At 46.2% G+C, this 57,671-nt stretch carries 59 protein-coding genes and 1 riboswitch (2 of these 60 cut by a window edge); of the genes, 7 read left to right on the forward strand and 52 right to left on the reverse strand.

Going from position 1 to position 57,671, the window contains the following annotated elements; genetic code table 11:
• The 17 genes from QVE09_RS11430 to QVE09_RS11510 form a co-directional block, all read right to left on the reverse strand.
• Positions 1-417 carry the 5' portion of a peptidoglycan recognition protein family protein gene (locus tag QVE09_RS11430; RefSeq protein WP_315936935.1) on the reverse strand. Its footprint begins 351 nt before the window's first position, so only the first 417 of its 768 coding nucleotides appear in the window; its start codon is at positions 415-417; the stop codon falls past the left edge of the window.
• Positions 417-839 (reverse strand): phage holin family protein, encoded by a 423-nt coding sequence (locus QVE09_RS11435; RefSeq protein WP_315936936.1) that lies wholly within the window; start codon positions 837-839, stop codon positions 417-419. Before QVE09_RS11435 ends, QVE09_RS11430 begins: the two co-directional genes overlap by 1 nt.
• Before the next feature lie 161 nt (positions 840-1,000).
• Positions 1,001-1,483: a GerW family sporulation protein gene (ytfJ, locus tag QVE09_RS11440; RefSeq protein ID WP_315936937.1), complete on the reverse strand. Its 483-nt coding sequence runs from the start codon at positions 1,481-1,483 to the stop codon at positions 1,001-1,003.
• A gap of 146 nt (positions 1,484-1,629) precedes the next feature.
• The gene (locus tag QVE09_RS11445) at positions 1,630-2,361 is read right to left on the reverse strand and encodes a DUF2953 domain-containing protein (RefSeq protein WP_315936938.1); all 732 of its coding nucleotides are present in this window, start codon (positions 2,359-2,361) and stop codon (positions 1,630-1,632) included.
• Positions 2,362-2,780: 419 nt separating this feature from the next.
• A complete protein-coding gene (gene scpB / locus QVE09_RS11450) occupies positions 2,781-3,437 on the reverse strand; it encodes an SMC-Scp complex subunit ScpB (RefSeq protein ID WP_105599500.1) in 657 nt (218 codons plus the stop codon).
• A complete protein-coding gene (locus tag QVE09_RS11455) occupies positions 3,406-4,206 on the reverse strand; it encodes a segregation and condensation protein A (protein ID WP_253438698.1) in 801 nt (266 codons plus the stop codon). The genes scpB and QVE09_RS11455 overlap by 32 nt, the downstream gene beginning before the upstream one ends.
• A gap of 104 nt (positions 4,207-4,310) precedes the next feature.
• A complete protein-coding gene (gene ribH / locus QVE09_RS11460; RefSeq protein WP_017687651.1) occupies positions 4,311-4,778 on the reverse strand; it encodes a 6,7-dimethyl-8-ribityllumazine synthase in 468 nt (155 codons plus the stop codon).
• Positions 4,779-4,879: 101 nt separating this feature from the next.
• Positions 4,880-6,112, reverse strand: a complete 1,233-nt coding sequence (locus QVE09_RS11465) for a bifunctional 3,4-dihydroxy-2-butanone-4-phosphate synthase/GTP cyclohydrolase II (protein ID WP_091028885.1) — start codon at positions 6,110-6,112, stop codon at positions 4,880-4,882.
• A gap of 32 nt (positions 6,113-6,144) precedes the next feature.
• Positions 6,145-6,813, reverse strand: a complete 669-nt coding sequence (gene ribE / locus QVE09_RS11470) for a riboflavin synthase (RefSeq protein ID WP_150364570.1) — start codon at positions 6,811-6,813, stop codon at positions 6,145-6,147.
• A 61-nt stretch (positions 6,814-6,874) separates the two neighbouring features.
• Positions 6,875-7,978, reverse strand: a complete 1,104-nt coding sequence (gene ribD / locus QVE09_RS11475; protein WP_315936939.1) for a bifunctional diaminohydroxyphosphoribosylaminopyrimidine deaminase/5-amino-6-(5-phosphoribosylamino)uracil reductase RibD — start codon at positions 7,976-7,978, stop codon at positions 6,875-6,877.
• Positions 7,979-8,300: 322 nt separating this feature from the next.
• Positions 8,301-8,467: riboswitch (FMN riboswitch) on the reverse strand.
• A gap of 167 nt (positions 8,468-8,634) precedes the next feature.
• Positions 8,635-9,942, reverse strand: coding sequence for a hypothetical protein (locus tag QVE09_RS11480; RefSeq protein WP_315937363.1), 1,308 nt, complete (start codon positions 9,940-9,942; stop codon positions 8,635-8,637).
• Between the two features lie 118 nt (positions 9,943-10,060).
• On the reverse strand, positions 10,061-10,492 hold the full coding sequence (locus tag QVE09_RS11485; protein ID WP_017687646.1) for a peptidylprolyl isomerase: 432 nt from the start codon (positions 10,490-10,492) through the stop codon (positions 10,061-10,063).
• 248 nt (positions 10,493-10,740) lie between these two features.
• The gene (gene lysA / locus QVE09_RS11490; protein ID WP_315936940.1) at positions 10,741-12,072 is read right to left on the reverse strand and encodes a diaminopimelate decarboxylase; all 1,332 of its coding nucleotides are present in this window, start codon (positions 12,070-12,072) and stop codon (positions 10,741-10,743) included.
• A gap of 104 nt (positions 12,073-12,176) precedes the next feature.
• A complete protein-coding gene (locus QVE09_RS11495) occupies positions 12,177-13,844 on the reverse strand; it encodes a spore germination protein (RefSeq protein WP_315936941.1) in 1,668 nt (555 codons plus the stop codon).
• A 24-nt stretch (positions 13,845-13,868) separates the two neighbouring features.
• A complete protein-coding gene (locus tag QVE09_RS11500) occupies positions 13,869-14,297 on the reverse strand; it encodes a stage V sporulation protein AB (protein WP_211083510.1) in 429 nt (142 codons plus the stop codon).
• On the reverse strand, positions 14,278-14,934 hold the full coding sequence (locus QVE09_RS11505) for a stage V sporulation protein AA (protein WP_315936942.1): 657 nt from the start codon (positions 14,932-14,934) through the stop codon (positions 14,278-14,280). Before QVE09_RS11505 ends, QVE09_RS11500 begins: the two co-directional genes overlap by 20 nt.
• Positions 14,935-15,471: 537 nt before the next feature.
• Positions 15,472-16,368 (reverse strand): AraC family transcriptional regulator, encoded by an 897-nt coding sequence (locus QVE09_RS11510; RefSeq protein ID WP_315936943.1) that lies wholly within the window; start codon positions 16,366-16,368, stop codon positions 15,472-15,474.
• Between the two features lie 108 nt (positions 16,369-16,476).
• Here QVE09_RS11510 and QVE09_RS11515 point away from each other — a divergent pair, with 108 nt between their 5' ends.
• Positions 16,477-17,406 carry an EamA family transporter gene (locus tag QVE09_RS11515; protein ID WP_315936944.1) on the forward strand — a complete coding sequence of 310 codons (930 nt, stop codon included), beginning with the start codon at positions 16,477-16,479 and terminating at the stop codon, positions 17,404-17,406.
• 87 nt (positions 17,407-17,493) lie between these two features.
• Here the strand turns inward: QVE09_RS11515 and sigF are convergent, their stop codons facing one another.
• From sigF to QVE09_RS11570, 11 genes are all read right to left on the reverse strand, one after another.
• On the reverse strand, positions 17,494-18,249 hold the full coding sequence (sigF, locus tag QVE09_RS11520) for an RNA polymerase sporulation sigma factor SigF (RefSeq protein WP_036607856.1): 756 nt from the start codon (positions 18,247-18,249) through the stop codon (positions 17,494-17,496).
• Positions 18,250-18,263: 14 nt separating this feature from the next.
• The gene (gene spoIIAB / locus QVE09_RS11525) at positions 18,264-18,719 is read right to left on the reverse strand and encodes an anti-sigma F factor (protein WP_036672324.1); all 456 of its coding nucleotides are present in this window, start codon (positions 18,717-18,719) and stop codon (positions 18,264-18,266) included.
• Positions 18,716-19,069 (reverse strand): anti-sigma F factor antagonist, encoded by a 354-nt coding sequence (spoIIAA, locus tag QVE09_RS11530; RefSeq protein WP_017687636.1) that lies wholly within the window; start codon positions 19,067-19,069, stop codon positions 18,716-18,718. The genes spoIIAB and spoIIAA overlap by 4 nt, the downstream gene beginning before the upstream one ends.
• Positions 19,070-19,213: 144 nt before the next feature.
• Entirely contained in the window at positions 19,214-20,389 is a 1,176-nt protein-coding gene (locus QVE09_RS11535) for a D-alanyl-D-alanine carboxypeptidase family protein (protein ID WP_315936945.1), read from the reverse strand.
• 250 nt (positions 20,390-20,639) lie between these two features.
• Positions 20,640-21,464 (reverse strand): purine-nucleoside phosphorylase, encoded by an 825-nt coding sequence (locus QVE09_RS11540; RefSeq protein WP_315936946.1) that lies wholly within the window; start codon positions 21,462-21,464, stop codon positions 20,640-20,642.
• Positions 21,465-21,593: 129 nt separating this feature from the next.
• Positions 21,594-22,484: a tyrosine recombinase gene (locus QVE09_RS11545; protein ID WP_105599514.1), complete on the reverse strand. Its 891-nt coding sequence runs from the start codon at positions 22,482-22,484 to the stop codon at positions 21,594-21,596.
• 75 nt (positions 22,485-22,559) lie between these two features.
• Positions 22,560-22,802, reverse strand: coding sequence for a DUF4227 family protein (locus QVE09_RS11550; protein WP_017687632.1), 243 nt, complete (start codon positions 22,800-22,802; stop codon positions 22,560-22,562).
• Between the two features lie 158 nt (positions 22,803-22,960).
• Positions 22,961-23,428 carry a ferric iron uptake transcriptional regulator gene (gene fur, locus QVE09_RS11555; RefSeq protein ID WP_036607866.1) on the reverse strand — a complete coding sequence of 156 codons (468 nt, stop codon included), beginning with the start codon at positions 23,426-23,428 and terminating at the stop codon, positions 22,961-22,963.
• Positions 23,429-23,535: 107 nt separating this feature from the next.
• On the reverse strand, positions 23,536-24,165 hold the full coding sequence (gene spoIIM / locus QVE09_RS11560; RefSeq protein ID WP_017687629.1) for a stage II sporulation protein M: 630 nt from the start codon (positions 24,163-24,165) through the stop codon (positions 23,536-23,538).
• A gap of 371 nt (positions 24,166-24,536) precedes the next feature.
• A complete protein-coding gene (locus QVE09_RS11565) occupies positions 24,537-25,739 on the reverse strand; it encodes an endonuclease Q family protein (protein WP_315936947.1) in 1,203 nt (400 codons plus the stop codon).
• 2 nt (positions 25,740-25,741) lie between these two features.
• Positions 25,742-26,335, reverse strand: a complete 594-nt coding sequence (locus QVE09_RS11570; protein ID WP_315936948.1) for an NUDIX domain-containing protein — start codon at positions 26,333-26,335, stop codon at positions 25,742-25,744.
• A gap of 348 nt (positions 26,336-26,683) precedes the next feature.
• On the opposite strand from QVE09_RS11570, the gene QVE09_RS11575 reads away from it, so the two are divergent.
• On the forward strand, positions 26,684-26,818 hold the full coding sequence (locus QVE09_RS11575; protein ID WP_017687626.1) for a Z-ring formation inhibitor MciZ: 135 nt from the start codon (positions 26,684-26,686) through the stop codon (positions 26,816-26,818).
• Between the two features lie 322 nt (positions 26,819-27,140).
• On the opposite strand, the gene QVE09_RS11580 is transcribed toward QVE09_RS11575, so the two are convergent.
• Positions 27,141-28,274 carry a M20/M25/M40 family metallo-hydrolase gene (locus QVE09_RS11580; RefSeq protein ID WP_315936949.1) on the reverse strand — a complete coding sequence of 378 codons (1,134 nt, stop codon included), beginning with the start codon at positions 28,272-28,274 and terminating at the stop codon, positions 27,141-27,143.
• A gap of 82 nt (positions 28,275-28,356) precedes the next feature.
• Here QVE09_RS11580 and prli42 point away from each other — a divergent pair, with 82 nt between their 5' ends.
• Positions 28,357-28,458 (forward strand): stressosome-associated protein Prli42, encoded by a 102-nt coding sequence (gene prli42, locus QVE09_RS11585; RefSeq protein ID WP_017687624.1) that lies wholly within the window; start codon positions 28,357-28,359, stop codon positions 28,456-28,458.
• A gap of 26 nt (positions 28,459-28,484) precedes the next feature.
• On the opposite strand, the gene lipB is transcribed toward prli42, so the two are convergent.
• From lipB to lpdA, 5 genes are all read right to left on the reverse strand, one after another.
• Positions 28,485-29,192, reverse strand: coding sequence for a lipoyl(octanoyl) transferase LipB (gene lipB, locus QVE09_RS11590; protein WP_315936950.1), 708 nt, complete (start codon positions 29,190-29,192; stop codon positions 28,485-28,487).
• 111 nt (positions 29,193-29,303) lie between these two features.
• Positions 29,304-30,749 (reverse strand): dihydrolipoamide acetyltransferase family protein, encoded by a 1,446-nt coding sequence (locus tag QVE09_RS11595; RefSeq protein ID WP_315936951.1) that lies wholly within the window; start codon positions 30,747-30,749, stop codon positions 29,304-29,306.
• Between the two features lie 47 nt (positions 30,750-30,796).
• On the reverse strand, positions 30,797-31,783 hold the full coding sequence (locus tag QVE09_RS11600) for an alpha-ketoacid dehydrogenase subunit beta (protein WP_017687621.1): 987 nt from the start codon (positions 31,781-31,783) through the stop codon (positions 30,797-30,799).
• 2 nt (positions 31,784-31,785) lie between these two features.
• Entirely contained in the window at positions 31,786-32,814 is a 1,029-nt protein-coding gene (locus QVE09_RS11605) for a thiamine pyrophosphate-dependent dehydrogenase E1 component subunit alpha (RefSeq protein WP_036607878.1), read from the reverse strand.
• A gap of 139 nt (positions 32,815-32,953) precedes the next feature.
• Positions 32,954-34,378, reverse strand: coding sequence for a dihydrolipoyl dehydrogenase (lpdA, locus tag QVE09_RS11610; protein ID WP_315936952.1), 1,425 nt, complete (start codon positions 34,376-34,378; stop codon positions 32,954-32,956).
• 224 nt (positions 34,379-34,602) lie between these two features.
• Here lpdA and QVE09_RS11615 point away from each other — a divergent pair, with 224 nt between their 5' ends.
• Entirely contained in the window at positions 34,603-34,920 is a 318-nt protein-coding gene (locus tag QVE09_RS11615; RefSeq protein WP_315936953.1) for a DUF2627 domain-containing protein, read from the forward strand.
• Between the two features lie 63 nt (positions 34,921-34,983).
• Positions 34,984-35,331, forward strand: a complete 348-nt coding sequence (locus tag QVE09_RS11620; RefSeq protein WP_036607883.1) for a potassium channel family protein — start codon at positions 34,984-34,986, stop codon at positions 35,329-35,331.
• Between the two features lie 8 nt (positions 35,332-35,339).
• Here QVE09_RS11620 and QVE09_RS11625 read toward each other — a convergent pair whose 3' ends face one another.
• Positions 35,340-35,552 carry a hypothetical protein gene (locus QVE09_RS11625; protein WP_047843592.1) on the reverse strand — a complete coding sequence of 71 codons (213 nt, stop codon included), beginning with the start codon at positions 35,550-35,552 and terminating at the stop codon, positions 35,340-35,342.
• 176 nt (positions 35,553-35,728) lie between these two features.
• On the opposite strand from QVE09_RS11625, the gene QVE09_RS11630 reads away from it, so the two are divergent.
• A complete protein-coding gene (locus tag QVE09_RS11630) occupies positions 35,729-36,328 on the forward strand; it encodes a thymidine kinase (protein ID WP_017687615.1) in 600 nt (199 codons plus the stop codon).
• A 121-nt stretch (positions 36,329-36,449) separates the two neighbouring features.
• Here QVE09_RS11630 and QVE09_RS11635 read toward each other — a convergent pair whose 3' ends face one another.
• The 5 genes from QVE09_RS11635 to QVE09_RS11655 all read right to left on the reverse strand — a co-directional run bounded on the left by QVE09_RS11635 (position 36,450) and on the right by QVE09_RS11655 (position 43,767).
• Positions 36,450-36,926, reverse strand: coding sequence for a hypothetical protein (locus tag QVE09_RS11635; RefSeq protein WP_017687614.1), 477 nt, complete (start codon positions 36,924-36,926; stop codon positions 36,450-36,452).
• Positions 36,927-37,460: 534 nt separating this feature from the next.
• The gene (locus QVE09_RS11640) at positions 37,461-38,111 is read right to left on the reverse strand and encodes a hypothetical protein (RefSeq protein ID WP_315936954.1); all 651 of its coding nucleotides are present in this window, start codon (positions 38,109-38,111) and stop codon (positions 37,461-37,463) included.
• A gap of 335 nt (positions 38,112-38,446) precedes the next feature.
• Positions 38,447-39,484 (reverse strand): NAD(P)/FAD-dependent oxidoreductase, encoded by a 1,038-nt coding sequence (locus QVE09_RS11645; protein WP_315936955.1) that lies wholly within the window; start codon positions 39,482-39,484, stop codon positions 38,447-38,449.
• 159 nt (positions 39,485-39,643) lie between these two features.
• Entirely contained in the window at positions 39,644-41,617 is a 1,974-nt protein-coding gene (locus QVE09_RS11650) for an AraC family transcriptional regulator (protein ID WP_315936956.1), read from the reverse strand.
• Positions 41,618-41,805: 188 nt separating this feature from the next.
• Entirely contained in the window at positions 41,806-43,767 is a 1,962-nt protein-coding gene (locus tag QVE09_RS11655) for an ABC transporter substrate-binding protein (RefSeq protein WP_315936957.1), read from the reverse strand.
• A gap of 206 nt (positions 43,768-43,973) precedes the next feature.
• On the opposite strand from QVE09_RS11655, the gene QVE09_RS11660 reads away from it, so the two are divergent.
• Positions 43,974-44,777 carry a hypothetical protein gene (locus tag QVE09_RS11660; RefSeq protein ID WP_315936958.1) on the forward strand — a complete coding sequence of 268 codons (804 nt, stop codon included), beginning with the start codon at positions 43,974-43,976 and terminating at the stop codon, positions 44,775-44,777.
• Positions 44,778-44,966: 189 nt separating this feature from the next.
• Here QVE09_RS11660 and QVE09_RS11665 read toward each other — a convergent pair whose 3' ends face one another.
• The 12 genes from QVE09_RS11665 to folD all read right to left on the reverse strand — a co-directional run.
• On the reverse strand, positions 44,967-45,923 hold the full coding sequence (locus QVE09_RS11665; protein WP_315936959.1) for a GGDEF domain-containing protein: 957 nt from the start codon (positions 45,921-45,923) through the stop codon (positions 44,967-44,969).
• 342 nt (positions 45,924-46,265) lie between these two features.
• On the reverse strand, positions 46,266-47,072 hold the full coding sequence (spo0A, locus tag QVE09_RS11670; RefSeq protein ID WP_253438786.1) for a sporulation transcription factor Spo0A: 807 nt from the start codon (positions 47,070-47,072) through the stop codon (positions 46,266-46,268).
• A 195-nt stretch (positions 47,073-47,267) separates the two neighbouring features.
• Positions 47,268-48,596: a SpoIVB peptidase gene (gene spoIVB / locus QVE09_RS11675; RefSeq protein ID WP_315936960.1), complete on the reverse strand. Its 1,329-nt coding sequence runs from the start codon at positions 48,594-48,596 to the stop codon at positions 47,268-47,270.
• A gap of 120 nt (positions 48,597-48,716) precedes the next feature.
• On the reverse strand, positions 48,717-50,435 hold the full coding sequence (gene recN / locus QVE09_RS11680) for a DNA repair protein RecN (protein WP_315936961.1): 1,719 nt from the start codon (positions 50,433-50,435) through the stop codon (positions 48,717-48,719).
• Positions 50,436-50,490: 55 nt separating this feature from the next.
• On the reverse strand, positions 50,491-50,940 hold the full coding sequence (gene ahrC, locus QVE09_RS11685) for a transcriptional regulator AhrC/ArgR (protein WP_017687604.1): 450 nt from the start codon (positions 50,938-50,940) through the stop codon (positions 50,491-50,493).
• Between the two features lie 84 nt (positions 50,941-51,024).
• On the reverse strand, positions 51,025-51,510 hold the full coding sequence (locus QVE09_RS11690) for a hypothetical protein (RefSeq protein ID WP_315936962.1): 486 nt from the start codon (positions 51,508-51,510) through the stop codon (positions 51,025-51,027).
• Positions 51,511-51,594: 84 nt separating this feature from the next.
• Positions 51,595-52,440, reverse strand: a complete 846-nt coding sequence (locus QVE09_RS11695; RefSeq protein ID WP_315936963.1) for a TlyA family RNA methyltransferase — start codon at positions 52,438-52,440, stop codon at positions 51,595-51,597.
• A 22-nt stretch (positions 52,441-52,462) separates the two neighbouring features.
• Positions 52,463-54,370, reverse strand: coding sequence for a 1-deoxy-D-xylulose-5-phosphate synthase (gene dxs, locus QVE09_RS11700; RefSeq protein ID WP_133385416.1), 1,908 nt, complete (start codon positions 54,368-54,370; stop codon positions 52,463-52,465).
• Positions 54,371-54,653: 283 nt separating this feature from the next.
• Positions 54,654-55,559, reverse strand: a complete 906-nt coding sequence (locus tag QVE09_RS11705) for a polyprenyl synthetase family protein (protein ID WP_397387031.1) — start codon at positions 55,557-55,559, stop codon at positions 54,654-54,656.
• Positions 55,552-55,809, reverse strand: coding sequence for an exodeoxyribonuclease VII small subunit (gene xseB / locus QVE09_RS11710; RefSeq protein ID WP_315936965.1), 258 nt, complete (start codon positions 55,807-55,809; stop codon positions 55,552-55,554). The genes QVE09_RS11705 and xseB overlap by 8 nt, the downstream gene beginning before the upstream one ends.
• Positions 55,799-57,163 carry an exodeoxyribonuclease VII large subunit gene (xseA, locus tag QVE09_RS11715; RefSeq protein WP_150364559.1) on the reverse strand — a complete coding sequence of 455 codons (1,365 nt, stop codon included), beginning with the start codon at positions 57,161-57,163 and terminating at the stop codon, positions 55,799-55,801. Before xseA ends, xseB begins: the two co-directional genes overlap by 11 nt.
• A gap of 10 nt (positions 57,164-57,173) precedes the next feature.
• Positions 57,174-57,671, reverse strand: the 3' portion of a protein-coding gene (gene folD, locus QVE09_RS11720) for a bifunctional methylenetetrahydrofolate dehydrogenase/methenyltetrahydrofolate cyclohydrolase FolD (RefSeq protein ID WP_017687597.1). It continues 360 nt past the right edge of the window; only the last 498 of its 858 coding nucleotides appear in the window; the start codon falls outside the window, past its right edge; its stop codon occupies positions 57,174-57,176.

Genomic DNA, 57,671 nt, shown 5'->3' on the forward strand with positions numbered 1-57,671 from the left:
TTCCCTGATTAGGTATACCGCGAGGTCTACAACGTTATTGAATGTATCTTCATGGATACTTCCATCTTTTTCAATGCACATCTCAATGCCCACTGTACTATTGTTCGGATATGTCCCAAGTTTAGCTAGAGCTTCCTTCGTGTATGTTTCGCTCCCACAGTGATAGGCTAGTTCATCATCCGGGAGGCTGTTATATATCGACGTTCGATCTACCGAGAAATGTGCACTTGCATAACGACCTTTCACTGCTTTATTGGAATCTTGCTGTGCCAGACTTGCAAAGTACTTACTAATGTTCTTGGCGGGCGCCCCAGGAGAAGCCGTATAATGCATCACAATCCCACGTTTTGCTTTTAATTTCAGTCCAGCTCGACTGTATTTATTAACAGGTATGTAATCCTTGATGATCTGTAACATTACATCTTCCCCTCGTCTTCAACTTGATCTTCATTGCCTCGAAGCTTAAAGAGAGCTGAAGTGATAAACTTCGGGACAGGCAGGCCCAGTTTCCCCAGATTCTCCAATATACTGATTCCTTCCGTACCGATAATAAACATTAACATCGCATCTCGCATAAAATCATTGGAATTGCCTGCAACCATATCCAGTTGATGTGCAATAATGACAAAAACAAATGTCAATGATTTACGAGCAAGCCCCCACCATCCAACCCTGCTGGATAACTCCTTCTTATACCATGCAGACAGCACCCCTGTGATGTAATCCAGCCCCACAAAGATGGTCACTGCAATAAACAGGTGATCAATTCCTCCTACCAAATACACGACTGCCGATAGCAGCCAGCCAAACAAAACCATAAAAGCGGTGTCTCTGTGCATTAACGTTCCCCCTTCAATAACCTATTTCATGTCTAGGTTAGGCGGATCACAGACATAAGTCTCATGCAATACGGAAACCTCCGAAAAAACACTCACCCTTCGCTATACAAACAGCAAAAATCCCTCACGCTTGGATGCGGGAGGGATCATGACAAAATGATTCAGCTATAAGTTGATGGATCTGGTGTAACCGGTACACCTGTTGTATTCGTTGGTGTTGTATTACGTTGGAACATGCCTTGAATTCGGTCCAGAACATAAGGGGTAGAGTCGATGAGTTTCTCAAACAGATGTGTGGAGTTATCGAGTGGTACAATGTGTACCCCCTGTTTACCCACTACCAGGAACGCAATTGGACGTATGGATACACCGCCACCACTACCGCCACCAAATGGAGAAGCTACTTTAGCTGAACTGGCATGTTCAGTAGAGGTACTTGTAGCACCACTTTTGCCACTACTTTCTCCATTAACGTGAAAATCACTACCACCGGCAGCAAATCCGAATCCCACCTTACTGATTGGCAAAATCACGGTACCATCTGGTGTTTCGACTGCATCGCCAACAATTGTATTGACATCCACCATGGCCTTGATATTTTCCATTGCGGTTTCCATTAAGCCTTGAATTGGATGATCTGACATTTGAATTCCCTCCAGTTTCAATGTAAGCTAGGTTTGATCTAACCATATCATCCCCAAACTTGAAGGGACTTATGTACATAAGCATTTAAGTACATTCACCGAACCCCAACCTCACGTTCGCAAAACAGACCTGATCTGATGGGAATTTATTGTGCTGTCCCACTAAGCTTTTGCTTTTGCTTTTCCTTACGCTTGCGGCGCTGTTCCCGAAGAAGTTTGAACCACATACGCCATCCGCCTTCGACTTGAAGCACACGGGTGAGTAGTGTAATTCCAGCGATCAGAACGGCTGTAATCCGAATTTTCACTCTGCAATCAAGCTCCGTTCTGAATTCCATTTCATCGGACCATACCGGCATAACCTGAAGCACAGGTGTCTTATCGAAGCGAATCTGATAGGTGAGAAAACCAATAATAATGGACTTGATACTCCACACCCAGCCCGTCAGCACCGCTGTATATGCTGCATCACCAACGCCGATGTGGGTAGCCCAGGACAGTTGAGTCATATGTACGCGCGTGAGTGTTTGCTTAAGCCATATCTTGAGCGCATCCGTCGCCCTGAGCATAATTTTCACATCTTTAGCCCACTTCTTGACTTTGCGTTTGTTGACCCGCTCGCTTCCCTGGGCCTCCCCTCTGGAATGATTCATGGATTGTTCGGTCTTGACCAGAAAACCTTCCTTCATATTGCGAAAAACAATACTCGGGATCTCATAGTTAATCCGCACAATTCCATAGAAAAAACGAACATTAATATTGGCGTAATCATCACTTTTATGTTTACTGAATGTAAAATGTACATGAACATTTGAGATGAGGACTGCGGCAATCAGCAATGCGAACAACAAACCGATTCCTCCAAGCCAAATCCACACAGGCCTTACCTCCAAGCCCTCAATTCTTTTCTCGTCTAGTATGGCACTCTGGATAGGAAAAAATTCACGTCTGACCTAAAAATCCCATTTCATATTTGTTTGGAACCGGTCCGTAACCTTTTATATACACAAATTGGACTAAAGATTAGTTACACTGGTCACTCCGATGACAGAATAACCTTCCGATCGCTGTTATCCCCAGATTTTTTTGATTCCCTTCTCTAAAGGGTAAATCCGGGGATGAGCGTATGCTTCCGATGCAGCTTTCATTCAGAAAGCTTTTAGGCGAACACTCCGTTTCTTCAGATTATTTCTGTCCTCTCCGTTATGTGTAAAATCTTTAGTTCAATTTATCTTAAAAATAATGCACAAAAAAACCGACTCCACTGATGGGTGTCGGTTAGTATGAGCTTGCAAAATTAGAGTGAAGAATCCGTATTATCGTCTTCGTTGTCGATATGACTTAGGTCATCCGCCGGATCAACACTTTCCGGTTCCAGTTGTTGCAAATCCAGTTTGTTGAATAACAGTTGTGTCTCTTCCTCCAGGTTCTCCGAATCTTCAAACAAGCCCGGTTCCGGAAGGTCTTTAATTGAAGCCAATCCGAAATAATCCAGAAATGACTTGGTCGTTCCGTACAGAATTGGTCGTCCGATCGCCTCGGCTCGTCCCACTTCAATAATCAGATCCTTATTCACAAGCGTATGGATGGCTCGCTCCGATTTTACACCGCGGATTTCCTCAATCTCTACCCGTGTAATCGGCTGACGATACGCCACAATGGCCAGCGTCTCCAGAGCCGCTTGGGATAAGGACGTTCGTGCGGGAGAGTATGCCAGTTTCTCGAAATATACAGCGTGGTCAGGCAAGGTGCCCAACTGAACTACACCAGCGATCTTGAGAATCTGTACACCTCGTCCCTGCTGTGAAAATTCATGAATCATCTCCTCAATCGCGTCCGTTACAAGCTCCACTCGCTGGTCGACGATCTCGGCAATTTGTTTGATACTCAGACCTTCTTCTCCGGACAAAAACAGCAGGCCTTCAATAATTGATTTCAATTTCGGAAAATCCATGATTCTTTGTTTCCCCTCTCCACTCCATAACGATATCCTCAAACATCCGTTCCTGATAACAGACAATCTGCTTCATCTTCATCAGTTCCAGCACCGCCAGAAAAGTGACAACAATCTCATGGCGATAGATATGCTCGTCCATCAACTTGGAGAATAACAGTCTGCCTCCCGGCCCCATACTTTCCAAAGCGCCGATGACATCCCGTATGCGGTCCTTAACCGAAATCTCATCCCGTTTGATTCGGGTTACAGTTGTGCGCTTCTCAGCCTTGCGTAGCGCCTTCTGAAAGGCTGCAATCAGGTCAGAGGTGTGTAAACCCTCAACCGGGTTCGATTGGGCTTCTACGGGCATATAGGGGCGCAGATCCTCGGGCTCTTTGGAAAATATAAGGCTGCGTTCCCACTCCCGTTCATGAAGATGACGCGCAATCCCCTTGTACTTGCGATATTCTATCAGACGTGCAATCAGCTCTGCACGTGGATCATAATCTTCTTCTTCCATAAAATCATAATCCTCGAAGTCCTCAATTACCGGTGGTTTAGGCAGTAAAAGTTTGCTCTTGATCGACAGCAATGTTGCTGCCATGACCAGAAATTCACTCGTAATATCCAGTTCCAGTTCCTGCATTGAATGCAGGTACGCCATGTATTGATCGGTAATATCGCTGATGGGAATATCCTGGATATGAATTTCAGCCTTATCAATCAAATGAAGCAGCAGATCCAAAGGCCCTTCAAAAGTCTCCAGTTTGTATGTAACTACCGTCACTAGACGAATCCTCCCGCCAGAAAAATACAAAACCCTGCTAAGCCGTCCGAATCCGGTTTCCCGTGTTCGTCTGCGCAAAGCAGGGCACTACTATTAAATAAGCACTATTTTAGCTGTTTCGTCAAGTTTGCCATCTCAATTGCCGCCGTAGCTGCATCCCAACCTTTGTTACCCGCTTTGGTTCCGGCACGTTCAATCGCTTGTTCAATATTTTCTGTTGTAACCAGTCCAAAGATCGTAGGCACGCCAGTTTTCAGGTTGATTGCTGCTACCCCTTTAGCCATCTCGTTGCACACATAATCGTAATGCGTAGTGGATCCACGAATGACAGTTCCCAAGGTAATCACCGCATCATACTTGCCGCTCTCCGCCATTTTCTGCGCAATCAGAGGGATTTCGAACGCACCTGGAACCCAGGCTACATCCACTTCATCATCCTGCACGCCGTGACGTTTGAATGCATCAAGCGCTGCGCTAAGCAATTTACTGGTAATGAATTCGTTGAAACGTCCAACGACAACTCCATATCGTGATCCTTCTGATACTAAATGTCCTTCAAAAAATTGTGGCATTCAAGTCATCTCCCTAACGGTATAATGTAATGTAAGTAACGGAACTCCTAATTAATCTCTTCCATAAATTACATGGTGAACGTTATTCATCTAAAATATATTTACTGTTCGTTTTGTTCGATATCATCGAACTTTAGCATATGCCCCAGCTTGGCTTGCTTGGTATGAAGATAAACCGTATTGTCCTCGTTCTCCTCCATCTGGATCGCGACACGCTCTACGACTTCAAGTCCATATCCCTCAAGACCTTTAATTTTACGAGGATTGTTAGTTAGCAGTCTGATCTGACGAACCCCAAGGTCTTTCAGAATTTGAGCGCCAATCCCGTAATCACGCAAGTCGGCAGCAAAACCCAGCTTCAGGTTTGCATCCACCGTATCCAGACCTTCCTCTTGCAGCTTGTAGGCTTTGAGTTTGTTGATTAGCCCAATGCCCCGGCCTTCCTGTCTCATATAGAGCAGTACGCCGTTGCCTTCCTCGTTAATCTGTTTGAGTGCCGCATCAAACTGAGGACCACAGTCACAACGATGGGAATGGAATACATCACCAGTCAAACATTCAGAGTGCACACGTACAAGTACGGGTTTGGAACCATCTATTTCACCTTTGACCAAAGCCACATGTTCCTTGTTATCCACAGCGTTTGTATAAGCCACCGCTTGAAACTCGCCAAAGTCCGTTGGCATACGCACAGCCACTTCACGTTGAACCAGCTGCTCTTTTTCGTTACGGTAACGAATCATGTCCTGAATACTGATCAGCTTCAGATCATGCTTGCGGGCAATCTCCTGCAGATCCGGAAGTCTGGCCATTGTGCCATCTTCCTTAATCACTTCACAGATAACGCCGGCAGGGTAGGAACCACACATGATAGCGAGATCTACAGCCGCTTCCGTATGTCCGGCACGTCGAAGCACGCCGCCGTCTTTTGCAATCAACGGGAACATGTGACCAGGCTTACGGAAGTCCCCGGCTTTCGCCTCAGGATCGATCAGACCTTTCACGGTAATGGAACGTTCATGTGCCGAGATACCTGTTGTCGTATCTTTGTGGTCCACAGAGACGGTGAAGGCTGTTCCATGGAAATCCGTATTTTGTTGAACCATCGGTTTCAGGTTAAGTTCGTCCGCACGTTGTTGTGTAATCGGAACACAGACCAGACCTCTACCTTCAGTAATCATAAAATTAATGACTTCAGGTGTCGCCTTTTCGGCCAAAGCGATAAAATCGCCTTCATTCTCCCGATCTTCATCATCCACAACAATGACGGGTTTACCACGCATGAGATCATATATGGCTTCTTCTATTGTGTCCAGAATGGATTGTTCTGACATTAGTCCACCTCCAGTTTATTTCTGTTCTCTATTTATGCAAATCCGTGATTGGCGAGAAAATCTTCACTGATACTGCGCGGCTTGCCAGCACCCGTCTCCCGATGTCCTCTCCCATACTGGAGCAGATGATCCACATATTTACCCAAAATATCGCATTCGATATTAATGGTATCCCCTGTCTTTTTCACATTTAGTACAGTTTCACCAATGGTATGCGGGATAATGGAAACCGTGAATGCGGTATCCGACGTATGGACAACGGTCAAACTAATGCCATCCAATGTAACCGATCCTTTGGGGATCAGGTATTTGAACAACTGGTGATCATCAGGCTTGATCTCAAACACAATCGCATTCTGATCACGTGTTATACTGCCAATCACTCCGGTACCATCGACATGCCCCTGAACGATATGTCCGCCAAAACGACCGCCAGATTGCATGGCCCGCTCCAGATTAACTTTACTGCCAGATTGCAGCTGACTGAGATTGGTATGGCGATAGGTTTCAGGCATTACATCGGCGGTAAAACCTCCACCTTCGAGCGTTGTCGCAGTTAAGCACACGCCGTTCACTGCTACACTATCACCAATCTTCAGATCGTCCATGATGGCGGAAGCTCCGATATTCAGGACCATCGCTTCGCCTTTCCGACCAATACGCCGGATCTGACCGACTTCTTCCACCAAACCGGTAAACATGCTGCCGCCTCCCTTGTTTCATTTATAAAGAACCTAACTACTTTTTTTCAAATCCATTTATTTATTCAGGCCACACCGGAATACCGCCAATGCTGATATTATCTCCAACTTGTTCAATCTCCAACTGATTCAATTGAATCGCCTGATTCATACGTTCCACACCCTCGAAGCGGAAGCTTCCAGGTGTATCATAACCGCCTACAATCTTCGGAGCGATGAACATCAGCAGTCGATCGACCAACCGTGCCTCCAGCATAGCTCCATTCAAGGTGCCCCCACCTTCAAGCAAAATTGAACCAATCTCACGCTCACCCAACTTGCTAAGTCCGCTTAACAGATCCACACGTGGTCCAGGACCACAGCGTATTATTTCAACGCCGTAGGCTTCCAAACGTTCAGCAGCTTCAGGACTGGCTTCGTCTGTTGTCAGTACCCATGTTGGAACAAGACCATCCTTAACCATTTTGGCACCTACCGGAAGACGCAACTTGGAATCCACCACGATACGCACCGGACTAATGCCTTCCACTTGCAAGCGGGTTGTAAGCTCCGGATTATCTGCGATCACCGTGTCGACGCCAACCATGATTGCCTGGTGACGATGACGAAGGGCATGCACAATCTCACGAGCCGGCTCGTTGGAGATCCACTTGCTGTCTCCGCTGCGAGTAGCAATTTTCCCATCCAAAGTAGTAGCTGTCTTCAGTGTCACGAAAGGTAGACCCGTTGTAATAAATTTAATGAATTTTTCATTCATGCGTCTTCCACGCTCACGCAGTACGCCAACTTCAACTTCAATGCCTTGTTGACGAAGCATGCTTATGCCTCTGCCGGATACTTGCGGATTTGGATCTTCACAACATACCACAACACGTTTCACCTTTTCATGAATCAGGCGTTCACTACAAGGTGGCGTCTTGCCATAATGACTACAAGGCTCAAGTGTAACGTATACCGTACTTCCTTCAGCATCACTGCCTGCCATGTTAAGTGCATGCACCTCCGCATGACCGGTTCCACGTTTCAGATGGCTCCCCAGGCCTACAATACGACCCTCTTTCACAACTACACATCCAACGACCGGATTAATCCCCGTCTGTCCCTGTGCTCGTTCCGCCATATCCAATGCCAGTGCCATATAAAATTCATCATTGATCATTTCCAAATCCGTTCACCCCGCGGTTTAAAGTCTTGTTTATTAAAAAATCCCCGTCGAACAATCAGTTCGATGGGGATGATGAGAGACAAATGTCACCAGCAGGAGTGAAATGGATACAGCACGCCAACACTTTGCCCAAAACTTCATTTCGGGCAAGTGAAAATAGACACATACCTTAATGAACATCAATTAGAGGTAAAGAGCTTTATCGTGTGGCATATGTATGGAACTGTCCGGTGTAACCGGATCTTCCCTGCACAGTGCAAGACATCACAAATCGTGACTGTGCAGCAATACTCCTGCTGAATGCAAACCTGTTAGGTCTGCACCTCTCCTTCTCCCATCCAGACTATACTGTCGGTTCTGGAATTACACCAGATCAGCCATCTGCCACAGGCAGACAGGTCACGGACTTTGCATCAAGTGCTGGACATGTGTCCTTACACTTCCTGCATCACCGCCGGTAGGGAATTGCACCCTGCCCTGAAGGATTGCTTTCGTTATTACTTGGATGTTAGCACTTTAATGCCAAAAAATCAATTGTTTTTTGTTCCTTTTTGTCACATACTAACTTTTAATAAGCTAAGAAACAACAAAAACCGCTTCCTCTCAAGGAGGCACGGTTTTTGTTTGGAGGCACATTTCACATCCATCGTATCATTCTACAATTCTGGAAAACACCAGCTCGCCATATGCTTCAATTCTTTGGCATTGTGAAATGGCAAGCGATCAGGTTCTGGCAGCGGCGAAACAGGAATCGGAAATTCTCTTGCCACCCTTCTGACCCAACTTGTGGAATCAATCGCGATAGCTGAGCATTGCCAGCGTCCATTCGTTCGTGGTCGAAACGTCCCATGCAAATCTGCTTTTCCCGGCATCTCTGGAAAGACACCATCCAGATATTCAACAATGACACGTTTATCTCTGACTTCATGACAATATACTGTCACCCATACACCTTCCCGGACCCGAACAGCGTACACATCCCCAGACTGTACTTCCCCGGTACCTGCATCAGGAGATGCCTTCGGTACTTTTCCGCGAACGCTTCTCTTCTTCTCCAATGCTCCTAAGATCGTGTCCTTTACAGCTGGACTCTCATCAGGCTTATCCGCAAGTGATATATTATTCAGATCAAAATCATGAAATATCTTTTTCAGGTTGTTCTCATTAATTCCGACAGATGAATCCCACCATGCCAGAGGGGCCTGCACTTCAACCCGAACATTGGGGCGTGCGTCACGTTGCATGTATGTGGTGAATTCCGTGATCATTCCAGGATGTTCCGGCGTATCCAATATGCCAATCAGAGCTAACGTCTCAAGCAAATCACGGTAGGCATATTCCTTCTGTGTAGGCAAAAGACGTTCCTTCTTGAGCGCTACTGCTGCCTTGCTGTAACGTGTTTTGGGAGGTAATTCGCGCAGCACCGTTAACACCGCACGGAATGTCCAGCGGTCGTACTCATTGGGTATTGGAAGCTCCTGCGCAGCAGCCAGCTCTCGAAGTGCCAACACATATCCATAAGGATCACCGTCCAACGGGGTTCCATTGGTCATCCGCCAATACCATTGCAGCGTTGTGTCGGTTGCTTGACCTACACTTAATCCGCAGATCTTACAAGTGTTCGAAGATGGATATGGCGTATGTTCATGGCTTGGCATACTGCTTGCAATAAGCTTGCCCGTAAGCAACGAGCGCCAGATCATGGGTGCTGACCACAAAGAGGATACAAAGGCCTGCGCTGCATCATTTAACGTCCATTGATTCGCAACTTTTTTCAGCTCAGTAATCGTTTCATCATGTTCCGGACGTACAAATCGATTCGGTTCATGCCCAGCTGCCTCAAGCGCTTCTCGATCCTTTACGGATAGACTATCCGGAACGACATGTCGCGATGCCTGCAGTTCTTCATCCCACAACGTGCGCTCACTATAAATTTGTTTTAACAAGCTTAGCTGAGTAACCATATCCAAGGTTCATTCATCCTTTCCAATCATCGATTTCGAATACGTGACATAAGAAAAATAAAAAAAGTGCTTCTATAAAAGAAGCACTTCATGTTTGGATCCAGTTAAGGTGAAGGTATTAAGCTTCTACAACTTCAACAGTTTCCATTTTGTCTTTACCTTCTAAAGCGTCCACGAACTCCATACCTTTAGTTACTTTACCAAATACAGTATGTTGTCCATCCAAATGTGGTTGCGGTTGGTAGCAGATGTAGAACTGACTTCCACCTGTGTTACGGCCAGCATGTGCCATAGCAAGTGTTCCGCGCTCATGTTTGTTCGGGTTGATTTCACAGTTGATAGTGTAACCTGGACCACCTGCACCGGAACCGTTAGGGCATCCGCCTTGAGCTACAAAGCCCGGGATAACGCGGTGGAATGTAAGACCATTGTAGAAACCGGAGTTAGCCAGTTTCTCAAAGTTTGCTACTGTGTTTGGAGCTTCTTGATCGAACAGATCGATCAAAACTTCTCCGCCGTTTGCCAATTTAATTTTCGCTTGTTTCGCCATATGTAAATGACTCCTTTCGTAGTGACCATCGTTAATGGTGCCAGAACGCATGACCCTGGGCCAAGCATTACAACACTTTTCTTAGTGTACACCGAAAATGACTGGATCGCAAAAAAAACAGTAACTTTTTTCATATTTTAGTCCGAATACATAAAAAGCAGATGAAAAAGGAAGTTCCCTTTTCATCTGCTTCAACTGTAAAATCCCTATATCCTGAATAATGCAGAAACGCATTATCTTTTGACAAATTAGCGAGTAACTGGCTGTTTGCCAATGCGCGCTGGTACCAGGTCATTCTGGATGATATCTTGATACGTCTCACGGCGTACTACGACATCTCCTTGACCGTCTTTGACAAATACAACAGCTGGACGACGAATCCGGTTATAGTTGCTAGCCATGGAGTAGTTATACGCGCCTGTGCAAGCTACAGCGAGCAGATCGCCACTTTCCACTTTTGGCAGGTCCAGATCCCAGATCAACATATCGCCACTCTCACAGCATTTACCCGCAACAGATACCGTTTCCTGAGCAGCCTCATTCGCACGGTTAGCGAGCACAGCTTCGTACTTGGATTCATACAAAGCAGGACGTGGGTTATCGGTCATACCACCATCAACGGCAACGTATTTACGCACGCCTGGAATGTCTTTGCTTGTTCCAACAGTATAAAGGGTTGTTCCTGCTTCACCCACGATGCTGCGGCCTGGTTCAACCCAGATCTCAGGTACGGCATAACCGATTTGGGCAAAATAATTTTTAACTGCGTCTGTAATAGCCTTCACGTATTGCGCAACTTCAAGCGGCGTATCTCCGTCGATATAACGGATTCCGAATCCACCACCCAGGTTAACCACTTTGAAAGCAACATTAAGACGCTCATATACGCTTGCTGCAAATTCAGCAACACGTTGAACAGCCATCTGGAAGCCCTCAACTTCGAAAATCTGGGAACCGATATGGGAATGCACACCGAGCAATACCAGGTTAGACTGCTTGGAAGCCAAGTCAATCGCTTCAAATGCTGTACCATTGCCGATATCGAATCCAAATTTCGAATCCGTTTGACCTGTGGAAATATATTCATGCGTATGGGCCTCAACACCAGGCGTCACACGAAGCAAAATGTTTACTTTACGATTTTTGTCCGCTGCTACAGCCTGCAACAGATGCAATTCATTGAAGTTATCAACAACAAAGCATCCAATCTCCGCATCAAGAGCCATTTCGATCTCTTCCAGCGTTTTGTTGTTACCGTGGAAATGAATGCGCTCAGCCGGGAATCCTGCTTGCAGTGCAGTAAACAGTTCACCATCAGATACAACATCCAAGGAAAGTCCTTCTTCAGCTGCAAGGGCACACATCGCCATTACACAGAATGCTTTACTTGCATATGCAACCTGGAAGCCCAATCCGGAAGCACGGAATGCTTCCATGTACTCTCTGCAACGCTCACGAACCAATTGCTCGTCCACAACGTACAGGGGAGTTCCAAATTGTTCTTTCAGATCTGTTGCATCAACTCCGCCAATCTCCAGATGCCCTTGCGCATTTATTTTACTTGTACCATGTAAATACATAATCTGCATTCCTCACTTTTTTGTATACTGGAACAGTTGTTATTCCAATGATTTTACACCAGTATATCAAATTAGGCAGCGAGATGAATGGATTTTTCGGAAGATCATTTGTGTTTTTTACTTTTTCGCAGTTCACCGTCCGGATCATCGGACATTTTGGTGTTGTCACGGGTTTTGTTAAATGATGGACGTTTTTTATTTTCCAGCAGCGGAAGCCGGAATAAAAAGTTACCCAAGGCCTTTGCATTAAACGGTATAAAAGGCCAGAGATACGAAGAATTGTACGACCTGTGAACGGTTAGCGCCAATATAAGTAGTGTACTGCCCACGACCAATCCAGGAACCTTGAATATCGCTACTGCAATGAGCAGAAACAACCTGACGAGCCTGTTAGCGAGCCCCAGCTCGTAACTCGGCGTGGCAAACATTCCGATGGCTGCGATAGCCATATAGAGTACAACCTCATTGACAAAATATCCTGTTTTGACGGCGATATCCCCGACTAGAATTGCCGCGATCAAGCCCATAGCCGAGGCCAGAGGTGTAGGGGTATGGACTGCTGCCATCCGTAATAAATCGACACCAAGTTCGATCAGGAGAAACTGTAAAATCAGTGGTAGCTTTACATTTTCCTGCGGACCAATGAAGTCAAGTCCCATCGGTTTAATCGAAGGATCAATAACCATCAACAGCCACAGTGGTAGCAAAAACAACGATATGAGAATCCCTGCAAAACGCACCCATCGTAAATACGTTCCCATTAAGGCCGTCTGTCTATTCTCCTCCGCATGCTCACACAGGTCAAAGAAGGTCGTAGGCAGAATCATCACACTGGGAGAAGTGTCTACGAAAATGACAACTCGCCCTTCCAGCAAATGGGAAGCTGTAACATCCGGTCGTTCCGAATAACGAACAAGTGGGAACGGATTCCAACCCTTGTTGATAATCGCTTCCTCCAACTGCTTATCGGCGGCGGGAATACCATCGATATCCACTCGCTGTATTTTTTCACGAACGGAATCCACCTGCACTTTATCTACAATATCATCAATGTACACCACGCAGACATCGGTTTGTGTTCTCCGCCCCACCTGCATGATCTCAAACTTCAGTCCAGGGTCGCGTATTCTGCGCCGCACCAAGGTCACATTGGTCAGAAGCGTTTCGGTAAAGCCGTCTCTGGAACCTCGAACTACCCTTTCCAATGAAGGTTCTTCGGGTGAACGTACCGGATAACTCCGGGTATCCATAATCAAGACCGAGCGGTCCCCTTCAACGAACATTGCGCTCATACCGGTAAGAACCTTGTTGATAACCGCACTCATCTTCTCGACTTTTTCCACCTGAATATGGGGAATGTAACATTCAAAATAGGATTTGAGTGCATGTCCGGACACGTCATCCGGCGTAAGATAGGTCAGTCTTTTCAACACTTCAAGCAAAATCTCATCCTTGGCGAAGCCGGTGATCATCAGCAATCCAACGTGCTTGCCACCCAGGACCATTTCCCTCATATTCACGTCAAACGATTCTCCGAGCCCCAGTACCTGTTGTAATGTATATCTATTCTCACTCATGCGTGGGGAGATATCATCGTTTTCCTGCCAATATTGTACGGATTCCTCAATGCTGTCGGACATCTCATTTTGTTTTTTCTTATTGTACGCTTTCTCCTCTTCTTCCTTCTGAATCTCATAAGCAGACTTGTGTAACATCTCTTCCGTTATACCTTCACTATTTTCCTGGCCTGTGTGCTCCGTTCGTTCATCCATCTTCCATCCTCCTATGGCCACGAGTTACCGCTGATATATAAAAAAATCAAACAGGGAACCTGTCATTTTGCCCAAAATCATGGCGAGCAGTAATCCAAACAAATAAGGTTTCATGCCCAATCGTTTGGCCAGCACGGGCAGTACATTAAGTACCTCAGTGAGCGCCGCGGCCAGCAGACCGATGAACACGCCACAGAACAAACCAACAATCGGGCTGAGCAGCAGCACCCCATGCATTTTCCAGTGCCAGAAATCCGCCACCGTCCCGAGCAGTGATCCACCAATTAGCGCCCCTTCGTACCAGTGAGTCTTGTCATACGATTGCGTAAGTTGAGCCAACCTGGGAATCATATCGAGCACCAGAATGAGCGCAATTACGCCACTTCCTACGGCAATTCCCCCTGCAACACCCAATACAATGCTGATTGCTCCATTAAGAACGCTCATCCGCATTCATCTCCCTGCGTTCCTGCTCGTGCATCCGTTCGCTTTCTTCAATCACTACATATTTATCTACATTTTGCTGGTATAGGAACATCTCCACTTCCAGCGGGGTAGGCTCCTCATTCCACTTTTTCTTGAACAGATGATTAAAAAATACTGCCATTCCGAATCCAATGCCAATGGAATACGCCACTTGAAACAGATAGGGATGTTCGTCCCGATGCCCAGTAAGCATCTCCACAATTCGAATCTGTACTTCCTGCATGTTCACATCGGCATGAAAATTCATAATGGTTAAGGCTGATCCGAAGAAAAGCAATAGCCAAACCAGAATGAACAGGGACTTGGAAGGTTGACCATTTCCCGCGATGACTTCAACTAACGTATGACCAGATCCCATCAGTTCCACGCTTACCTCCGGCAAGATGTGCCGAATTCGGGGAATAATCTGCAATATATCAATGAGGATCAGATTGCCATCCTCCGGTCCAGGGCGTAAAAGTTCAAGCTCCAGTAGCCTGCCCTCCTGGTCTTCAGAAGAGGTCAGTACATGTGCAATGTCTCCAAGCTTGACTGCTCTGCCCCTCTGGATGCGAATACGGCTGCGCAGTCGAACGTAGACCATTGGAGTGGGTGTCTGGGACATCCATAGCACTCCTTTACTGCGTAATTTAGGTTAGTATTTGAAGAATGTGCAAATTTATTACAAACGGGTTGGAAAAAAGGTGGAAGGGTGAGTTGACGCTGCGAGATGGATCGGTCATTGGTCGCTGTTATCCCCGGATCTCTTGAACTCTCCTTTTCAAGGAGGAAATCCGGTGCTAAAGGCGAACGCTTCGCTCCTTTTGACCGATTCCATCCCTCCGCTGCCCATCGTCCTCCCGTTTCCAAACGTTTGAAATAAGTATGCTGGGGAGTAGGCAGGAAGGGAATTAAAAGAAGAGCTTTTTGCGGTTATTTTGCTCAGAATTTCATGACTCTTGAAGTTATCTTCTGAATACAACATAGACTACAACTGTGTAGAAATTTGAAGATTAGCCTTTAATACGCTCTCCTTGTGACCGATTTTAGGCGCGACTGAGTGCGGAGCATTATTTTACATATCAAAAAAGTCGCCGTATGGGCGACTCTTCGGTATTAGTAGCTAGGCTCACGGATCATGAACAATAACTCAACAATTATTTTATTTTTCTCTTTTGTTCAATTCCCTTCTAAATCGTAGAGGGGTTGAATTCATTATTTTGCGGAATTGGTTAATGTAATAACTCGTGCTATTAAAACCGACCTCGTAGGCAATTTCGGTGATGCTACGCTTGGAGGATTGCAATAGTTCAATGCTTCTTTGGATGCGGTACTCGATCACATATTGCATGGGTGTGGTTTTCAGGATTTGCTTGAAATAACGGCACGTCTCCGATCGACTTAACTGTCCGGCCTTTGCAATATCTTCCAGCTTAATTGGATCGGCATAGTTGAGATTAATCCATTGCAACATGTCTTTCATTCGGTTGTTTCTGCTCATCTCTGATGGATCATGTTCCAGGGAATATCCGTTCATAATCAGCAGTTTCCACATATTAAGCACCGTAGAAGCAACATTCACTTCGTAAAAAGGAACTGGGTGCACTAACTCCTTTCTAATCCGTGCAATCGCATCCAGAATCTGTTCTCCCCAAGCGTCAGCTCTTTCGATATACAGAAAAGGCAAATTAGTTGCTGTTACATATGGATGTACGTACTTTATATACATATCCGAAGGCATGATAGCATGCGGGGACAAATTCAGACATAAATAGATGCAGTTCTCGCTCACACCGCGATCTTCAGCCATATGCATTACTCCACTGTTGATAAAAATCCCGTCACCTTTGGACAAAATCATCTTTTGATCGTTGATATGGAACAACGCCGTACCCTGAAGAACGGCAACAAACTGCAATTCATCATGCCAGTGGAGAGGAATATGTCCGTGAACATTTTGAACAATGGTTGTCTCATAACAGGCTATAGATAATGTATCGGTACGGTGTTGCGTCATTTCTTTCAAATGTTGATCAATGATAAATTCGATTTTCTGCATGGGCCTCATCTCAATATAGTTATATTTTTAAGTGTAATATTGATATAAATGTATCGCGTTTCTCCTTAATATAACACTATTCTTATATTTAAGGTGAGGCGAACAAGAATGACAACTTCTGCAAAATCCAAAATTTCAGGCATCGTACTCGTTCTGACGGGAGCCATCTGCTGGGGCATTGGGGGTACGGTATCTCAAAAACTGTTTCAACTGGATGGAATTGAGGTCAATTGGTATGTCACTGTACGATTGTTGATCGCTGGGTTAGTATTACTGGTTATTCAATTGTTTACAAATGGACGATTTCAAATTTTTGATGTGTGGAGAAATAAAAAAACGGCTGGACAACTGATCATTTTCGGATTGGTGGGCATGCTTGCCGTCCAGTATACGTACATGGCATCCATTAAACACGGCAATTCAGCGGTGGCTACACTCCTGCAGTACCTGTCCCCTGTTATGATCATGATTTACATCGCACTCCGTAAGCAGTCTGTCCTCACACGCAATGACCTTGCATGCGCCGTTCTGGCTCTCAGTGGATGTTTTCTCCTGCTGACGAATGGCTCGCTTACGCAGTTATCTGTCTCCTCGCTCGCAGTGATATGGGGGCTGTTATCGGGGGGTTCAGCTGCATTTTATACGCTGTATGCCGTGCAACTGATTAAAAAGTTCGATTCACTTGTTGTGGTCGGCTGGGCTATGATCATCGGTGGTTTGGGAATGAGTTTTATTCACCCACCCTGGAAAATGAATTTTGCTAGCATCACGCTCGAAACCTACGGTTATTTGATATTTACGATCCTTTTTGGAACCATGATTGCTTTTTGGTTTTATATTGCGAGTCTCAAAAGTCTTACACCCAAGGAAACTAGCCTGCTCGGGAGCGCAGAGCCGCTTGCTGCTGTTGGAACAACTGTCATATGGCTCCATGAACCTTTTGGCTTCTATCAATGGATTGGTATGGCATGTATTCTTGGCATGATGCTGGTCATGCAGTCCAATCGTTCGGGATCTCCCCGTATTAACAACAAATAACCTCCCACGCCATAATGCGCGATAGAAGGTTGTTAGTTGTCGTATATTGGTGTATAAACGCCAATATTGTTGTTGCAACCCACGAAATCACTGCGCGATCTGGTCGCGGATGGATTGCAGTATTTTTTTCTCCAGACGTGATACCTGTACCTGAGATATTCCCAGCCTGCTGGCAACCTCGGACTGGGTTTGATCCCGGTAATACCGAAGATAAACGATTAATCGCTCCCGCTCGCTGAGACCACCGATGGCCTCGTTCAGGGCCAGCTTGTCAAACCAACGTTCCTGAGACTCGTCAGCAATCTGATCCATTAACGTGATGGGATCACCGTCGTTTTCAAATACCGTCTCATGGATGGAGGTCGGTGGTTTGTTCGCTTCCTGGGCAAATACAACTTCCTCCGGGGTTACCCCCAGCTCTGCGGCAACTTCCTTAATCGTTGGTAAACGATCCAGATGTTTGGACAGTTCGTCCCTTTTTTTGCGGACTTTATTCGCCATCTCTTTCAGTGAACGACTGACCTTCAGGGTACCGTCATCCCGCAGGAATCGCTGGATTTCTCCGATGATCATCGGTACCGCGTAGGTTGAGAACTTCACGTCATAACTGAGATCGAATTTGTCCACTGACTTGAGCAGACCGATACAACCAATCTGGAACAGATCTTCCGGATCATATCCCCTGTTCATAAAACGCTGTACGACGGACCAGACGAGTCTGATGTTGCAGTTCACCAGCGTATCCCGTGAAACATGGTCACCCGACTGACTGAGCGCAATCAGCCGTTTGACCTCGGCATCGTCCAAATAGGTCTGTGAAGATGGTTTCACTTCAGCATCCATAAGAACACCAACCCCTAATTATACAATGCTTTCTTGGATTCAATCCTTTTTTTCATCTTGATGGAGGTGCCTCTGCCGGGCTCACTGCTGACTTCGAATTCATCCATGAAGTTTTCCATAATGGTGAAGCCCATGCCCGACCGCTCAAGTTCGGGTTTGGACGTATATAACGGCTGCTTGGCCAGTTCAAGATCTTCGATTCCTTCGCCGCGGTCTTCCACAATAATGGTAATCATATCTTCCCGAATCTCGGCCTGGATGGACACAACACCTTCGGAGTTGTTGTTGTATCCGTGGATGATGCTATTGGTCACGGCTTCCGAAATGACCGTCTTCAGGTCACTGAGCTCGTCCATCGTTGGATCAAGCTGGGAGATAAACGCAGCAACGGTTACCCGTGCAAACGATTCATTCTCTGACTTGGCCGCGAATTGCAGATTCATGAAATTTGTCCCTGTTCCTTCATTCATGAGACGACCTCCAGACCTGAGAGAGCAGTTCCCTCATTTTCGTATATCGGCATAATCTTGAACAACCCCGACATTTCCAGCAAACGGTACACCGGCGAATTGACGTCACAGACCACCATCTTGCCGCCTTTATTCTTAATGAGCTTGTATCTTCCCAAAATGACACCCAGACCCGAACTGTCCATAAATTGCAGATCTTTCAGGCTGAGTACGAGATGCTCGCTTTGTCTCCGCTGGATGGCTTCATCCATCTGCATCCGTACCATGTCAGCTGTATGGTGATCCAGCTCCCCGGATAATCGTACAATCAGAATCCCGCGATGGTGTTCCATTTCTACATGCAAGTTCACGTTTGCTCACTCTCCTCCCTGTCTTAGAACAAGGATTTCTACGCTTCCGAAGGCTTTTCCTGCCCCCCGACAAAACTAGAAGAAAACCCCTATTTAACTACAAAATATGTTCGAAGGATGCGTGCAACTCGCAGAAATCGCCGTTTAGTCAAACAAGTTGGACGTGGTCCGCTTGAACAACTTCCACCAGCCCGCCTTATTCACATCCTGCGGAGCCTGAATGTCGAACTCCTTAATCACGTCATTGCCCTGGTAAACCACAAGTTTACCTATACTTTGCCCGGCTTTGATTGGAGCTTTCAATTCTTTGGCGACTAGCAATTCATGCCGGATGTCATTGGATTTGGCTCCTTTGCGCATCAACACACTATAATTTTGTGTGGCATTTAGAGGCAACTCGGCAACTTCACCTTTTTCGATTCTCAGACTACCCAGCAGATCCCCTGCCTTGTAAAGAGCCTTCATCGTATACTGACTAAAGGCATAGTCAAACATCGAAGACACTTCGCTATTACGTGTTTTGGTATTTGGTTCACCAAGTACCACGGAAACGACACGCAGTCCATCTTTGGACGCTGTTGCGGACAGGCAGAATTTCGCTTCGGATGTGTAACCTGTTTTCAAACCGTCTGCCCCTTGATAAAAACGAACCAGCTTGTTCGTGTTCACCAGCCAGAATGGCTTTTCCGTATCTTTGCGAAGGTAATCCTGATATGCGCCGGTGTACTTCGTAATCCCTGAGTGTTTCAGCAATTCACGGCTCATGACGGCAATATCATGGGCGGAAGAATAATGATTATCAACCGGCAGACCGTTACAGTTGGCAAAATGAGTATCCTTCATGCCAAGCTCCTTCGCACGCTCATTCATTAGCTGTACAAAAGCTTCTTCCGAGCCAGCAATCTTCTCGGCCATAGCCACTGAGGCATCATTGCCTGAAGCCATTGCGATCCCTTTTAACATATCATCGACCGTCATTTCTTCCCCGGGCTCCAGGAAGATCTGAGAACCGCCCATAGAAGCTGCATATTCGCTCGTTCTTACTTTGTCCGTCAGCTTCAGCTTGCCCGAGTCAATCGCTTCGATTGTAAGCAGCATTGTCATAATTTTTGTAATACTCGCCGGAGGCAGCTGATCATGACTGTTTTTCTCATAAATGACCGTTCCCGTATCTGCATCCATTAAGATCGCAGAGCGCGCCGACGGGGCCAGGTCAGTTCCTCCCGCTGCCTTCGGTGTTTCTTCAGCCGATGCCGTTGATGCCAAAAGGGACAGCAGGATACAAAGGGTCATGAACGATGCCATTATTCTTTTCTTCACAAGGTTACCTCCTCAAATGACTTGCTTACTGCATGTTCCATGCATGTACTGCTAATCATTGTCGGCCCGTTTCCAGTAAATTATTCCATGTAAAGCATGATTTCCCGAACTTTTATTGAAAATGTGGTCATAGCCAAAAAAACGCACTGCACTCAAGGAATGAGTAACCGTACGTTCAACACAACAAAAAAAAGGTTACCCCCCGATGATTTCTCATCCAAAGAGGTAACCTTCTCTACTCAAATCTTGCTTACATTTGTGGAATAACTGCCACTACCAGCGCAAGGAACGACTCACGCACACGTTCCGTTGTGTCCATCACCTCATCATGTGACAGTGGCTGGTCCAGAATTCCGGCAGCCATGTTGCTGATACAGGAAATACCGAGTACTTCCAGGCCTGCGTGGCGTGCGACGATCACTTCAGATACAGTGGACATGCCCACTGCGTCTGCGCCCAATGCACGCAGCATTCTGATCTCTGCTGGTGTCTCGTAGTTCGGACCAAGCATACCTGCGTATACCCCTTCACGTACGTTAAAACCTTGTGATGCGGCCGTATCCTTCGCCAGCGCACGCAAACGGCGGCTATATGCTTCGGACAGATCCGGGAAACGCACGCCCAGTGCAGCGTCATTTGGCCCGATCAGTGGATTTTTGCCTGTGAGATTTAAGTGATCAGAGATCAACATCAAGTCTCCAGCTTCATACGACGTATTCACACCACCCGCAGCATTGGTTACAAGCAGGCTGCTTACACCCAGTTCTTTCATAACCCGTACCGGGAAAGCTGTCAATTCCGGACCATATCCTTCGTACATATGGAAACGGCCTTTCATCATCACGACCGGACGACCTTTAATGGTTCCGACCAAAAGTTCACCTTCATGTCCTTCTACTGTAGACACCGGAAAATGTGGAATATCCTGATAAGCGATACTTACGCCACCTTCAATCAGTTCTGCCAGTACGCCAAGACCCGAACCCAAAATCAAACCGACTTCCGGCTTGATGGAGCTTTTGCTTTGAATATAAGATGCTGCTTCCGAAATCATTTGTTGGTTTAATGCTGTCATGCGATGTATGTTCCTCCTTGAGTTGAAACGATCCGTCTTATGTATAACGGCGTTTGGATGTATTCAATTTATTTTATCCTAAATCAGCCCAATGTTCCGCATTTATTTGTGAATGCCATGCGTCAAAATCTATCTTGCCCTCGGATGATGAGTTTCATAGATTTCTTTCATGGTTTTGCGACCATGATTGCCATATTGTTGTCCGGGCTGCTCCACGTGACCCAGCATGTCTTGAACCGCACGTGTATCCGCCCCATTGGCAATCAGGTGTGCCGCAAAGGAATGACGCAGCGTATGCGGCGTAATTTCTTCCGAGATTCCCGCATCCACCGCCGCTTTTTTGAGCAGCTTCCAGAAGCCCTGCCGGGTTAATCGTCTGCCAGACACATTCACGAATAGTGCCTGCTCGTCCGAATCGGTTTTGAGCAACTTATTGCGGAACTCCTCCACATATACACTTGCCCAATGTGCTGCTGGTGCACCGATGGGAAGGATGCGTTCCTTGCCCGCCCCACCGCATCGTATAAAGCGCATGCCTGGCTGAACATCCCGAATGTCAAGGGCAATCAGTTCCGAGACCCGAATGCCTGTAGCATATAACAGTTCAAGCATCGCTCGATCTCTCACACCCTGCGGTGAACGAATATCAGGCGCTGTCAGCAGTTGTTCGATCTCCTGGATACTTAACACCTGTGGTGGCGTCTTGTCCGCCTTGGGAGCTTCCACATCAAACGTAGGGTCCTGTATAATATCACCCCGCCGCATCAAAAAATGAAAGTAGGAGCGCAGAGATACGATGCTGCGGGCAATGGTTGCATTGGCACGTCCTGCCTGTTTGAGCTGACCTGCAAACAGGACGACATGTGTGCGTCTGACCTGATCGGCTTCGCGTATGCCATATTCCTTATCAGCAAATTCAATGAACTTGTCCACGTCTCGGAGATACGATTCAAGCGTGCTGCTCGACATCCCTTTATCATCTTCCAAGTATAAGGCATAGGCATGTATCGTCTGTTTCATGTACAACGCTCCTCAACTGACAGATCTGCCGCTCTGGCAGACTGCTCCCGTATTTGCATCCCTGGCTGTTTGAAGCTACTCCCCGTACCAATAGAACAAACGGAGACGCTCTGCCATCGTAGGACGTCCTTCTCCATTACCCGGCCAATCCGTTTCCTGAAATACTTTGATTGCATTGCCAGTTGGCATCTGATACTGATCCACAGGTGAGATCCAGCCATTAAACAGATCCAGAACATGATAGAACAGATAAACTAATGCAGCAAAAAATATAATAAATCGAATAAAACGGAGCCCTCTCCGCACTGATATAATCATGGGCGCGTCCCCTCCTGATTCGAATCCGGTATTGTCCTTGAATCAGGGTATGACCATAAACACAGGTTTATGCCATTCGGGCGAAACTCCAGATCATGTCCGGTGCCAAAAAAGCTCTCCCGTCAAAACCGCCGGTGAGAGCTTGAAGATATGCTATGTTATTCTTCATCTTTGGGTTTCTGTTCATTTTTAGCTTTGCAACGATAACAAATTCCATGAAAGTCCAGTCGGTGATCTACTACCGAAAAGTTGAATTCCCGCTCCAAACGCTCTTCAAGCGGTCCAAGCCAGTCTTCACGTATTTCATCCATACTTCCGCATTGAACACAGATTAAGTGATGATGGTGATGCTTGGATGTATCTCCGCGCAGATCATAACGCGCTACACCGTCGCCGAAGTTGATTTTCTCTACAACATGCAGCTCACTCAGCAGTTCGAGGGTACGGTACACGGTTGCCAGACCGATTTCGGGAGCCTTTTCTTTAACGAGCATGAATACATCTTCTGCGCTCAGATGATCTTCTTCATTCTCAAGAAGTACTCTTAAGGTGGCTTCCCGCTGGGGCGTTAATTTATATCCTTGGGACTGTAGTTGCTGCTTAATTTTATCAATCCGTGCTTCCATTTTCTCCCTCCCCCTAGGAAATCACTGCACACTGCAACTTAACCCACTCTTTTCATTATAGGGGGAGTGCGTAATTAAAGTCAACATTTTACACTATACGGTGCACGTTAGGCCGGTAGTAGCATTGGCGTGACCCAACGCATCATCGCAGGTGTAACCCATGTTTCAAAAGACGCCACGCCGAGCAGCAGTGCAGCCATAACCAAAGTTAACACTATATATGAAGCAAAAGGCCTTTGTCGACCAGGTGTCCGCTGCATCAAAACACGATTGCGAATGATGTATAACGAGAATGTCATCGCTGCCACACTGCAGATCAAAAGGATCGGAATGACAAATAGATTATGCGGCGCTACGGACACCAGTGCAAACAGCAGCCCTTTCCAGGAATACTGTCCAACAAGGTACCCCACTGTGAATCCAATGAGCACACCTTTCAAAAAATCCAGAACCAGTATACCAGGTAGTCCAACAACGGATAAACCCAGAATAAAGATCAGACCCACCCATTTCAGATGGAGCATGGCAATGTCCCAATATGCCCCGGTCTCTGTTACCTGTGCACTGTGCTGCACGGTCATGAAGAAATTGCCGAGATAACCCTCCAGATCCTGACGTTGCTCAAGAGACAATGCGTTGACCATGAGCGCGCCAAAAATGACGCCGACCAGAAACAAGACGGCCACGAATACATATAACGAAGTCTGACCTTTAAATGTAAAGTAGGAAGAGCGCATACAGGTACGAGTCCCCTTTCCGGTATCATGCTGCAAGGATTCTCAGTTACATCCTCATAGTCATTCTTATGAACCGGAATGCACCTGTATGACTTCTTGTCCAGATTGGACCTACGTGAAGTGAAGCTTTATCAGTTGAACCTAGGAGTATTTACACGGGTCACTACGATGACAGAACAACCTTTCGATCGCTGTTATCCCCAGATTTTTTTCATTCCTTTTTAAAGGGGAAATACGGGGATAAAGGCGAAGCATATGCTTCCGATGCAGCTTTCTTTCAGAAAGCTTTTAGCTCCGCTTCTTCAGGTTCTTTCTGTCTCCTCCGCTTTGCGTAAATGTTTAGTTCAATTTATCTAATCTAAAGATTTTCCTTAAACAGTAACCTTTCCGTACGTGCCGCCACCTCCGGAGGACAGCTCCAGTTGTCCGTTCCGTGCAGCCACAATTAAGCCTGCTAGCACAGGTCCAACAACCGCAGCAAGCTCTTCCTCACGCGTGCGATGAAGTACGTTCATTTCCGTACCAAAATGGTCCAGTAGCTGGCGCAGTTTGGCTTTGCCAAGTCCCGGGATGAACTCCAGTGGTACCTGATAATGATAAGCCGGTCTGTTTGCAGGAACATGAGGACTCTCCCGATCAGAGATTGCCAGAATGCGGTCCAGCACTCCCTGAACCAGCTTCAGGCTGCCACAGTGCGGACAACGCTCTGCTGACATCGCTTGCTCGTCCATAATACTGCCACATGCTGCACAGTAGGTACGATGATATTTGCCCAGCCTTGGATTAAGTCCATAATTGGCAGCAATGCTTCTGCCTGCTTCTCCTTGGAGTGCCATACGGAACTCATCAAAAGAAGGGGCAGCAACTTGCAGTTCATTATACTCTCGTCCAATCTTACCGAGAGAGTGGGCATCCGAATTGGTCAGGAACGGAACATGATCCAATTCCCGAATATAACTGGCCATGGATGAATCCGAGCTTAACCCCAGCTCTACCGCATCCACGAGACTAGTATCCAGCACATCGCTCATACGGGGCGCAGTACTGCCATAGATGCCTTTGTGCGGTGTAAACACATGTGCGGGCACAATTAGTCCACCACGCGCCTTAATCTCAGACTGCATCTCTAGAGCGGGCACGTAGACACGCTGAGAACTGAGGTTCACATTTTTCATATAACGTTTCATCCAGTCCGTGAAGGACTTCATCGTTTTCAGATCACGGAAATACGCCAGCATATGGAACTCACGCATTCCAGGCTCGCGCAGCTCAATCTCTGTACCCAACAGAATGGTGGTGTCCTGGTAGGTAATACCGCCGCCCTCAATCTCGGACATGGTACCACTCTCCAGCAATTGTTTAATATCCATCTGTACAACCGGAGAATGACAATCAATAACACCAAGCAAATGAATTCCTTTGCGATCCGATGCTTCCCGGGCAATATTCTCAAATGTCAGATCACGACTGCCACTGATTTTAACAGCCTCACCGCGAGAGGTTCGTCCGATGTGGATATGCAGGTCTGTATAACAGGGCTCCCACATCGTGGACGTTTTCAGTAGGTCTTGCATGCCTAGAACCGTCCTGTCGTTCTGTAAAGGTCCCACGCGTACACGGCCATCATCGTTTTGGCATCGCTAATCCGGTTCTCGTCCATAAGTGCATAGGCTTCCTCCAGAGTTATTTCGGCAACTTCAAGGAATTCATCTTCGTCCAGCGCCATATCCCCGGCTTCCAACTCTTCAGCGATGTATAGATGAATGATCTCATCTGCGAACCCCGGTGACGTGTAAAACGAACGCAAATGACGCAGCGACTTGGCTACATATCCCGTCTCTTCTCGCAATTCACGTGCTGCGGCAACTTCCGGCTCTTCTCCCGGGTCCAGTTTTCCCGCAGGAATCTCCACTTCGGTGCGTCCCATTGCCTGACGATACTGATCCACAACAAGCATGCGATCCCCATTCAGAGCGAGTACAGCTACCGCTCCAGGGTGCCGGATTATCTCACGTGTAGCCGTCTGGCCATTCGGTAGTTTAACGGTATCGACTTGAAGTGAAATCACTTTGCCCTCGAAGATTGGCTTGGTGGATAGGGTCACTTCATCCAGCTTCGGATTGGCAGGTTGAGCTGCATGGATGGATTGGGCAGATTGGTTTGGTTTCATTGGTTCTTCAACTCCATATCGTTGGATTATATATAAATGGACTAAAAATATTTACACTAACCACTCCGATGACAGAACAACCCTTCGATCGCTGTTATCCCCAGATTTTTTTGATTTCTTTCTCTAATAGATAAAATTTGGTGATAGCTTATGCTTACGATGCAGCTTTCTTTCAGAAAGCTTTTAGGCGAACGCTCCGCTTCTCTTGGTTATTTCTGTCCTCTCCGTTCTTGTGTAAAGGATTAGCTCAATTTATATATTCGGTTAATGTATAAATTTCTGATTTAGGGCATATGGTGAGCGTATAGAAGTCTCACAGCAAATATAAACAAATCAGGGGGGATTTTGATGAACAGTTATATGACGCCTCAATCCGTACACGTGGTAGGACAAGCCCGGCAAGTACAGCTCATACTCAAACAATGGTTGCGCGAGTGGGGCCCGGATGCCAAGTTAATCGATCTGCTCGCTGGACGTAAATGAATGGGTCATCGATCCATTCATCCATAGATTCAATTTGATCCTAAATTAACGAGTCTTCTCACTTGAAATATAACATGAATTTACAAAAAGTCCGAATCCGATACTAGGGCGTGTCTCAAAACTCGCTGAAGTGCATCTTTTACCGCCTTTTCGCCCCCTGCTGCGTCACTTTCCCTTGACGTGCCCCGGCACGCCTGCGGAAAACTTCCTGGCTTGGAACGAAAATTCGGCAAAATCTGCTTCCTTCAGAGTTTTCAGACACGCCCTAACCGGGTTCGGACTTTTGTCTACGAACTTCATATTAGGTAACATGTGCTCTATATTATTTCTTGTCAGCTGCCGTTTCCTGAATAATAGCTACGACTACCTGGGATAACTTCACAATGTCTTCGGCACGAATACGTTCTTTGGTTGTATGAATATCCTCATATCCTACCGCCAGATTCACTGTTGGAATGTCGAATCCGTTAAAGATGTTGGCATCACTACCGCCACCGGAAGCAAACGTACTTGTCTCCAGCCCAAGACCGCGAATGGCACGCTGCGCAAGCTGTACAACTTCGTGTTCATCATGGAAGCCAAATGCAGGGTAAAGGATCTCACTTCTGAATTCAGCTGTTGCACCGTATTTGCGACAAGTCGTTTCCAACGCGTCACGCATCTGTGCAACCTGCAATTCAACTTTCTCCTGCACAATACTGCGGGCTTCCGCTTCAAGCTGTACAAAGTCACACACCACATTGAGTGCTGATCCACCCTGGAATTTACCGATGTTCGCTGTCGTCTCATCATCAATTCTGCCCAGTGTCATCGCTGCAATCGCTTTTGCTGCAACCTGAATGGCGCTGATCCCGTCTTCCGGGTTCACACCCGCATGTGCGGACTTCCCATAGATGCTCATTTGAATTTCAGCTCTCGCTGGTGCAGCAACACAGATCGTACCTACAGCTCCATTAGAATCCAGCGCATAACCGAACTCGGCATCGATATCCTTCGGATTCATGGCACGTGCGCCCACCAGCCCAGACTCTTCGCCGACCGTAATGACAAATTGAATTTTACCATGAGCAATCTTGTTTTCCTGAATCACACGAATCGCTTCGAACAATGCCGCAATCCCTGCTTTGTCATCTGCTCCCAGGATTGTTGTTCCATCACTGCGAATCCAGCCGTCTTCACCCAGTTCAGGCTTGATTCCCTGTCCCGGCATAACCGTGTCCATATGACATGTGAAAAAGATCGGTGCAACACCCTCTGTTCCTTCCGCTTCCCAGGTAATGACGAGGTTTCCGGCGCCATGTCCGGTTTGCTCCATGGTATCGTCCTCATAGACATGAAGCCCGAGATCTGTAAACTGTTCTTTTAACACATTCGAGATGTTCTGTTCATTTTTAGTTTCACTATCAATCTGTACCAGTTCCATGAACTGATCGATAACACGTTGTTGTTTAATCATAGGACTTTCCTCCCTCTCGTAGATACGGTACAATACAATTACTATGGCTTGTTTACTTTATGTTGAAAGGAGTTCTCTCATCATGCAAAAAAAGAAATGGTTCAAAATCATCATCTATCTCATGCTGATCGCCATGATCGGGTCCACCCTTTTCATAGCTCTCGAACCGTTGCTGTTTGGATAGCAACCTGAAGCCTTTCGACGAACTGTTTACAGACGTTGAAGGGCTTCTTTTTCTGTGACCCAATTAATTTGATATGGAAAAATACGATTAAAGTACGGAACAATCTCCTTCGCTACCTGCTCCACCGCATAGGACTTGCCCGTTATATCCTCCAGTGAGGTAACGCCATACTGCTCAATCCCACAAGGAACAATCCCCTGAAAACCAGCATGTTGAATGCCAGAACTGATGTTAAAAGCAAACCCGTGACTGGTCACAAAACCGCGGCGGTGTTTGCAACGATTAAACTTGATGCCGATTGCAGCAATCTTCATATCGCCAATCCACACACCCGTATAACCCTCTTTGCGTCCAGCTTGGATGTCTTGGTCTGCTAGATAATCTATAAGTACCTGCTCAAGTTTCCGTAAATAACCGTGCAGATCCAGGTCTTCATCCCGACCAAGAACCAATAACGGGTAACCTACCAACTGACCCGGACCATGATAAGTAATATCACCGCCACGGTCAATTTGAAACAAAGAAATCCCTTGCTCACGCAACTCTTCCGGACTGAGAAGCAGATGCTCCGGATGATTTTGTGAACCGATTGTATACGTTGGCGGGTGCTGTAAAAGCAGCATCTGCTCTGCTCCCTCGCCCTCGTCCAATCGCTGCACAATCGCTTTCTGGCGGTTCCAAGCCTCTTCATAATCAAGCATTGGTATGTATGCAACATCCAGCGGCTTGCTCATGATTCCCCACACCCTTCTGCTTCAGGTTCAGTGTACAATTGAGCACCTGTCCGTAGACAGCAGGAAAAGTGCACGGCCTCCGGCACATACACTTCCCTGTCAACTATTTACTTAATACACCTTGGTCTCCATGGTATATCCTTCAAGGTTTTCTTTAACACGTTGCAAGAAACGTCCGCTGATTACACCATCCAGGATTCGGTGATCCAGAGACAGACAGAGATTAGCCATCGAACGAACCGCGATCATATCATTAATAACCACTGGTTTTTTGACAATGGACTCAAATGTAAGAATCGCTGCCTGCGGATAGTTAATGATTGGCTGGGACAGGATCGAACCAAATGAACCTGTGTTGTTCACCGTGAACGTACCACCTTGCATATGGTCCAGCTTCAACGTACCTTCACGTGTTTTGCGAGCCAGTTCATCCACTTCACGGGCCAGACCTGCAATATTTCGCTGATCGGCATGTTTGATTACAGGTGTAAGTACGGAATCTTCGGTTCCTACCGCCATGGACAGGTTAATGTCACGTTTGACGATAATTTTGTCCACTGCCCATACCGAGTTCATGATTGGGTAGTCTTTAATCGCGTTAACGACTCCCTTCATCATGAATGACAGATATGTCAGATTGATGCCTTCCTTACGCTTGAACTCATCCTTGAGTTTATTGCGCAGCATCACAAGATTTGTTACGTCCACTTCGATCATTGTCCATGCATGCGGAATTTCCGATACGCTTTGACGCATATTCCGGGCAATGGCATTACGCACAGGGGTAACATCGATGAAATACTCCGATCTTCCCTGGCCGCCACCTTCCACTTCGATCTGTGGAATTTTCGGACTTTCGGTTAAATGAATGCCTGAATGTCTCACAGGAACACCTGCATCAGACGCTGCGATCGCTTCTCCAGCGGTTAAACCCATTTCACCATTTCCACGATTCACTCCGCTGAATGGAGAAGCAGACGGCACACCAGAAGGTGTATGCTGTACTGCTGCAGATGATGATTGTGCAGACGATCCAGCCGCGTTACCTCCCTGTGCAACAAATGCCAGCACATCTTTGCGGGTAATACGACCACCTGCTCCAGTGCCTTGGATGCTTTGCAAGTTCAAGCCATGCTCTGCTGCCAAGGATTGCACTGCCGGGGAATACCGATTACGCATCGGCTGGTTGGGGTCATGTGCTGCTGTATTTGAGGCGGCAACAGGAGTATGGCTTACATGTTGCTGCACTTGCTCCTGTTGCTGCGATACTTGTGTTACTTGCTCAGCCGCTTCTTCGTCAGAAGCTGCGACCTGCATGCGGCAGATTGCTTCACCAACAGCAATCGTTGTGCCCTCTTCCACCAAAAGCTCACCCATAATTCCATCCACAGTGGATGGAATCTCGGCATTGACTTTATCAGTGATTACTTCACAGATCGGCTCGTACTGTTCCACACGGTCGCCCGGTTTTTTCAACCATTTACCTATGGTAGCCGAGACCAGCGATTCCGCCAATTGCGGCATAATGACCTCGATCCATTTCATACGTTCAGCCATTTGATTATCACTCCAAACTTTACTTTTAAACGATCCAAAAAGCGAAATTAAAACTCCGCAAGTGTACGCATTGCTGCTTTGGCTTTGTCCTTGCTCAGCATGTAGAATTTCTCCAATGTTGGGCTAATTGGCATGGCCGGCACGTCAGGTCCGCAGAGACGCTGAATCGGTGCATCCAGTTCAAACAGACATTCCTCGCTAATAATCGCGGCAACTTCGGCACCTACACCACCGGTTTTGTTATCTTCGTGTACGATCAACACCTTGCCTGTCAGACGAGCCGAAGCAATAATCGCTTCACGATCCAACGGTTGCAATGTGCGCAAATCCAGAACGTGTGCTGTAATGCCTTCTTCGCGCTCCAGCTCCTCAGCAGCCTGCATTACAAAATGCAGCGGCTGACTGTAACCGATCACCGTAATATCCGCACCTTCACGAAGTACGTTGGCTTTACCAATCGGAACGATGTAATCATCTTCAGGCACATCTTCCTTGATAAGTTTGTAGCATTTTTTATTTTCAAAAAAGAGAACCGGGTCCGGGTCGCGAATAGCGGCCTTGAGCAGTCCCTTGGCATCGTATGCCGAGTAGGGAGCTATAATCTTCAGACCAGGTGTACCAAAGAAAATCGATTCCGGACATTGGGAGTGATATAACCCACCGAAGATCCCGCCACCAATCGGCGCGCGGATAACAATCGGACAGCTCCAGTCATTGTTGGAACGATAGCGGATCTTGGCCGCTTCACTAATGATCTGGTTGGTTGCCGGCAACATGAAGTCCGAATATTGCATTTCGGCAATTGGCTTCATGCCATACATCGCTGCACCAATGGCAACACCTGCAATAGCGGATTCAGACAAAGGTGTGTCCATCACTCGCATTTCGCCAAACTGATCTTGCAGCCCTTTAGTTGTGGTAAACACACCACCTTTGAGACCTACGTCTTCACCAAGGATAAACACATTCTCATCCCGTTCCATCTCTTCTTTCATCGCGAGACGGATTGCATCAATATATTCCATCACTGCCATACTTACCGTCCCCCTTCTTCGCTGTCCGCATAAACGTGCGTCAGAGTGTCCTCAGGTTTAGGATATGGCGCGTTGTCTGCATATTCAGTTGCTTCTTTCATTTCCATCGCAAGCTGGGAAGCCAGATCCGCATCCCGGGCTTCGTCCCAGATGCCGCAATCGATTAAATAGTTCTTCATGCGAGGAACGCCATCTTTCTTCCAGTTCTCCTCAACTTCCTCTTTGGTCCGGTAAGCCAGATCATTATCGGAGGTGGAATGAGGTGACAACCGATACATCATCGCTTCAATCAGTGTTGGGCCTTCTCCAGCTATAGCACGGCGACGCGCTTCCTTCACTGCAGCATATACTTCTAATGCATCGTTACCATCTACACGCAGTCCGGGGAACCCGTATCCTTGTGCTCGATCGGATATTTTGCCGCTCAACTGTTTGTGAATCGGTACCGAAATTGCATATTGATTGTTCTCACACATAATAATGACAGGCAATTTATGCACACCTGCAAAGTTAGCTCCCTCATGGAAGTCACCCTGATTGCTTGATCCTTCGCCAAAGGTAACAAAAGAAACAAATTCTTGCTTCTTCATTTTGGCAGCCAGCGCAAATCCAACGGCATGCGGAACCTGTGTTGTAACCGGGCTGGAACCCGTCACAATCCGCAGCTTTTTGTGACCGAAGTGACCGGGCATTTGCCGACCGCCACTATTCGGATCTTCTGCCTTCGCAAAAGCGGACAACATCAACTCACGCGGAGTCATGCCTACCGCCAGTACAAAGCCGTAATCCCGGTAATAAGGTAAATAATAATCGTGATCCCGATCCAGACCAAAAGCAGCGCCTACTTGCGCAGCTTCCTGTCCTACACCGGATACGTGAAAGTTAATTTTGCCAGCCCGTTGCAAGAGCAAGCAACGCTCGTCAAACTTGCGCGCGAGCAGCATGTATTTGTACATATCCAATACTTCACCATCGCTAAGTCCCAGCTGTTGATGCCGGTGGACCGCGTCTGCAGTACCTTGTGAACTCATATGAGGTACCTCCTTTTAATCAGAGCCTGTGCCACTCTTACTACCCGATCTTATAACCTGGTACTAAGACTTGGCTTAACCTTATTATAATCCCTTTTACCCAAAAAAGGAAAGGACCTTTCTCATAAGCTTGTTTGGCTTACATCCCAATGGCCTTTCCATCGACCGCCAACATGGCTTCACCCATAATTTCTGACAGAGAAGGATGCGGATGAATGGTTTGTCCGACTTCCCAAGGTGTGGCATCCAGCATCTGAGCCAGAGAAGCCTCAGCGATTAATTCCGTCACATGGGTGCCAATCATATGTACCCCCAATATATCATTCGTCTTGGCATCTGCGATCACCTTCACGAATCCATCCCGACTTCCGTGAATAAGCGATTTGCCAATGGCCGAAAATGGGAACTTGCCTGTTTTAATGTCATAGCCACGTTCTTTGGCTTCACGCTCGGTGAATCCGATGCTTGCTGCTTCCGGACGTGTGTACACACAGCGCGGGATACGGTGGGATTCTACGGCATGTACCGTTTCGCCCGCCAGATGTTCGACAGCGAGAATGCCTTCATGACTTGCGGCATGTGCAAGCTGCAAACCGCCGATGCAGTCACCAATGGCGTAGATGTGACCTTCACCGGTCTGTAACTGTTTGTTCACAGCGATGAACCCACGCTCCAGTTTGATATCTGTATTTTCGAGTCCGATATTTTCGACATTGGCCTGACGTCCAACCGACACGAGCATTTTCTCCGCTCTCAGCGTTTCCTGCTTATCTTCACCAAGCTGCACATCAATCTGAATGCCCTCTTGATCTGTGTTATATGTTTCCGTTAGAACGGTGGCACCTGTCAGGAAACGAACACCTCGTTTGCCGAGCAATCGCTGCATTTCTCTGGCAACATCCTCATCCTCGGCAGGCAACACGTGAGCAGCTGCTTCTACTACTGTGATGTCTACGCCAAAGTCATTCAGCATGGATGCCCACTCCAGTCCAATCACACCCCCACCGACAATGATGAGTGATGCAGGAAGTTCATCCATACGCAGGGCTTCGTCGCTGCTCATTATGAATTTCCCGTCCGGTTCCATGCCCGGCAGCACACGAGGACGCGAACCAGTGGCAATGATGAGATTGGTTGGAACTACCGTATCCATCTCGCCATCTTCGAACTCTACAGCGACTGCTCCGCTCTGCGGTGAGAAGATGGATGGTCCGATGACGCGACCTTTCGCGTGTACAACCTGGATTTTATTTTTTTTCATCAAATATTGAACGCCCTGATGGAGCTGTTCGACAATCGCATCCTTGCGCGCCTGTACTTTGGGAAATACAAGTGTGGCTCCATTCGTCACGATACCATACGTCTCGCTCTCCTGAATATCAGCGTATACTTCCGCGCTTTTCAGCAAAGCCTTACTCGGAATACAACCACGATGCAGACAGGTTCCACCAAGCTTGTCCTTCTCAATAATAACGACCTGTTTTCCCAGCTGTGCAGCCCGGATCGCGGCTACATATCCACCGGTCCCTCCTCCAAGAATTGCAACATCACATGTAATTGGCATCTCTCATGCTCTCCTCTATGAATCAAATTTCAATTTAATTTATGATGGCTTGAATCATGGTTTAGCTTATAACCTCTATACTCCATTGTACTCTCCTTGAGCGGTCAACTCAAAGTTTGAAGCAATCACACATGGACAGCCCATGCATTCCAAGCTATGATGGAACCAGGTATGATCTGTAAGCGTAACCTTTATTTAATGTCGACTTTGGCAGAAAGGGTATAATGCTCATGAATACAAGATTAGTCTTTGCGCGATTTTTGGCGATTGTTGTTCTGGTCATTCCCGGTTTAATGGCAATGAAGGGTTTTCTGATGATGAAAGATGCCCTGTTCCTATATTATGCCGAGCACGGGAACGAACTGATTTCACCAGGGTTCCAGTGGCTTTCCTTTGGCGGTGGACTTGTCCTTTTTGCCGCAGGTATGAGTTTTCTGGGAGGCTGGATCCTGTTCCGTGACCGCAAGCGTAATTATGTAGGTCCCCGTTTCCGGTCCAAAAGTGTACCCGAAAAAGCAGATACGCCCGGAAGGACTCCATGAGTCCGGGCTTTTTGTGTGTTTATACAACACACCGCCTACTTTACATAGACAGGATGGTTCATCATGGTATCATTTCTAATCACGTTACAACGATTGCTCAAAGGCATTTTCCATGCGTTCAAAGACCCCAAGTTTCTGGCTTTGTTTGCATTAACGGCAGCAACGTTGCTGTCAGGCACTTTATTTTACACTCGTGTTGAAGGTCTGCACTGGATCGATGCGTTATACTTCTGTGCGGTTACCCTGACTACGGTGGGACATCCTGAATTTGTGCCAACCACCGGATTCAGCAAAGCCTTTACCGTAATCTACATGTTTGCAGGCATTGGTCTCACCTTTGCCATGATTGCCAGAATTACAGCAGGTATTCTATTCCCTCGCAAATTAAAGACAGAAGAGGACCCGGAGTAATCTCCGGGTCATTCGTATAAGGCATCCCGCAGTTTGGTAGACATACGTGATTCTTTGGAAGAAGACTTCAAGATCGTTCTACGCAAGGTAAGGTTACTTGCCTGCAGTCTCTCCGCTTCTGCGAACAGTTCTGCAAATAATGCCTGCGCCGCTTCATCTAGAGATCCCTGTTCTTTCAGGCTTTCATATCGTTCTTGAAGTGATGTTAATGCTTCACTCATACTAAACACCTCTTTTCACAACTCCTGTTAACTAGCTGCCGTAACCAATACCTTAACAATCCATATAGTAACACAAAGCTGCGCAGATTAGTTCTGGCTCTTTTCAAAGATTTTGTGGTACTCTGTAAAGGTCGCTTTTTTTGTTGAATCCCGTATGTGAGAGGAGTAGCAGCACCGTGCAAACAGGACGTATTACCGTAATTACTGGACCCATGTTCAGTGAAAAATCCGGTGAACTCATTCGCCGTTGTCAGAAATTAATACAATTTGGCCGTAAAAAGGTTGTGGCCTACAAACCAGCCGAGGATAATCGGTTTGCCCAGGACGAGATCGTGAGCCGAATTGGTTATCGACTCCCTGCCCATTCCATTCCCCGGCAATTAACCCCGGAATCCGTAGAAATGATCTTGAACCAAACCATAGATGCTGATGTTGTTGCATTTGATGAAGTACAATTTTTCAGCAGTGCCATTATGGAACTTGTCTCAGAGCTAGCGTATTGTGGCAAACATGTCATTGTGGACGGACTTAATATGGATTACCGAGGCAAAGAATTCGGATATGTCGGCGGTTTGCTTGCCATGGCAGACGACATTGAGAAACTCTCGGCTTTCTGTGCGGTATGTGGCAGCCCGGATGCAGCCTTTACGCAACGTATCGTCAATGGGGAGCCTGTTACCTTGGGTCCGGTTGTCATGATTGGCGATTCAGAAGCTTACGAGCCACGCTGTCGTTGCTGCTTCATTCCTCCTCACAAAGTTGAATGCTCATCATAATTCCCAAAAGATCGATCTTAGATATCTTCCAAAAAGGCCCCTTGGGGCTTTTTTTGTTATAGAGCAAACATTCGCACAAAAAAGCACCGCTTCGCAGCGATGCTTTCAGAGTCACTTCCCGCTAGTCACGGGAAACAAAATATTTGTTGGTCATGTAGTAAGCGTCACCACGCGACGTTTCCACCATTCCTTTTTTGGCATCCAAAAATACAATCTCTTTACATTTTGTGCAGTACCATTTTGTGCGCTTGTATGGAGATTCCGTCACATAAGCCGTGCCACATTTACAATCAATCTTCATTAATAACTCGGTTGATTTATAAGCACTGGACAAGCGTTCCAGGTTATCCTGCTGCTGTGTAGGCATAATGGTCTGCTGATAATCCGATAAATGATTTTGAACCTTGAAGTCTGCTACCAATCCTGCATTCAATCCAAAAAACTCCTTGCCGATTTCGGTCACGAAGCGCTTCTCATTTCTGTAGCAATCCAGCCACTCAATAATCTGCTTATTAGACAGTGGAACCGTACCCTTGATACCGCTGTTTAAGGTGTAGGTCATGATGTATAAAGTATCGTCTTGTCTACCTGAGTACATTAGAATCCTCCTTCGAATACATTTGCTAATGTACTACAAAAACGCGCATAAATCAAAAAAATCTTATTTCCTGAGCGCATCTCTTCTTATTAAATGGGAAACATTCCTCGTTCATCCGCCAAAGACTTACAAGAACTGCATACACCTGAAACATTTCCCTGTGGCGCCGCATAATGCACGACCGATTTAACGTTTTTCTTGCATATGGAACAGTAGTGCCTCCTTTCCTTTTTTGGGATATAGTCCGATAGCTTCACTACGTTTTTGTTCTGTCGGAATCTTTGTAAGAAGACCGGCCATTTCATCTCGCTTCACTCTTTCTTGTTCGCCTACTTCGTAGTCATTTTTGTGCTCTGGGCTAAAAATCATCTCGTCTTTTTTTATGTATACGATTCCAAGTTGTGCGTGCCTATCTCATAATCTATTCGACGTTTTGGGCGTTTTTCCTGTTTTTAATCTCTACACATATAAAAAAAACCGACAGAACCTGCTCTCCTTAGTTTCAGAAGAACAGTATTTTAGTCGGTTCCAGCCTTATTTATAAAAAGTTCCCAGAACGTCCAACTCTGATGAGCGCTCAATTCGAAATGGATAGATATACCCCTGATTCATCCGGGTAAATTTCCGGCTCCACAGATCCAGTCCCGATGTGAACTGATAGGCCTGATATATAAACTTGGAGCAGTAATTGCGCTCAATACTGCGCAGATTGGTCTGCAAACGGTAGAATTTCACCTGCTTGTAATGGTCCTGGACCCAACCGGCTGCTTTCATGCCTGCCTCACTCAGTCTGGAACGGAATACAATGAAGCGATCTCCTTCATAAAACCGCGTGAGATACCACTCTAATGAATCAGCAAATACAGGCCCATAAGGGTGCACATGATACACTTTGCCGTCGAGACCAATAATGCCCATATGCCCGGCGTAATACGTTGATTCCGAGCTTGGCGTGTACACAATATCCCCTGGCTCTAGCTTCATCTCACCCAACGCGTTAATGGGCAAGTCCTGATGCAGCCGTTTGGCAGCTGAACGTTCACGCCGCCCTTCAACCAACAAGCGATGAAGTGCGCCAGCAAGTGCGAGATACATTTCAGACCATTTGATCTTTTTCATATCAGGTCGTTTAAACCACCGCTGGATGAAGGTGAAACCTCGTTGTGGCTGTGATCCCTTTTTCATACGCTGCACTCCACTCTGATCTAGTTATTGTATCTATATAAGTTGAATTAAAGTTTATTTACACTGACACTACGATGACAGAACAATCTTCCAATCGCTGTTATCCCCAGATTTTTTCTGTCCTCTCCGTTATCGTGTAAATTATTATTTCAATTTATATCGTTGTTTTTCTAATGTTTCTCAGGCTTATTATAGACATTTGGTAGTGTATATTCAATTCGATAGCCTTTGTGTCTGGTGAAATTATGCCTTCCTATTACCCATTTTATGCAAAAAAAGATGACTTCGGGATTAAATTAACCCGAAGTCATCTTAATGTATACAAATGCATACTTTTATTCTTCTACAACACCAAGAGCTTTATTTTTCTCCTTAAAACGGCTGTTATGGGAAGAAACATAAGCCACTTTTTCCGCTTCAGGATCCATGTAAAGCTTTGCACTGTTCACCGCAAGGGCAGCGTCAGTGAAGGTACCAGCAATCAGATAAAGTTTGCTACCATAATCTACAAAGTCACCTGCGGCAAAAACACCAGGAATATTGGTTTGTAACCTCTCTGTTGTAGTGACGTGCCATTCGCCAAGATCAAGTCCCCAATCCCGGATTTGACCAAAGTCACTCTTCATGCCATGGTTTACAATGACAGCATCGACTTCAAGCAGTTCAGTTTCACCTGTGTCCACGTGTGAGATGGTCACCTGTTCAATCACATCACCACTCATACTATGCAGTGTCTCTACAGCATATGGTGTACGGACATCTACAGAGGATTCTCTCATACGCAGTACATTACGCTCCAACCCGCCAAAGCGGTCACGACGATGCACAACCGTAACTTGCTCTGCCAGAGCTTCCAGTTCATTCGCCCAGTCCACAGCAGAGTCGCCTCCACCCGAGATCAACACGCGTTTACCACGGAATGGCTCCAGTTCCTGCACAGTATAGTGCAGATTGCTAACCTCGTAACGGTCCGCACCTTCAAGCTCTAGCTTGGCCATTTTATATATACCATATCCGATTGCCATAATGACGGTACGTGTCCAGTGTTGTTCACCTGTTGCAGAAGTTAACAGAATTGTGCCATCAGGTTGACGCTCGAATCCTTCGATCTGTTGTTCAAATACGAGGGTTGGCTCAAAAGTTCTTGCCTGTTCTTCCAATTGTTTGATCAGATCTTCACACAGAATTGGCGTCACACCCCCGACATCCCAGATCATTTTCTCCGGATAAAAGAGCATGCGACCTCCCAATCTGTCACGTGCCTCAATCAACTTGGTCTTCATATCCCGCATGCCGCTATAAAAGGCAGAGTACATGCCCGCAGGGCCACCGCCGATAATGGTTACATCATAAAGTTCCAACTGCTGATTCATATTAAAAATACCTCCGTTAATTCGATCCAGAACATCGAGTATTTGATATCGATTCTCATTATCACTTAAATCCTAGTGTAATGGTAATCTTATCAAAATACAATGGCTAAAAAACAAACATTTCTTGTACAAAAATTCTACGAACACATCTTCTCTTTATTATTGCGTTCTTGGAGCCGCCAACAGCTTTTCAACGACAAAATCAAGTTGTTTATTAATTGAATAGATATCCGAATAATAGAAGAAATCGAAATCAATCTCAATCAGACGACCTTCCTTAATGGCAGGGATGCTGCTCCATATTGGATTATCCGTCAAGTTATCTGCCCCTTCATACACAGAGCGAAACACATAGTCTCCGATATATTCAGGAAGGACTTCCATGGAGATCGTGGAGCCTGCCGCGTCCGAAACCACGTCGATTTTTTTCTGTACGACTTCAGGTGCCTTCATTCCCAAGTACTCATATACCGCCTGAGATCCACGGCCAAATTGTTTGCTCTCTACAATAACCATACCTTTCAAACCACCCTCCACAATGGAGATTGTTTTGTCCAGTATGCCTGCATCTGCAAGAGTTTTTTTACTCTCTTTGACTTTGTTGTTGAGATTGGTGATTAACGTCTCGGCTTCCTGCTCTTTGCCAAAGATACTTGCTATATCATGAAGTCTCTCTTCTGTAGTCAATTTCTCATACGGAATATATACCGTAGGTGCAATATCTTTTAATAACGTATACGTCTCTTCTGAAGGAACAATAATCAGATCCGGATCAAGATCAATGACAGCTTCAGGATTCGGTTCAAACCAGGTACCCAATGCGTTTACACCCTCTAGCTCACTCTTGTATGCAGCCCCGTCATATACATCTGAGGTAGCGATTGGCTTAACTCCAAGTGCAACGACATCCCCCTGAAGATACAATACAACAACCCGTTTTGGATTCGCTGGAACAACTACGTCACCCTTAACCGTTGAAACCGTGCGTGTTTCACTGTCTTTGTTCGTCTGGCTTCCTGTGTCTGATGATACTGCTGTACTGCTGTTATTGGAACTGGCACCCGTTCCTTCGCCAGCTGCTGGTGTTGTTGCTGTACCTGAAGAGCAGGCTGCGAGGAGCATCGTTATGCTCAATAATGCCACCATAATCATACTGGAACTTGTTTTTCTTCTTTTCATTGGTGTAGACCCTCCGTCTATATATTGATAATGATTCTCATAATCAATATATCCCGACTTCCATCTTCTGCCAATGGATGATTCAGAGATTACCAATGGACGATCCTCTGTTCTCGCTTCTTCTCTCATCTTTCGTTGATACTGTATCGGAGAGATCCCCACATGTTTTTTGAAGATACGACTAAAATAATACACATCCGAATAACCTACTTCTGCTGCAATTTCACTCAGCGTTGCATCAGATCGCAAAAGCAGATTGCGAGCCTTAGCGATTCGGGTCTGAATTAAATAATCAATGGGACTGTGACCCGTCTGTCGTTTGAATTGCATGGATAAATGACGGGAGCTGTAGTTGAATTGTTCAGCCAGGAAATCAAGCGTGACCTGTTCCCTATAATGGTTCTGTATATAACGAAGTGTTTGTTTCACCGGGTCAGCAAGCTCTGTTTTGATCTCCTGCTCTGCCAACTGAACCATCATTTCATGAATGAATTGGTAAAATAAACTTTTTGTATGAAGCAGATCCAGACTCCCAGATTGAATCCATGCACCCTCAAGCTCATCAAGGTAACGTAACAACCCCAGCGGACTGCTCGGTGCAAATCCATATTGCAAAGAGAACGGCGCAACTTCCGGCTGTGCCAATAACCACTTTTTACGATAACTAGGAAAGGCAAGGAATGCTCTGTAATAGAGCAGAATATATTCAAAATCTTCCTTGGTTTGGATATCCAGTGAAGATCCTTTGGCTCCATGAAGCATGTAAAATCGCTCTGCCTTGTATGCTCGTCCATCCAATTGGAGGTCAGCCGACCCTCGAATCGTATATATAAACCCATTTGCCGGAAGTGTGTAGGAACTCAGTTGTTCCCCTGCCTCCATAACGATTCTGCGTATATCCAGAACCTTAACAGCGGCATGATTCCAGCATTTCATCTGTTCGTCTAATTGCATCGAATACTCTCCAATCCCAGCCTCACCCGGAACAAAGGCCTTACAAGGTCATCATTCTGCCACACAGCCGATAACATATGCCTAGCAGAGGTTCACTAATATACCTTCATTATAAATGATAATAATTTTCATTATCAACTGAATTTTAGAGTGGGATTGGATTTCATCTCATCAAGCACTTATTACGTTTATTTGGGTTCAGAGATCTTCGTAAACCACGCGGCCAATTCCTCTGTTTGATCCAATGTTGCAATCGGGTCAAAGTACCATGAACGATCCGGACTCCAGATAAACACACGATCATTTTTAACCGCATCCAGTGAACTCCAGACCGGTTTGGATTTCAACTCTTCCAGGGTCAGATTATCTGCTGTTAGAATAATGTAGTCTCCGGCAAACTCAGGAATCGCTTCCGATGAAACTTCAACCAGTTGATCCTTCATTAAAATCTCTTTTTTATCTGCAGGAGGATTCAAACCAAGCGCGCCGTATACTGCCTGACCTCCCCGACCAAAATTATCACCAAAGGCCAACGGTGCTTTATCATAGAACTGCATGACCGACACCTCGGCCTGCGGATCAATCGCCTCACCAACGCGCTTCCTGGCATCTGCAATTCTTGCGTCATAATCGGCTAACCATGCCTCAGATTCTTTTTCTTTATTCAGCACTTCACCGAAATAGGCAATTTCTTCGTGGGTGTTTTTCAATTCGCCATAAGGTACAACCAAGGTAGGTGCAATTTTGCTAAAGGAATCAATTAAATCAGGATTACCTGTCACAATGAGATCCGGTTCAAGTTCCAACACCTTTTCGAGAGAAATGGTCTCATATTCACCAATATTTTGCACGCCCTCAAGTGATTTGATAAAATAAGGATTTTTCAGGTTCATCTCAGGTGTACCCACAGGTTTAATCCCCAGGGCGATCAGACTTCCCAGATACAAGTCAACCACAATCCGTTTAGGTTCGGCTGGGATTGCGATATCCCCCTTAACCGTTGAGACTGTGCGAAGTTCCGATGATTTGCTTTGATTCTCCGCTGTTACTGTCTTCGTGGAACTTGACGTACTATTGCTTCCGGATGCATCCCCGCTTGAATTACTGGCAACACCTGTAGAGCAGGCACTCAGCAGTAACGTAAGACTTAGTAGAATACTAAGCAGCATTCCCGTTCTTGTCTGTCTGTTCATATTTATTGACCCTCCATGCTTATATTGATAATGATTATCACCATCAGTATAAACATACCTTCCACTTCCACCTCTGAAAATGTCATTTCGCGCCACACCTGATGTCAGATCAGGCCAATACAGAGGTGCTGAGGTCCTCTCTTTGAATTGTAAAGGAGAAAGACCTGTATGTTTCTTGAACATACGCCCCAAATAATATCCATCAGGATAACCTATGCCGGCTGCAATCTCATCCAATGTGGCGTCCGTTTGCAGCAACATCTCCTTGGCTTTGAACAAACGAAACTGAATCAGATAATCGATGGGACTGGTCCCAGTCGACTGCTTGAACTTGCGTGACAAACTTCTTGGGCTGGTGCCGATCATTTCTGCCAAAAGATGAAGCGTAAGTGGCTGGCTGTAGGAAGACTCTACAATTTCAATGACTTTGTTGACCTGATCCATGATACTTGGATAACGATTGGATACACGAGGAATCTGTGACGATACCTGCTCCACAAATGCATAGAACAAGCTCTTGGCCTGAAAGTGCTGAATGGGGTTCTTTTGATCCCACAAAAATTGCATCTGTTTCAATTGCTCATATAGAATGGTTGGCGTATCGGGGGTAAAACCATAGTTCATTTGAAACGGATTGATACGCTCCATCAACCTTCCCAGATCGTTTCTTCCTCCACTAGGCAGGTTTGCTTTGTACATCAAGTAATATAAGCGCAATCCGGATTCACCTGCTTGAATCACCAACTTACTCCCTTTACCCCCATGGAGAATATAAAAGCGGCTCACTTCATACGTTTGGTTGTCAATCGTCACTCCAGCGTCACCCTGAATGGTGAGTACAAAGGTACTTGTCGGGAATTTGTATTTCATCTCTTCATATGCCTCTAATTCCATGTAACGGATATCTGTTATACTCACCGCAGCATAGTTCCAGAGGATATAATAATCATTCCACATTTTGCTAACCCATCTCCGTCTAAATAGATTGTGTCTGTACTCTACTCAATTATTGATAACCATTATCAATTATTATGATGAAGTTCGCAATACAACCAACGTAAATGAATGCACTCAGACGAAAAAAAGAGCTATTCAAATCCTTCTCTTAACATCCGATATATGTAAATAGAACCATGATAAAGAGTAGAAGGAGAACAGAGGATATGAATTCAATCTCATCTGCAACCAAAAGCAGTTTCACTCCCGGGAATCAAGTCTCCAGTCGGGATAAAGAAATTCAGGGACTCATGCAGCAGAAGATCCGGCTCAATGAAGAAATGCAAGGTGTAAAAACCAATGACGAATTGGATACCAAGACCAAAGCCCAGCGGATTAAATCCTTAACAAGCTCCATATCCCAGATCGACAGCCAGATTGCCCAGATTAAAGCAGAGGAATTGCAGGAAAAGAACAAATTAAGACAGCCCGAAAAGACTCAACAGCAACAACCCAAACCTACCGAAGAGACACAAGCCCCTTCACTGGATCACCTAATCAAGCATAGTCAGACTTATGATCAATTGGGTAAGCTGGTCGGTTTGCGTGATCGCATGCAGGGCTCCATTCAGACCACTGAAGGAGAGACACGATTCGACCGACTCGTTCTGGAGATTAATGCAGACAAAGATATAGGCAAATCAATGATGTTGGAAAATGCAGAGCGCACCGTCTTTCAGGCAAAACGAGAGGTTGTTCAGGACATCAATTCTCAGCTCAGCAAGGTCAATCAAAAGATTGGAGATCTGGTGAAAGAGATCCATCAGCCCGCACCTAAAGAGACGGTACAACCACCTATCTCAGGAACATCTGGAGAAAAAGATCAGGAAGTAAATGAAGGAAAGAAAACGGGAAGTAAGGAGCACCCATCAGATGGCGGAACCACAGATCAGGAATCAGGAAACAGCCCGCAAACTCCGGCTTCTGCATCTCCTGCTGCTTCATATCCATCCGTAGATATTCGAATCTGAGTACCCTTTGCTCAAACATACTTATATCTATACATATTGGGTTTGAAGGTTAAAGTGGTTCGTACGCTAAACAACCTTCGGCTCGCACCAATGATACAACCGCTATTACAGGTGGCTAACTCCTGATAAGTAGCGGTTTTTCCTGCATCTTTAACGTTAGTAGTTGTAGTACTATGAGTATTTCTTGCTCTAACACGGAGTACTGGCGGTATCATTTGCACAGATGATACTGCCGGCAATCGCTTTACAACCTTTTTTGATCCGTGTGGCCTCATCAATTATCTGATCTATGTTTTCATATTTTCGCTTGCTGTTGGTTACAACGGCGATGGATACCGACACGAGAGGAATGGGACGATTTAGCCCGGAACGTCCTTCCCCCAGAACATATTGATTATGCCAATCAAGTTCGTTGTAGAACGTCTTTTTCATTTGCTCAAAACCTGAGATGACTTCCTCACTAATATGTTTGTAATCATGGTGATTCAGGATCGTAATAAAATCATCACCACCGATATGTCCAAGAAAAGCTTCAGGGGGAACAAATAGCTTGCGAAGCAAGTTAGCTGTCGCCTGAATAAGCTGATCCCCCATTTTGAAGCCGTAGCTATCATTGTAGGATTTGAATTGATCGAGATCAACGTACAGCACGCTAAAATGGTCCATCTGAAGAGCCTGAGACAGCCTTTCATCTATGATATGATTACCTGGAAGCCCTGTCAGCGGGTTCATAAAAATCGCCATTTCAGCCCGTACATCAGCAACAGCAAGTAACAAACGGCGAATACTCACAGCACCAAAGAAACTTTCCCCTGACGTGACCAGCACAAGATCATATATTTCCCCTTCATCTCTGTCCATGGCGAGAACACTGACATCTGTAATCTGTTCCGAATAATCCACGACCAGTGCCTGCGTGTTCATCACCAGTTCAACAGGACGTCCCATATACAGATTATAGCCGTACTGCGTGCCAATCTGCTGAAAGAATTGGGGCCGCATCATTAATGACACACCCTTCTCCCCCATTACTGCTATACCTTCCAGACTAGGATTGGACTTGAAAAGATGATAGACGATATCACATTTTGTATCAGATCGTACTACAGGAATCGGTTCAGCAATCTTGCCTATTTGCGTAAACATACTATTCTACTCCTCTGTTCGTAGCATCTAATCCGAACTTTTCAAATATATATGTAGGTCTTTGTCAATGGTCACATCGTACCACTTTCTACTTGAAAAAGCGTTAACTGAGGGTAAAAGTTTATGAAATAAAATTTTTATCCCCATGATCTGTGTTATTTCGTTATGCAAAAATACCGTCATTTACTGGATATCTTTAATCCAATAAATGACGGTATTCGTTGGTATATATTACAGAAGTTTATCGGCATGAAATGAACGAATTCAGATATAAGCCGCCAAAATTCATTTGGCCAGAATCTAATCTGAACTTTCCTTGCCGGATCACTACTCCTGACCCTTTCAGCTTACCTTATGCTCAATTCTCAGCTTGTCAGCAACCATCGCGATGAATTCCGAATTTGTCGGTTTCGACTTGCTGATGTTGATCGTGTAGCCAAACAAGTGGCTGATGCTGTCGATGTTACCGCGAGTCCATGCCACTTCAATGGCATGACGGATGGCACGTTCGACGCGGGATGGCGTGGTTTTGAATTTTTCGGCAATCGCCGGATACAGTGTTTTGGTGATGGCTCCCAAAATTTCGATATTGTTATACACCATCGTAATGGCTTCCCGCAAATACTGATATCCTTTAATATGCGCAGGAACACCGATTTCATGTATGATGGACGTAATACTTGCATCCAGATTTTTGTGTTTGCCCATTGGCACAACATTGGATTTCATGAACATGGATGATCCGCTGCTTGTGGACATCGCGGTCTGTGTTCCCACCAGTTGACGCACACGATTCGCAAGCACCTCCATGTCAAACGGCTTGAGAATGTAATAGGAAGCTCCGAGTTGCACGGCACGCTGTGTGATATTCTCTTGTCCGAATGCCGTAAGCATAATGACTTTAGGCTGTGGAGACAGGTTCAGGTCGCGCAAGCGCTCAAGCACACCCAGTCCGTCCAGGTGAGGCATGATAATATCCAGAATCAATACATCCGGCACATCCCGAGTTTGCTCCAGCAATTGCAGTACTTCTTCTCCATTGTATGCAATACCGGTTACTTCCATATCTTCCTGTTCAGATATATATTCGGCAAGCAAATTCGTAAATTCACGATTATCATCGGCCAGCAATACCTCAATTTTTTGCAAAACGGTATCCTCCTTTAAATTAAACATCGTTTCGTACATTTCCTTACACGTTTAATTTTCGACACAGCGAGTTAAATTCCTCCTGTCGAAAATTATTTTTCTTTATTTTTTTTTCTTGATCCTATATAATAAATAATTTATTTCATTATCCGATATATTATGTTTGCTTTCGACAAAAAAGAACCTCAGGGCTGTTTAACCAGCCTTGAGGTTCTTTTCGTTTTCCTTTTTCATCATAACGCCAGCATCTTGTAACATCCATTCAATGAAGCAACCATAACCCGATTTCGGATCATTCACGAATACATGAGTAACTGCACCGATTAATTTACCATTCTGCACAATGGGGCTGCCACTCATACCTTGAACGATGCCTCCGGTCTTATCCAGCAGTTTCGGGTCCGTGATTCGAAGTACCAGACCTTTCGTTGCTGGCTCAGTTTGATCTGCCACATGAACAATGTCAATGGAGAAGCGTTCAACTTGTTGACCGTCAACCACGGTAAGTATTTCGGCCGGTCCTTCTTTGACTTCATGAGAAAAAGCGACGGGAATACCTTTCGAATACAGACTGTGCTCAGGATTTCCGGACATTTTACCAAAGATGCCAAAAGCCGTATTACGTTCAATATTGCCCAAAATCTTGCTTTCCTTGAGGAAATGAGCACGTTTTTCACCCGGATCACCGGTCTCACTTTTCGAAATGGACGTCACATTGGACTGAACGATCTGACCACTACCCACAACAATAGATGTTTGTGTGTTCATATCTGTAATGACATGGCCCAGTGCGCCGTATACGCCCTGATCGGGAGCATAGAAGGTAAGTGTGCCAACGCCGGCTGCGGAATCACGAATGTATAAACCAAGCCTCCAGGCTTGATCCTCGGAGTCATACGCCGGAGTCAATCGTGTCTTAACCGTTTCCTTACCACGTTTCAACACAACATCAATACCTTTTTTACTTTTACCTGCGAGTTCAACGGCTTCAGACACACCTGCCACGCCATCAAGACGTTTACCATCCATATGCGTAATCAGATCTCCGAGCTTAATACCTGCGTTTTCTCCTGGCGATACACGCTCATCCTGCCCGGAATGGACCAGATGATGACCAACCACCAGAATGCCTGCCGATTTAACTTTGACGCCAATGGTTTGACCCCCGGGTACAACACGCAAATCCGGTATCACATTCACATGGACTGTTTTGACCGGAATTTTACCCCACAACTTCAACGTTAATTTGGCATGTCCCGTCTGTTGGGGGTGAAGATGCAAAGGTTGTTGCCTGGTAACATGCATCGCTGCCTGATCATCCAAACCAACGATATCAGGACGATCTACAACGGCGCTTGAAGCAGCAGGTACAGCGAACCGTACATCCGCTTGCCTGCCGGCAAACACCTGCAATTCATCCGGCAGTGAAGCATAACTTTGCACAGGCTGAATGGCCTGGCTAATCACACAAAGAAAGAAGGCAAATAAAAGACCTAGCAATTTCTTCCTGAGGGGGGAATTCAATGGCTGTCACACTCCCTTTGCTTCTTTCGCTTGACGAAAGGTGGTCGCCAATTGCGTACCTATAAGATAACCTCGCCCCCAGGCTTTTATTACTGTCAATCATTACGCCAGCCGTCCGTTTCACCCTTTTTTGGCTTCCGCCAAATTCAGCATTTCCTGTGCGTGATGCAGCGTTTTTTCTGTAATTTCCACGCCGCCCAGCATACGTGCCAATTCCTTCACTCTGCCTTCGTCTGACAGCGATTCCACCTGCGTCATCGTCCGTCCATCGTAGACATGTTTCTCAATGAGATATTGATGATCTGCCATACATGCCACTTGTGGTAAGTGAGTTATTGAGAAAACCTGACAAGTCGAAGACAAGCGGAACAGTTTTTCCGCAATGGATTGAGCTGCTCTACCGCTAACTCCGGTATCAACTTCATCAAAAATCAACACAGGTATCCGGTCATGTCGCGCAAAGATACTCTTCATCGCCAGCATCATTCTCGACAACTCACCACCTGAAGCAATCTTGCCAAGTGGTCGTAATGGCTCGCCCGGGTTCGGTGAGATCAGGAATTCCGCATTGTCCGCACCCTGACGATTCAGACGAATACGGCGTCCATTCCATTCAATGCCCTTTGGATCTTCAAATGGAGTAATCTGAACACGCAGTGTGGTCCGCTCCATTTGCAGATCCTTGAGCTCGCTTTCCACCTGTGCAGCAAGTTCCTCGGCGCATTGTTTGCGAACCTTGCTGAGTTCTTCAGCAGACTCCATCACAAGGTTAAGCATTTTGTCACGTTCAGCTCGCAATTTCTCCAGCCGTTCGTCCTTGTTCTCCAGTTGGTCGGTTTCATGGCTAATCTGATCATAATAACTGAGAATAAGTTCAACACTGTCCCCGTATTTCCGTCTGAGGCCAGAAATCAGATTCAGCCTTTGCTCCACTTCTTCCAGCCTTGCCGGATTAAATTCAATTTTCTCTCGGTAATCCCTTAACTGAAATGTCGCATCTTCCAATTGATAAAATGCGGATTGCAGCTGCTCTACAATTGGTTGCAGTCCTTTGCTATCATATCCAGAAATGTCTTCAATTCTTGAAAGAGCAATGCTCACAGCTTCAAGCCCGCGTTGACCACTGAGCAGATCATATGCACCAGCAACACTGTCCATCATTTTCTCACTATGGGATAGTTTGACCTGTTCTTCCCCGAGTAATTCATCCTCGCCTCGTGTAAGGCTTGCCGCTGCGATCTCCTCAAGCTGAAAGCGATACATGTCCAAGAGTTGATATGCCCGCTGACTGGACTCCTGAAGCGCACGCAGTTCTTTTTCCGCCGTGATAAACTTGCTGTAACGCTCTTGGTACTTCGCTTTGACAGGTCCGATGACTTCCGAGCCATAGGTATCGAGAAGCCCCAGATGGCTCTCTGCGCGCAGCAAACTCTGATGTTCATGTTGTCCATGGATATTGATCAGCTTCTCGCCTACTTCCCGCAGCATGGTCAGATTGACCAATTGCCCATTAATGCGGGACGTACTCTTCCCCTGAGTATTCAGCTCACGTCGAATAACCAAATGCTCTTCAGGCTCACAATGGATACCAAGTTTCTCTAACGTCAGCCAGACCGGATGACTTGGTTCCATCTCAAAAAGGGCTTCCATCTCTGCCTTCTCACATCCGTACCGGATCAGATCAGCTGAACTTCGTCCACCGGCAATTAAGCCAAGTGCATCTATAATAATCGACTTCCCGGCACCCGTTTCCCCTGAAAGCACATGGAATCCCGGATGGAATACAACATCTACTTCTTCCACCACAGCCAGATTGCGAATCGATAACGTAACTAACATCTGCAAAAACACCTCCGGATGACTAACTCAGAAATTATGTTTTTGAACCATTGATTCAAGCAATATAACCCATGATGCGTTCAATAACGGTCACGCTGTTACCTTCAGTCCGGCAGATAATCAGAATGGTATCATCCCCACAGATCGTGCCCATGACTTCATTCCACTCAATATTATCAAGCAAAGCTGCAATGGAGTTGGCTGTTCCTGGCAAACATTTCATCACAACCAGATTGTTGGTGTGATCAATGTGCAAGAAGTTGTCAACGAGTGCACGCTTCAACTTTTGAATCGGATTATATCGTTGATCTGTTGGCAAAGAGTACTTGTATCTTCCGTCATCCATCGGAATCTTGATTAACAGAAGTTCCTTGATATCCCGGGATACCGTCGCCTGAGTCACCTGAAAACCTGATTTGCGTAGTGCTTCAACCAGATCATCCTGGGTCTCAATTTCATTTTGACTAATGATTTCACGAATCTTGATGTGCCTTTGTCCTTTCATACATGCCTCCAGTTAAATGTATTGCAATAAAGCAGCATTTGTAATTCGCCGCAGACTTTGCCCTGTAATGTTCATTCTTTTATATTAGTCCAGATCATCCCCATCATACACATCTTCCTGATAGTCCATGAGCCTGATTAACTTAATATCGGAATCCTCCAAGTCAACATACAGCAATCCTTCACAGCCAGGATATAACAACAGATAATTGAGGAAGCGATCCCTAAGCGCAGGGCCGGTCATTTCAATTGGCTGTCTGCGACGAGACGTTTTCACCAGGTATCTGAGATCCTCACGTTCTGCAACATAATCAATGAATAATCTGCTGTAATAAACGGATTCATTGGCCTCAAAAGCCAGAGGGACTTTCATTTTGCCACCGATAACTTCGTAGCCTTGTGCTTCAAGCAAATCCAAGGCTGGGGAATCCTGAATCTTCACGTTCAGTTGCATTCCAGACAAGCTTACCGGCATCGGTCGGTTCACCCAATTACGCAAGCCAAAGAACAGCCACAAGATCAAACAGACAGCAAGTACACCTATAACAATTGTGTCATATTGACCATCCATTATCGCTCACCTCGAAGACATATTCGAGGTTCAGTAACGATTTCCCTTTACATCAATCACCTTTCCAGCGAAAAGAAACCCATCTTATGATGAGTTTCCCGTAAATGTATGAGCTGCTTCCTTGGCAATTTGCTCTGCAAGTGCATCAAGTGAAGCTGGATCGTTCTCTGGTTGTGTAGCCTCTGGTGCTTCCAGACGCCAATGAGCGAGAAATTCGATATTACCTTCTCCACCGGTTATCGGTGAAAAAGTTAAACTTTGCAGATGCAAACCAAGTTGACTGGCAAAATGAAGCATCGTCTGCAATACATCTTTGTGTACCTTCGTATCACGTACCACACCGGACTTGCCTACTTTCTCACGTCCTGCCTCAAATTGAGGTTTAATCAATGCAACGATATCTGCAGGTTGTTTCAAAAGAGCCAGAAGTGGCGGCAATATGATTCGCAGTGAAATGAACGACACATCAATGCTCGCAAAGTTCGGGACTGGTCCCGTAAGATCTTCAGGAGTCACATAGCGAAAGTTGGTCCGTTCCATAACAGTAACCCGCTCATCATTACGCAAAGACCAGTCGAGCTGATTATACCCCACATCAATAGCGTAGACGTGAGACGCACCATGCTGAAGTGCACAATCCGTAAATCCACCGGTGGATGAACCAATGTCGAGCATGACAAGTCCATTCATATCAAGGCCGAAATGACGGATCGCTTTTTCGAGCTTCAATCCGCCTCTGCCGACGTAGGGATGTACCGAGCCTTTAACTTTTAGCTCGGCTTCCCTTGGAATCTTCATGCCCGCCTTTTCGATCGGCTCATTGTTGGCATACACCAGTCCAGCCATGATTGCAGCCTTTGCCTTCTCACGACTTTCATAATAGCCCTGCTCAACCAGCAGAACATCAATTCGTTCTTTCGGGAGTGACATGTCTGTCTCCTATCATGTAAATTTACGAAGGAAAACGTGTTTTGGGTATTCCGTAAGATGATTGAACAGCCATCTTGCGCAGTTCAGCACATACATTTTCAACAGTAAGACCCACTTCCTCACGTTGTTCCTTAATACTGCCATGCTCGATGAAGCGATCCGGAATCCCCATCAATTGTACATGAACATCATGTAGTCCCTGTTCTGCATAAAACTCCAGCACTGCACTACCCATGCTGCCTGCTTGGGATGTTTCTTCAAGTACAATCAATTTGGTGCCTCGAACAGCCAGGTCACGCAGCATTTGCTCATCAAGAGGTTTCAGGAAGCGAGCGTTAATTACGCCTGCTGTAATCCCTTCCCGTTTCACCATCTCTGCTGCCTCTTCTGCAAGCTGCACCATCGATCCTGAAGCGATGACAGCATATCCTTCCGATGGACGTAGTTGCTCCCATGATCCGATTGGAATCGGAACAAGTACATCATCCAAAGGTACACCGACCACATTGTTTCGTGGATAACGGTAAGCAATTGGACCTTCATTATAATCAAGCGCCGTTTTCATCATGTGACGCAATTCATTTTCGTCTTTTGGCATCATCAGAACGATATTTGGAATATGGCGCATAAATGCCACATCGTATACCCCTTGATGTGTTTCCCCATCTGGACCAACAAACCCGGCACGGTCAATGGCAAACATCACGTTAGCGTTATGACGGCAAATATCATGTACAATCTGATCATATGCACGTTGCATAAATGTGGAATACACGGCGAAAACCGGCTTCAAGCCTTCCATAGCCAGTGCAGCACACATGGTTGCCGCATGCTGTTCTGCGATCCCTACGTCAATCATGCGATCCGGAAATTCCTTACTAAATGGAATAAGACCTGATCCGGTAGGCATTGCCGGAGTTACCGCTACGATCCGCTTATCCTGCTTCGCAAGATCAATTAGCGTTTGACCAAACACTTCCGTGTACATCGGTTTTCCGACTGCCTTCAGCACTTGTCCAGATTCAATTTTGTACGGAGAAATTCCGTGCCACTTGTGCGAATCGGCTTCTGCTGGCTGATAACCTTTGCCTTTGGTCGTGAGCACGTGAACGAGCACAGGACCATCAACGTTATCCGCCTGTTTGAAGGTTTCAATCAATTTGGGAATATCATGCCCATCAATCGGTCCCAAATACGTGAAGCCCAGTTCTTCGAAAAGAACACCTGGTACCATCATATATTTGACACTGTCTTTGATCCAGCTTGCCGATTTGGCCAAACGATCCCCAATAGCAGGAATTTTTTTAAGCATCCCCTCGACATCATCTTTTGCTTTCAAATAATGACGATCCGAACGAATCTTGCTCAAATATTTATGCATGGCCCCAACGTTTGGAGCAATGGACATTTCATTATCATTCAGAATAACCATCAGTTTTCTCTGCTCATGACCGATATGATTGAGAGCCTCAAACGCCATACCACCTGTAAGCGCTCCATCACCAATCATCGCGATAACTTGGTTGTCCTCACCCTTCAGATCACGTGCAAGGGCCATCCCCATCGCAGCGGACAGTGAAGTACTGCTGTGTCCAGCTTCCCATACATCATGTTCACTTTCGTTGCGTTTGACAAACCCGCACAGACCGTTATGTTGACGCAATGTATCAAAGCGATCCATACGCCCTGTCAGGACTTTATGCACATAAGCCTGATGCCCTACATCAAAAATCATTTTGTCCGCTGGACTGTTATAGCAGTAATGCAGGGCTACCGTGAGCTCAACCACGCCTAAGTTGGGTGCGAGATGCCCACCTGTAACAGACAGTTTCTCAATCAGAAACTGCCGGATCTCTGCCGACAAAAGGGCAAGATCATCCTGAGACATCGACTTTAGATCACTGGGTTGTTTAATTTGTGGAAGCAGCACGAGAATCTCCCCGCTTTCCTAGATTGTTTAGTTATTGTTGTAAATCGATATATACATTATGAATCAAATGACATTAAATCATTATAACATAAAAGAACAAGAATCATAATTTACTGCTCTATACTCCCGATAACGAGCATTCTCGCCAGCAAGTTATTTAAAATTCTTCTCCATATGTATTCCCGCATCCACTCGGGACAGACTTTTTCCATCCACTCGGAAAAAGGACATTACATTCATTACACGGTTATAGCGGTTTTGAAACAGCCCGCTCCGTCAGAATCTAATGGTCTCGACTCATCAGGTAATCTGCAATTTCCAGCAATCTGGATGCATCAGGTAACTCGGCTCTTTCAAGTGCGTCTTTTGCAGATTGGGTAAGGGATTTCACCTCAGCTAGAGAAGCCTCCATGCCAATAAAATAAGGGTACGTTACCTTCTGCTGATTCACATCGCTCTGTGTTTTCTTGCCCATCTTCTGCTCGTCGCCCGTCAGGTCGAGAATATCATCCTGAATCTGGAACGCCAGCCCCAGATCACGGCCAAACACACGCAAGGCTTCCAATTGTCCTTCCGTTGCTCCACCAATTCGTGCTCCAGCAATGAGAGAGAAAACAATCAGGTCACCCGTTTTGTGCAAATGAATATATTGGAGCTGTGCAAGATCAGTCATGCCTTGTTCGCCTTCCATATCAGCAACTTGGCCGCCGACCATACCTCTTGCTCCAGCAAGTTCGGACAGGTCCTCTACGATGGACAGCAACGCATCTGCCGCCACACCGCTACGGCGTCCAGCTTGAACAATGCTATAAAAAGCATGGGTTAACAGCGCATCGCCTGCCAATATGGCTGTTGCTTCACCATATACCTTATGATTCGTTAATTTTCCCCTGCGGTAATCATCATTATCCATAGCAGGCAGGTCGTCGTGGATCAGTGAGTACGTATGAACCATCTCCACGGCGCAGGCTACCGGCATTGCAGCTGTACGCTGTACACCGAAGGCTTCCGCCGCAGCAACGACCAGAAGAGGACGAAGGCGTTTGCCTCCGGCCATGAGTGAGTACTGCATCGCATCCGTCAACGATTGGGGTACATCCCAGTGATCGGGAAGCGTGTGTTTCAACGCTTCTGTCACCTCAGCTGTGACCTCTTCGAGGTATGCTTGAAACGAAGGACGATTACTCATGGACTTCACCGCTCTCATCGTCAGCAGTTCCGAAAGGCTTCTTGCGAAGCTCTCCATCTTCTTCTACGATCATCTCGATCTTGCGTTCCACTTGTTCCAGCTTCAGACCGCAAAGTTGCGAAAGTTTCATCCCGCGCTGAAACAGATCGATGGCCTGTTCCAACGGAACATCACCATGCTCAAGCTGACCTACGATGTCTTCCAATGCCGCCATTGCTTCTTCAAAATTCAATTCCGGTTCATTCACCATGGGTATTGTCGTCCTCCTTCATTCCCCAAACCTGACAGTCCAGCTGTCCGTCTGTTAATTTAATCTTAATTGAATCTCCAGGCTGTACATCCTTCGTGGACTTGATTAATCGCTGTTCCTGCTCGTCATAGACAAGGCTGTATCCACGTGACATGACTTTAAGCGGGCTGAGCGCATCCAGATGCCGCACAGATGATTTCCACTGTTGTTGCTTCGATCTGGTTATAGACCTGATCGCAAGTTCCAGTTGTCTGCGTGCTGCCGCATTCTCACGGCGTGCTGCATTGACCTGCTCACGAGGATTGAATCGTTGCAGCGCTGCCCGCAGACGCTCCTGCTTCTCTCCCGTCCATTTCATACGGGTATCCACTGTTCTCAATAACCGTTGATGCATCATATCCAGTCGTTCCGTGTGCTGCATCAAGGTACGTCTTGGATGAACAAGCACTGGCGAACGCTGTAATCTCGCGAGCCGTTCACGATTATGTACAGCACGCTGACGCAAGCTATGCTGTAATTGACGCTGCCGTTGTCCGATCTGATCGAGCAACTCAGCTCGATTAGGTACAGCTAATTCAGCAGCTGCTGTAGGTGTAGCCGCACGCAAATCGGCTGCAAAATCAGCAATAGTGAAGTCCGTTTCGTGCCCAACCGCAGAAATGACAGGAATATCCGAAGCGACTATTGCTCTTGCCACAATCTCCTCATTAAAGGCCCACAACTCCTCCAGTGAACCGCCTCCGCGTCCAACGATAAGTACATCGGCTTCTCCCATCCGGTTCAGGTTGCCAATCGCTTTGACAATGGAAGGTGCTGCACCCTTGCCTTGAACCAGAACAGGATATAAAACAACTTTGGCAGAAGGGTACCTGCGCTGGAGTGTGATCATGATGTCCCGCACCGCCGCTCCCGTCGGTGAAGTTACAACCCCGATGGTCTGTGGATAACGAGGGATCTGTCTTTTTCGAGAAGGTGAAAATAACCCTTCATCCTCAAGCTTTTTCTTCAGCTGTTCGTAAGCCAGATACAGACTTCCAATTCCGTCCGGCTGCATGTGGGTAGCATAGAATTGATACTGCCCATCCCGTTCATACACCGAGACATTACCACGGGCAATAACCCTTGCACCCTCCTTCGGTACAAAGGGTAATCGCTGGTTATGGGATGCGAACATGATCGATTTAATCCGGCTGTCCTTGTCCTTCAATGTAAAATACATATGGCCGCTGGAGTGATGTGTGAAGTTCGAAATCTCCCCGCGTAGCCAAACGTCCGACAGGACCTGATCCGATTCCAGTTTCATCCGGATGTATCGGTTCAGGTCTTTGATGGAGTAGATCTTTTGATCTGCCACAGACAGAACCCTAGGCCAATCCGTGAGCGCGCTTGGCAGCGATCAATGTATTTTGCATCAGCATTGTGATTGTCATCGGACCAACACCACCAGGAACCGGTGTAATTGGACCAGAAACTTCTTTCACACTCTCAAAATCAACGTCTCCTGCCAGTTTGCCGTTCTCCAAACGGTTCATGCCGACATCGATAACCACAGCACCCGGTTTGACAAAATCAGCATCCACAAAGTTTGCACGACCGATGGCTACAACCAAAATATCCGCCTGACGTGTAATTTCTTTCATGTTTGCTGTGCGGGAATGACACATCGTTACCGTTGCATTCTCACGTTGCAGCAACAGCGATACCGGTTTGCCGACAATATTGCTTCTTCCAATAACTACCGCATGTTTACCGGACATTTCCAATCCAGTACGCTTGATCAGTTCAATCACACCCGCTGGGGTACACGGAAGCAGACTATCGTCTCCAATGACAAGGTTACCTACATTGACTGGATGGAATCC

The sequence above is a fragment of the Paenibacillus sp. ClWae2A genome (assembly GCF_032452295.1).
Classification (GTDB): Bacteria; Bacillota; Bacilli; order Paenibacillales; family Paenibacillaceae; genus Paenibacillus.

Excerpts from the sequence above, each read along its gene's own strand:
- QVE09_RS11435 (WP_315936936.1), bottom strand. The coding sequence starts at position 839 with ATGCACAGAGACACCGCTTTTATGGTTTTGTTTGGCTGGCTGCTATCG.
- ytfJ (WP_315936937.1), bottom strand. The coding sequence starts at position 1,483 with ATGTCAGATCATCCAATTCAAGGCTTAATGGAAACCGCAATGGAAAAT.
- scpB (WP_105599500.1), bottom strand. The coding sequence starts at position 3,437 with ATGGATTTTCCGAAATTGAAATCAATTATTGAAGGCCTGCTGTTTTTG.
- ribH (WP_017687651.1), bottom strand. The coding sequence starts at position 4,778 with ATGCCACAATTTTTTGAAGGACATTTAGTATCAGAAGGATCACGATAT.
- QVE09_RS11465 (WP_091028885.1), bottom strand. The coding sequence starts at position 6,112 with ATGTCAGAACAATCCATTCTGGACACAATAGAAGAAGCCATATATGAT.
- ribE (WP_150364570.1), bottom strand. The coding sequence starts at position 6,813 with ATGTTTACCGGTTTGGTGGAAGAAGTCGGTCAGATCCGGCGTATTGGT.
- QVE09_RS11480 (WP_315937363.1), bottom strand. The coding sequence starts at position 9,942 with ATGGTTACTCAGCTAAGCTTGTTAAAACAAATTTATAGTGAGCGCACG.
- QVE09_RS11485 (WP_017687646.1), bottom strand. The coding sequence starts at position 10,492 with ATGGCGAAACAAGCGAAAATTAAATTGGCAAACGGCGGAGAAGTTTTG.
- lysA (WP_315936940.1), bottom strand. The coding sequence starts at position 12,072 with ATGTATTTACATGGTACAAGTAAAATAAATGCGCAAGGGCATCTGGAG.
- QVE09_RS11495 (WP_315936941.1), bottom strand. The coding sequence starts at position 13,844 with ATGGATGAACGAACGGAGCACACAGGCCAGGAAAATAGTGAAGGTATA.
- QVE09_RS11500 (WP_211083510.1), bottom strand. The coding sequence starts at position 14,297 with ATGCGGATGAGCGTTCTTAATGGAGCAATCAGCATTGTATTGGGTGTT.
- QVE09_RS11505 (WP_315936942.1), bottom strand. The coding sequence starts at position 14,934 with ATGTCCCAGACACCCACTCCAATGGTCTACGTTCGACTGCGCAGCCGT.
- QVE09_RS11510 (WP_315936943.1), bottom strand. The coding sequence starts at position 16,368 with ATGCAGAAAATCGAATTTATCATTGATCAACATTTGAAAGAAATGACG.
- QVE09_RS11515 (WP_315936944.1), top strand. The coding sequence starts at position 16,477 with ATGACAACTTCTGCAAAATCCAAAATTTCAGGCATCGTACTCGTTCTG.
- sigF (WP_036607856.1), bottom strand. The coding sequence starts at position 18,249 with ATGGATGCTGAAGTGAAACCATCTTCACAGACCTATTTGGACGATGCC.
- spoIIAB (WP_036672324.1), bottom strand. The coding sequence starts at position 18,719 with ATGAATGAAGGAACAGGGACAAATTTCATGAATCTGCAATTCGCGGCC.
- QVE09_RS11540 (WP_315936946.1), bottom strand. The coding sequence starts at position 21,464 with ATGACAGCATTAAACCAACAAATGATTTCGGAAGCAGCATCTTATATT.
- QVE09_RS11545 (WP_105599514.1), bottom strand. The coding sequence starts at position 22,484 with ATGAAACAGACGATACATGCCTATGCCTTATACTTGGAAGATGATAAA.
- QVE09_RS11550 (WP_017687632.1), bottom strand. The coding sequence starts at position 22,802 with ATGATTATATCAGTGCGGAGAGGGCTCCGTTTTATTCGATTTATTATA.
- fur (WP_036607866.1), bottom strand. The coding sequence starts at position 23,428 with ATGGAAGCACGGATTGATAAAATTAAGCAGCAACTACAGTCCCAAGGA.
- spoIIM (WP_017687629.1), bottom strand. The coding sequence starts at position 24,165 with ATGCGCTCTTCCTACTTTACATTTAAAGGTCAGACTTCGTTATATGTA.
- QVE09_RS11565 (WP_315936947.1), bottom strand. The coding sequence starts at position 25,739 with ATGCAAGACCTACTGAAAACGTCCACGATGTGGGAGCCCTGTTATACA.
- QVE09_RS11570 (WP_315936948.1), bottom strand. The coding sequence starts at position 26,335 with ATGAAACCAAACCAATCTGCCCAATCCATCCATGCAGCTCAACCTGCC.
- QVE09_RS11575 (WP_017687626.1), top strand. The coding sequence starts at position 26,684 with ATGAACAGTTATATGACGCCTCAATCCGTACACGTGGTAGGACAAGCC.
- QVE09_RS11580 (WP_315936949.1), bottom strand. The coding sequence starts at position 28,274 with ATGATTAAACAACAACGTGTTATCGATCAGTTCATGGAACTGGTACAG.
- prli42 (WP_017687624.1), top strand. The coding sequence starts at position 28,357 with ATGCAAAAAAAGAAATGGTTCAAAATCATCATCTATCTCATGCTGATC.
- lipB (WP_315936950.1), bottom strand. The coding sequence starts at position 29,192 with ATGAGCAAGCCGCTGGATGTTGCATACATACCAATGCTTGATTATGAA.
- QVE09_RS11595 (WP_315936951.1), bottom strand. The coding sequence starts at position 30,749 with ATGGCTGAACGTATGAAATGGATCGAGGTCATTATGCCGCAATTGGCG.
- QVE09_RS11600 (WP_017687621.1), bottom strand. The coding sequence starts at position 31,783 with ATGGCAGTGATGGAATATATTGATGCAATCCGTCTCGCGATGAAAGAA.
- QVE09_RS11605 (WP_036607878.1), bottom strand. The coding sequence starts at position 32,814 with ATGAGTTCACAAGGTACTGCAGACGCGGTCCACCGGCATCAACAGCTG.
- lpdA (WP_315936952.1), bottom strand. The coding sequence starts at position 34,378 with ATGCCAATTACATGTGATGTTGCAATTCTTGGAGGAGGGACCGGTGGA.
- QVE09_RS11615 (WP_315936953.1), top strand. The coding sequence starts at position 34,603 with ATGCTCATGAATACAAGATTAGTCTTTGCGCGATTTTTGGCGATTGTT.
- QVE09_RS11620 (WP_036607883.1), top strand. The coding sequence starts at position 34,984 with ATGGTATCATTTCTAATCACGTTACAACGATTGCTCAAAGGCATTTTC.
- QVE09_RS11625 (WP_047843592.1), bottom strand. The coding sequence starts at position 35,552 with ATGAGTGAAGCATTAACATCACTTCAAGAACGATATGAAAGCCTGAAA.
- QVE09_RS11635 (WP_017687614.1), bottom strand. The coding sequence starts at position 36,926 with ATGTACTCAGGTAGACAAGACGATACTTTATACATCATGACCTACACC.
- QVE09_RS11640 (WP_315936954.1), bottom strand. The coding sequence starts at position 38,111 with ATGAAAAAGGGATCACAGCCACAACGAGGTTTCACCTTCATCCAGCGG.
- QVE09_RS11645 (WP_315936955.1), bottom strand. The coding sequence starts at position 39,484 with ATGAATCAGCAGTTGGAACTTTATGATGTAACCATTATCGGCGGTGGC.
- QVE09_RS11650 (WP_315936956.1), bottom strand. The coding sequence starts at position 41,617 with ATGCAATTAGACGAACAGATGAAATGCTGGAATCATGCCGCTGTTAAG.
- QVE09_RS11655 (WP_315936957.1), bottom strand. The coding sequence starts at position 43,767 with ATGTGGAATGATTATTATATCCTCTGGAACTATGCTGCGGTGAGTATA.
- QVE09_RS11660 (WP_315936958.1), top strand. The coding sequence starts at position 43,974 with ATGAATTCAATCTCATCTGCAACCAAAAGCAGTTTCACTCCCGGGAAT.
- QVE09_RS11665 (WP_315936959.1), bottom strand. The coding sequence starts at position 45,923 with ATGTTTACGCAAATAGGCAAGATTGCTGAACCGATTCCTGTAGTACGA.
- recN (WP_315936961.1), bottom strand. The coding sequence starts at position 50,435 with ATGTTAGTTACGTTATCGATTCGCAATCTGGCTGTGGTGGAAGAAGTA.
- ahrC (WP_017687604.1), bottom strand. The coding sequence starts at position 50,940 with ATGAAAGGACAAAGGCACATCAAGATTCGTGAAATCATTAGTCAAAAT.
- QVE09_RS11690 (WP_315936962.1), bottom strand. The coding sequence starts at position 51,510 with ATGGATGGTCAATATGACACAATTGTTATAGGTGTACTTGCTGTCTGT.
- QVE09_RS11695 (WP_315936963.1), bottom strand. The coding sequence starts at position 52,440 with ATGTCACTCCCGAAAGAACGAATTGATGTTCTGCTGGTTGAGCAGGGC.
- QVE09_RS11705 (WP_397387031.1), bottom strand. The coding sequence starts at position 55,559 with ATGAGTAATCGTCCTTCGTTTCAAGCATACCTCGAAGAGGTCACAGCT.
- xseB (WP_315936965.1), bottom strand. The coding sequence starts at position 55,809 with ATGGTGAATGAACCGGAATTGAATTTTGAAGAAGCAATGGCGGCATTG.